Origin of the sequence: Marinomonas ostreistagni (assembly GCF_016888445.1) — a bacterium.
GTDB classification, from domain to species: domain Bacteria; phylum Pseudomonadota; class Gammaproteobacteria; order Pseudomonadales; family Marinomonadaceae; genus Marinomonas; species Marinomonas ostreistagni.
Window position 1 is genome coordinate 862,393 of the sequence record NZ_JAFEKF010000002.1, and the last position, 55,995, is coordinate 918,387.

A 55,995-nucleotide genomic window follows, 5' to 3' on the forward strand; every position below is an offset into this window, starting at 1 on the left:
CAGCCCACGGTTTTGCCTTCAAGATTAAAGCCCATCAATCCTTCGAGGGCAAAGTTGCCCTCTTTGACGCGGTGGTAAGCTCGGTGGGTTTTGCGATTCAGTGCCATAATCAAGGCGACCGCATGCTCTGCAACGGAAGTAGGGCTGTAATCGGGGACATGAAAAACGGGGATGTTGTGTGCTTTGGCGCAATAGAGGTCGACATTGTTATAACCCGCGCAGCGAAGGGCGATCGCTCGGATGCCATACATCGCTAATTGGTCAATAACGCCACGACTGAGATCATCGTTTACAAAGCAAGAGACGGCATCGTAATCTTTGGCCAGTGACACAGTTTCACTACTGAGACGGCTTTCAAAAAAGTGTAGCTCAAGATGGTCAGATTCAGCGCAAGCGCTTTCAAGGGTACGTTTGTCGTAGGGTTTGCATGAGAAAACGGCAACTTTCATGGCAAGGCTCCAAAGGTGGATGTGTTGTTACTATAGAAGGCTAGCTGTTAATTGGATAGCCGTGCGTGCCACTAGGGTTTGATGTGCCTCAAGACTTGGGCGAATGCAGTAGAAATAGCTGGATTTATAAAGTTACAAAAAATATGCTGATTCCGTTGACCAAGTTCATAGAAGAACCTTACAATCAAGATGTTTAAATAATTGGCGCTATTTATGTACAGTGTCCCTTGTGGCCAGAATACGGTTTGTCCTGTTTTGTCATAAGTAATACCGAGTTTTTTAAGCACTACCCAGCTATAGCGATATAGTTTAATTAACTTATTCAAACAGGAATATCATCATGTCAGACGTAGTTACTGGTACAGTTAAATTCTTCAACGAAACTAAAGGTTTCGGTTTCATCACTCAAGAGTCTGGTCCAGACGTATTCGTTCACTTCTCAGCTATCGACGTACCTGGCTTCAAAACGCTAGCAGAAGGTCAAAAAGTTGAGTTTCAAGTAGCTCAAGGCAAAAAAGGCCCAGAAGCGCAAAACGTTAAGCCTCTATAATTTTTAGAGCAATCGTTTTTAGAAAGGCAGCCCATGGCTGCCTTTTTTGTGTCTTGACGCTGACCTTGGTCAGATAAATCGCAATAATCCTTCCGAACAAAGATTCCATTGATTACCTTTCAAGTGGTCTATTTCCTTATTCCCCTCTAGCACAAGCAAATTTGACGTCAGATAATTTATTTGAATGTGGCTAAAATGTGCAAAAAAATGTCCGTCAAATGTTTTTTTGAAGCAGGGTTCATTACTGTTAAGGGATATTTATTCTTTTTTTATAGGTTTTAAAGATATTTCCCATAGATATAATCTATATTTTGGTTTTTATTTCCTTATTTTTTTCCTTAAAATGTGTAAGAAATAACTTAACACATTAAAAAAACTGTCACATTTATATTTATGTATTTGATTTAAATAATGTTTTTATTTTTCTGATTTTATGTTGATATTCCATTTTTATTAATGTGTATGAATAAAACATGCATGTTGGATAAATTGTGCAACATGACTGTGCTCTATTGATTAAATGTGGACGAATATTAGAGTGTTTGTAAGTGGCTTGCACATATCGAGCGCTGTACATAACAAATTGAATCAATAGAAAGGAAACCGATTTATGAAAAAGACTCTTGTTGCTATCGCAGTTTCAAGTGCAGCAGTTTCTTCAATGACTGCCTTCGCAGCAGACGAAACTACTAACTTCGATGTTTACGGTAATATCCAGCTTGCATACGTTGACTCTGACGATTCTGATACGGCAGAAATCGAAGACAATGGTTCTACTTTTGGCTTCCAAGGCAGCACAGCGATCAATGATGATCTAACGGGTTTCTTCAAGTACGAACTTGAAGTTGATGCTGATGACAAAAGCAACAATGATGACCTAAGCATCGACTTGGACCAAGCATTCGTTGGTGTACAGGGTAGCTTCGGTAAAGCACAAGTCGGTTCATTCGACACTGTTTACAATAACGCAATTCAAGACACTTACGATCAATTTGAAGCGCTAGGTGTTCACCAAGCTCAATTGACTGGTGAAGGCGATACCATTGCTTACTACTCTCCATCTTTTGGTGGTTTTGAATTCCAAACATCTATTGCTGTTCGTGATAAAGCTTCTGATGATGCAGAGCGTACTGAAGAAAACGACGGTACGGCTTCACAGGTTGTACTTAAGTACTCTGTAGATGCTTTGACTGTAGCGGTAGGTTACGACGACGGCAACAACACTGGCGACGGTGAGTCTAGCACTACAGGTCTAAACGTGACTTACCAACTAACACCAGCACTTTCTATTGGTGGTCAATACGAAGAAGTTGAAGACTTCTCTAGCGCATTCGGTCTAGCGGCACGCTACAACTACGGTGCCGGTGATGTTTACTCAACTGTACAGATGGTTGATCTAGACGACGAAGTAAACGGTATCGATGATTACGATGTTTACGCGTTCGGTATCACTTACAACCTATCTTCAGCAATGTACGTATACGGTGAATTCGGTCAAAACGCTGCTTTTGATGAAGATTCTTATGGTAACGATACAATCATTACCCGTGACGACGACAAAACAACTGCTGTTGGTGTAACGTACCTATTCTAATCCCCTTTCTTTAGTGGATTACGTTTACTCTAAGGCTCCCTGTTGGGAGCCTTATGTTAAGTGTGATCATTCAAGGTTCCTCGCATCATTTCTTTTGAAGTCGATACGTTGGAACTGTTAAGGCATCAGGTTTCCCGACCTGGTGCCTTTTTTTTGCCTTACGATGGCTTAATAGGATTGTAAGGTTTGCGTCAGTGCTAAAGGTAGGGATACACTCATAGGCTAATAATTAAACAGGTGCTGGCGATGTTAAATATGGATTTTTCCAAAGCAGTGGCGATTCAATGCGATGGCCTTAATTGGCAGCCAAGTCCCATGCCAGGCGTTGAGCGTAAGCCTCTGGCCCGTGAGGATGCGGAGCGTGGTCATGCCACCAGTATCGTACGCTACGCTAAGGGTTCTGTGTTCCGCCCGCATCCACACCCGCGCGGTGAGGAGATTTTGGTACTCGAAGGAACCTTTTGTGACGAATCGGGTGCCTTTCCTGCGGGGACCTACTTTCGTAACCCACCAGGTTCGAGTCATGCGCCGTTTAGTCCGGATGGCTGTGTGTTGTTTGTTAAGCTGCACCAATTTCAAGAACTTGATGCTCAGCATGTTGTGCGTACCTTCGACTCGTTGCTAGACCTTCCTAAGAATGTTGCCCACAGACTGCACCACTATCAAAGTGAAACGGCTGATCTTATCAAGCTTGATGACGCGTCTGCTTTAGCTCAATGCTTTTTAAATGCTAGCGCCACGGAAATTTTAGTGATACAGGGCGAGCTGACGCTTGCGGAAGAAACGTATTCGTCACTTAGTTGGTTGCGAGTGCCAGCAATTGATTGGTCTGATGTTGTTGTAAATAGCGATACGGTTTTATGGGTTAAGCAAGGTCACTTTTAAGTGATACGCAAGGAGAGTGAGATGAAATACTGTATTGACCCGGTGTCTGAGGTCATATTACCGATAGTCGATAGTGACAGTGTCTTTCCGGTGCGCCGAGTGTACTGTGTTGGCCGTAACTACGCAGCTCATGCACGGGAAATGGGGGATGACCCAAGTCGAGACTTGCCGTTTTTCTTTTGTAAGGATCGACACTGTATATTACCCGTTACCTTTGAAGGTGTGGCTGAGCTACCTTATCCGCTGGCAACAGAGCAGCTAGAGTATGAGGTGGAGTTAGTGGTCGCTCTCGGTAAGGGCGGAAAGCAATTATCGGTTGAGCAGGCCTCCGAATGTGTATTGGGCTACTCTGTTGGCCTTGATATGACGCGTCGTGACTTGCAGGCTCAGGCCAAAGCCAAAGGGCGACCTTGGGAAGCCGGCAAAGCCTTTGCTGACAGTGCGCCGCTTTCGCCCATCGTGTTGCGCCAGCAGGACCTACTGCAAAGCGGTCGAGTGGCATTATCTGTCAACGGGGAGATGAAGCAGGAGAGTGACTTGACGCACCTGACTTGGTCCATCGCAGAAGTGATTGCCAAATTGTCGGAGCAGTTTGAATTGTTTCCTGGAGATCTGATTATGACGGGCACGCCAGAAAATGTCGGTCCAGTCGTGGTGGGGGATCGTATCGAGGCATCCGTCGCTGGCGTGGGCGTGATCAGACTTCAGGTGGTTGAGTGATCAGGAAGTGCCTGATTATGCTGGATAAACGCTGCTTTTAGCGCCTCGGCCTCTTGATGAAATTGGCGTTTTTCTAGTAAAAATGCCGCGCTTTCGGCGGTGCATAAGCCATTAGTGACTTGATTGCGACGACGCTGAAAGATCGAGGTTTGACCAATAATCTCGTATTTAGGAAATCCATGTAGATAGGGGCTTTGGTTGTACATCTTGCGTGCCTGCTGCCATGTACCGTCCAAAATAATGATGTGTTCGACACTGTTTAATATTTCTTCTGCTGGCGTTTGGTCGATTTGTTCTTCTGGCCGAGGATAGATCAGCAAGGTTTTATCGTTGGGGAGTGCACAAATTGCTGCGTTTGGCTCGGTCCGTTGCCAAGTAATGATTGAGCATTGAGTGGGTAAAACCTGCTTAACCAGCTGGCCGGTACCATTTGATTTTTTTAGTTCTTCGCTGTGTGTTAAAAGCCAAATATGCATTGTGTTAACCGTACGGTGAGACACATTGCCTGCGTCTCACCGTTTTTAGATAGCGTTATTCTTTACCGATCGAGCTTATTTGATGGATCGATAAATCGGCCCCATCGAATTCTTGCTCTTCGCTTAAGCGTAACCCAGATAGCGCTTTGGTTATACCGTAAACTGCAAAACCACCGATCAAGGCAATGGCCAAACCACTGAGTGTGCCGACTAGCTGCGCCATAAAAGTCACACCGCCTAAGCCGCCTGCATAGCTTTGTCCAAAAATGCCTGCCGCAATACCACCCCAAGCACCACAAATGCCGTGTAGCGGCCAGACGCCGAGTACATCGTCGACATTGCGAAGGTTTTGCTGAATCCAAGTGAACAATACGGTAAACAAAGCGCCGGCAATGCCACCCGTCATCAAGGCACCGATAGGATGCATTAGATCTGAACCGGCACAAATCGCCACTAAGCCTGCTAAAGGGCCGTTGTGAATAAAGCCTGGGTCGTTCTTGCCAATCAGCATTGCCGTCAGTACGCCGCCCACCATAGCCATTAAGGAATTGACCGCGACGAGACCGCTGACGCCGTCTAACGTTTGTGCTGACATCACATTGAAGCCAAACCAGCCAATGCAAAGAATCCAAGCGCCTAAGGCCAGGAATGGAATGTTAGACGGGGCAAACGCGACTAAGCGTCCATTGCGAAAGCGACCATTGCGTGTGCCCAGCAGCATGATGGCTGCTAAAGCCACCCAGCCGCCAACGCCGTGGACAACGACAGAGCCTGCGAAGTCATGAAACGGCGCACCAAATTGTGCTTCTAGCCATGCTTGGTAGCCGTAGTTGCTATTCCAGATAAGTCCTTCAAAAAATGGGTAAACCAAGCCAACGATGACTGCTGCTGAGACGAGCATGGGATAAAACTTGGCGCGCTCAGCCACACCGCCAGAAATGATGGCAGGGATTGCTGCAGCAAAGGTCATTAAAAAGAAGAATTTAACTAAGGCATAGCCATTGTTTTCTGAGAGCACGGCAGCGCTATCAAAGAAGTTGATACCGTAAGCAATTTGATACCCAACAAAAAAGTAGACTAACGCAGAAATGGCGAAGTCCGTCATGATTTTGACCAGCGCATTGACTTGGTTTTTATGGCGCACTGTGCCGACTTCTAGGAAGGCAAAGCCTGCGTGCATAGCAAACACCATAATGGCGCCGAGTAGGATAAAAAGAGTGTTCGAGCTGGAAACAAGCGTTTCTACTGCACTATTAATGTGATCCACATGGAGCTCCTGTAAAGGTTGTTGCGCACCGTATTGGTGAGCTTATTCGTTTTTTGCTTCTTGCAGGGGCAAAATAGAGTATTTTGGCGGGGCCTATCCTGGGCGATAGAGGCAATAAGCAAATAATGTGCCTAAATGCATTGGTTTGGTGCTTTATTGGTGAGTGTTTGTTATGGCTGATTACTTTTGGTGCTTTGTCTGTCAAATGGTTGTCATGTTTGCAGAGTAAGCTATCCCACCTGTATACGCTTTAATGAAGTTATGGAACCTATTTAAGATGCTTTTGTATGTGCTTAAGGGTTTATATTTTTATTAAGACGTCATATTATCGAATGGCTACTGTATAAAATTAACTCAATGAATGGGTGGATTTGGCAGGGCAAAGGAACAGCGCTTTATGCGCCTATGATGAATACACACTAAGTGTAGTAGTAAAAGAAAAAGAGGTTATTATGTCAGATCAATTGGTATCCGGTATCGTTAAATGGTTCAACGATGAAAAAGGATTTGGTTTTATTGAACGCGATGGCGGATCGGATGTATTCGTACACTTTCGCGCGATCAACGGTACGGGTCGTCGTACATTGCTTGAAGGTCAAAAAGTGACATTTGAGGTGACTCAAGGTCAAAAAGGCCCACAAGCTGAAAATGTCACGATTGTTTGATCTGACAACTTATCGCCCTAGATAGCATAGGGGATAAACGAAAGGCCGCTTATTAAGCGGCCTTTTGCGTTTTAAGAGGCTGACCAAGCAGTCTAAGTGATCAAGAAAGGTTAGGCGAGTTGATGTCGAGTAATGGCGCTGCGTCTAATGTTTCCGCATCCATCATCATGGCGACACGCTGAAGGGAAGACAGCATTTGTGTCTGCTCCCAGTTTTCAAGTGACTCAAACTCAGAAATAAATTTCTCATGCAGCAGCGGCGGTGTGGTTTTCAGCATCTCACGGCCTTCATCAGTCAGTCGAGCATTAACAATGCGCTTGTCTTTTTGCGCGCGTACTCGAGCCACTAAGCTGCGTTCTTCAAGACGATTTAGAATCGTTGTCACAGTGGCTTGGCTTAAAGAAACATTATCAGAGATTTTGCGTACCGTGACATCGCCAAGTTCTTCGATGGCTCTAAGTACCATAATTTGCGGGATGGTGAGACCACACGCTTTGACGACGCGTTTGGATTGTAGGTCCGTGGCGCGAATAATGCGGCGTAAGTGAACGAGCACTTCGTGTAGGTGTTGAGTTTCGGGCATATTCTCTGTCAGATAGGTTGGGGGATTGTTTGGCGCGCATTATAGGCCATTCACAGGGTGCTAATGAACCCCTAGCAGGGGATCATTGCCTAAAACCTATTGGTTAGAGATCAAAATAATCCCCAGTGTGACCAATGTCAAACGACTGGGGAGTATGAGGATTTGCCGAGTTATTTTAGATTTTCAAACGCAGCGATGGCATTTTTTCGCGATGAGCTGTAATCAATTATAGGCTCAGGGTAGCCTAACTTACGACGCATGGCGCTGGGTGGATTGTGCAGTTGCTTGTCAGAAAGGCTTTTAAGCTCCGGTACAAACTTGCGAATAAAGTCACCGGATTCATCGAAACGCTCAGATTGGCGAGTGGGATTAAATACTCGAAAGTAGGGGGCGGCATCGCAGCCTGTCGATGCGCTCCACTGCCAGCCACCGTTGTTGGCGGCAAACTCACCGTCAATCAAGTGTTGCATAAAGTAGGCTTCACCCCAGCGCCAGTCGGTGAGTAGAAGCTTGGTCAAAAAGCTTGCCGTGATCATGCGCAAGCGGTTATGCATCCATCCTGTTTGGTTCAGCTGGCGTATACCGGCATCGACGATTGGAAAGCCTGTGCGGCCTTCGCACCAAGCGGCGAAGGCATCACTGTTATTGCGCCAAACCACGTTTTGCGTTTCTGGCTTAAAGGGAAGCTCCTTAGAAAGATCAGGGAAGTGCCCCATTAACTGACGGTAAAAATCGCGCCACGCCAGCTCTTTTAGCCAAATACTATGCTGCCAATCACGGTCGTTTTGGCTGTTGGTTTGGATAATGGCTTCGAGGCATTCCCGTGGGCCCAGCGCCCCAAGTGCTAAATACGGTGACAGTAAACTGGTGCCAGGGGTAGCGGGAAAATCACGCTGGTCATCGTAGGCTGCTTCTTTTTTATGGCAAAAATGCCACAGCTTTTCGCGAATAGCCTGAAAATCAGCTGGCCAAATATCGTCACGATAGTCGCTAGCGGTGATCTCAGTGAGCTTAGGTAATTGTGCCTCGGCTTGTTTTTTAGGGGCCTCGTAAGGTGTTTCCACATGACTGGTTAATAGAGTTAGCCAGCGTTTATAAAACGGCGTAAACACTTTAAAGGGCTCGCCTTGCTGGGTGTGCACTGGGCGACTAACAATTAAGTCAGGGGCGAAACGCTGGCAGTCGATCTGAGCATCGGCAAGTGCGTCGGCGACAGCCTGATCGCGTTGGGCTTCATGAGCAGGCAGTTCGTTTTGCCACCATACTTGAGCATAATCATGTTGCTGGCACAGCGCTGTGATAGCCTTAGGGCAGTCGCTGAAACGTTTAAGGTGTAGCACATGACAGGCAATATTTAAGTCATGCGCTCGCTGTTGCAGTGTTTTGATAAGATCAATACGTAAGCCACACTTGGCGTCCGATTCGTTATGTTCTTGCCACTGTTCTGGTGTTAAACAAATAACTAAGGCGATCTCGCCTTGTTTTTGTGCTTGGTCGATGGTTGGCTGGTCCGTAAGGCGCAAGTCATTGCGCAGCCATATAAGCTGAGTGGCAGACATGGTTATACCGTATTCCTTATGCCAAGTGATTGTGGGTAAGGCGCAAAATAACGCTGTTCTTTGACGTATTCGCTGCCATAAAGCTTCAGGTAGTGATACAGCAAGGTAGTAGGAGTGGTGAGGTTCACTTCACCGCGGCGGTACTGTTCGACGACTTCTAGAATGTCGCGGCGAACTTCTGAATCCACCTCACGCTTAAGGTAGCCCACTAAATGCATCAACACGTTACAGTGATCTTTGCGTTTTGCGGGTGTGCTTAAGGCAGCCATAAATTCGCTGAAGTAGCGCTCACAAAGAGTGTCGATGGAGCACTTTTCTTGTCCGGATAGGAGACGCCCTAGAGATTTGTAAGCGGGCTGCGAATGCGCCATCACCACGTATTTATAGCGGCTGTGATAGTCGATCAGGGCTTTCATCGAGACATCATTTAACACCGTATGGCGAAACTCATGATGGGCAAATACGCGTAGTAAGAAGTTTTCGCGTAGGGCCGGATCGTGTAAGCGCCCATCTTCTTCAATCGGTAGTAGCGGATAGCGTTGCTGTAACGCTTGAGTAAATAGCCCCGCCACACGTTGCATATGCGGATGGCCATTTTCCTGATACACCTTGATGCGCTCAAGGCCACAAGACGGTGAGTTCTTCATCAAAATATAGCCATCGATCTCAGGCAAGTTATCTAAATAGCGCTCATTGGCTTGATTGAGCTGATCAGAGACATCACTGCCAGGCGAGTTAGAAAAGGATAAACGTGGCTGTTCTGGGTCGCCTTCAAGGCGCATGGTTGGACGCGGTGTACCAAAGCCTGCCGCCACTTCGGGGCAAAATTTGTGGTATTCAAAAAACTCCGCCAACGGTCCTAGGCAATAAGTCGAGCGGCTGTGGCCGCCATTGTAGCGGACATTTTCACCTAGTAGGCAAGCACTGATGCCTACAGGAACTTTGTGTTCAATTTGGTTTGGATGACAATCGGTGGCAATCATGCTTTCCCCCAATAATTGCTTACAAAACTTTTTTGCGTAAATAGTCGAATGCGTATTGAGCGCTCAACATGGCGCCCTCTGCATCCCCTTGGCAGAGCCAGTCGCCTATTAGGCCGATGTTGAGTTGGTTGTCCCATAGGAAGCTGCTACTCGAGACGGGCATTGCTTGGCGACCAAGCAACCAGCGATGGGGTTCACCGGCTTCATATACTTCGCAGTCAATCACTTCGCTGAAGGCTTGTTGTAGAGCGGCTTGAACCTCGGCCTTGTCGCTGTCTAAGTGGGTCTGGCTCCATTCGGGCGAAGCTTGTACGACCCACAGGTCATCGTCTTGACGCTCACGACCCGGCTTATCGGAATCTTTGATCAAGGTTTCCAGTGAAGGATGAACAGAGAATTGCAGCGGCGCGGCATCGGTTTGGCTGGTGCGTAGCCACATCACCCACTGAGACAAGGTATTGGCGCCCGCGCGGTTGGCTTGCAGTAATAGTGTGCTGGTGTTTGGGATCGTCGCCAGCAGCATTGAGGCTTGTAGGGCAGGTGTCGCAATCATGACATATTCGGCTTTGATAACGGGTTGATACTTATCATCCCGAAGTAGCCAGTAATCGTCGTAGCTACGTTCGATATGTTGTACCTTGGTTTCGGTGACCAGCTCAGCATGGCTGCTTAGGTAGCGCGTAATCGAGGACATACGCGGTGTGCCGACATAGCCGCTTTGCCAGCGTTGCAACACATTTTGCTCAAGCAAATGTTCGCGAATATCGGTCAAATCTTCATCGCTGAACCCCAAAATGCTGGCGCCTTGATCAATGCCGCCACAGGACAAGCGCTTACTTCCGGCGCGTCCACCCGTACCACGAGATTTTTCGATGATAGTCGTCGGGATGTGATGCTGAGTAGCAAGGTGGCTAAAAGTGGCCCCCGCTAGGCCGGCACCAATAATGACAAGTTTGGTGGTAGGGATTGGTGTCGCCATAAAAATTTACTCCGTATTTGCGTCTGACTAACGTTGTACAGCAAAAATGTTTGTATAATTTATATTCTTGTACAAAAATACAAATTGTACAAGTTATGGTTATTGAATATGAAACATACGTCCGCAGACTTAAATGTAGATCAATTTCCGATTCGTGAATTATCCGAGCGCACGGGAGTGAACTCGGTGACCTTACGTGCTTGGGAACGTCGCTATGGATTATTAAAGCCTTTTCGTACCGATAAAGGGCATCGGCTGTATACCGCCTTCGATGTTGAGCAGGTGCAGCGCATTCTGTATTGGATCAACCAAGGGGTGGCGGTCAGTAAGGTTCGAGAGCTGCTATCTCAGCAGGTGTCTCCTGTTGCGCCAGTGCAAGATGAAAGTCCTTGGTTAGCGTGGCGAACCGGCTTTGTTCAAACGGTACGAGCTTTTGCGATAAGTAAATGGGAGGCGCAGTTGCTTGAGGCTATTAAGCAATATCCGGTCAACGTGGTGTTACGCCAGGGGTTGTTACCGGCGCTACAGGTACTGCAAAGCGACCAAGCGAGTGCACCGGCCTATGCGGTGTTGCGAACCTCTTTGAATGAGTTGTTGGTCTCGCTAAAACAAAAGCGGAAACGTGTGCCTGCAAAAGATTATCAAGTGTTGGTGGTGGCGCTAGATGGGCACTACTTGCCAGCGCGGCTGATTACCTGGGCCCTAGCTCAAGAGCAAGAGCACACGCTTTGTTTAGAAGAGATACGCTCGAAAGAAGAAGTGCTGGGAGTGGTGACTGAGCTAGGTATTAAACACTTAGTGTTGGTTGGGGAGGCGCTATCCCAAGCCGAGGCACGCCGCTGGCTGGCGCAGGCGTGGCCAGTTCAAGTGGACTGGGTCGGGTCGGGGTTGTGGTTAGAGGCGCAGCAGGAAAATAGCCCAGAACAACGTTTCTATGCTAACTACTTTGTCTACCTTGATAGCTTAATGTAATTAAGATGGTTCTTTTAATCTATTTCAATAATCTTGGGTGAGCTTTTACTCTTAACCTTAATCGTTGAAGAGGAGTGAAGCCGATGAAAACCTTAACTTTTGCCCTAGTGCATTTTTCCATTGCGTTTACTGTTACTTACTTGGTTACAGGAAGTTTTTTGTTGGGTGGTACTGTCGCGTTGTTGGAGCCAGCCGTGAATACAGTGGCTTACCACTTTCATGAAAAGCTTTGGGCCAATGGTCGTCTTCAGGCTTTATTTCATCAGGAAAAAGGCCGCTTCACGCAACTCTTGTCGCTGTACGCTCAAAAGTCCTAACTAACGCTCAGGAATACTGAAAGGCAGGTCATTAAACATATCACTGCGCAAGATATCAGTGGTGATATTGAGCTCAAAGCGGAAGGTGTGCTGTTGCCCTGAGCAGCCTGATAGCACTACTTGCCATTCGCCATAACTACCAGGTTCAGGCAATTTCCAACACACCCCTTTGATATTGACGTAGCGCGTGCCATCCGCGTCTTCGGTGATCGGGTAGTCGTGCTCTTGGATAACCCCTTTTTTGTATTCAGCCTGCAGGTTTTTGGCTTCACTCAGCGCCTGTCTAAAGTTAGGCGAGAAAGCCGCTTTTGCTGTATCGACGGTGTTTTCACGATTTTTGTCGTTACCTATGTCTAGTAAGCTGTCCTGTTTCCAGTTCTCTGGTAGCTGATCTAAGCCCTGTTGCAGTTGGTCTATTTCCCGTAGCGAGACAGCCCGTTGGCGCACGTTTGCGGTGCTAGCTGGTGTTGAGGTCGGCGCGACCGGCGTTTCTGTGCTAACCGGCGCAAGAAGATCGGCTGGCATAGGGTTGCTAGGTTGCGACGGTATGCTGTTAGGCACTGGGGTGTCGTTTACAGAAGTATTGTCAATTGGAGCATCTTCTGGCTCAGTAAAGGCTGTTTGAGGGGCTTCTATTGGCGGCTCTGGTTGTGAGTCTTCAGTGTCCGCCGGAATAATAGAAACGTTGAGCTGTGGCGGCGCTTTCGGCAGTGCATCAATGCCCCAGTGGCGATCTTTAAATCCCAAGAAAAAAAGGCCGTGCAGGCATAAGGCAACGATTAATGCCAACAACCATGGTTTACCCAAACGCCCCATGAAGATCACCTGCCTTCTTCTTACCAACAAACTCTGCACTGATACCGTGCAGTCCTTCACTATAACAAATCAAGCCCTTGGTGGAAGAGGGGCGCGGCAAAGAATTTTCGTCAAAGTTCCTAGCAGGGGTGGGAATCACAGGGGGGATCAGTATACTGTCAGAAAAATGTATTAATGGATGGTGATGACAGTGTTAAAGCCCTTTTTTGTCGTGTTTTTTGCCCTAGTGTTAAGCGCTTGTGGTAACAAAGGTCCGTTGTATTTACCGGATCAGCCGACCGCCGAAGAGACTGCCACCACTACGAATCAGAATTGAGGTATACCTTGTCTTTTTTTAATTACTCAGGTCAGCAACTACAGGCTGAAAACGTTTCCTTAGCAGATATCGCACAACAATACGGCACACCTACGTATGTTTACTCACGTGCCGCGTTTGAGACTCACTATCAAGCGTATGCGGATGCGTTTGCTTCACACCCAACCCTGATTTGTTACGCCGTGAAAGCGTGTTCAAATATTGCCATCCTAAACGTACTGGCGCGTCGCGGTGCGGGCTTTGATATCGTGTCAGTAGGTGAGCTTGAGCGTGTGTTACGCGCCGGTGGTGATCCGAGTAAGGTGATGTTCTCAGGCGTAGCCAAACAAGAACACGAAATGCGCCGTGCGTTAGAAGTGGGCATTCACTGCTTCAACGTTGAGTCAGAAGCCGAGTTGCATCGCCTGAACAAAGTGGCAGGTGAGCTTGGTAAGCAAGCGCCAGTGTCGCTACGTGTGAATCCTGATGTGGATGCCAAAACGCACCCTTACATCTCGACCGGTCTAAAAGACAATAAATTTGGTATCGATATCCAAGATGCAGTACGCATCTATGGCGTAGCGCACTCACTTGAAAACCTGAACGTGATGGGCGTGGACTGCCACATTGGCTCGCAGCTAACCGAGCTACAACCCTTCTTGGATACCTTTGATCGCTTGATTGATTTGATTGATCAGTTGGCCGAGCAAGGCATCGAGATCAAACACCTTGATCTAGGTGGCGGTCTAGGTGTGCGTTACCGTGATGAAGTACCGCCAGAGCCAAAAGATTACGCTGCGCTATTGCTTGAAAAACTAGGTGATCGTCCACTTTCACTAGCGTTTGAGCCAGGTCGCTCGATCGCTGCCAATGCGGCTGTGATGTTGACTAAGGTTGAGTTCCTAAAATGCACCCCGCATAAAAACTTTGCCATCATTGATGGTGCGATGAACGATATGATTCGTCCTTCGCTGTATGGTGCTTGGATGGACATTGTCCAAGTTAACTTGGAAGCGACAGCAGAAGGTAAGCGAACTTATGACCTAGTTGGCCCGATTTGTGAAACCGGCGACTTCTTGGGTAAAGATCGTGAACTAGACATTGAGCCAGGTGGTTTATTAGCCTTGTGTTCAGCAGGTGCCTACGGCTTTACCATGGCGTCCAATTACAACAGCCGTGGTCGCGCTGCGGAAGTGATGGTTGATGGTGATAAAACCTACTTGATTCGTGAGCGCGAAGACATTGAGCATCAATTAGCTGGTGAGCAATTATTGCCTGCTTAAGGAGCCTGATGTGTTATTAAAATTTACCAAAATGCATGGCCTTGGCAACGACTTTGTCGTAGTCGATGCGGTGTCACGCAAGGTGTACTTCAACAAAGCGCAGATTGAGCGCTTAGGTGATCGTTACCGCGGTATTGGCTTTGATCAATTGTTGGTGGTTGAGCCGCCTTCCAATCCTGATATGGATTTTCGCTACCGCATTTTTAACTGCGATGGCTCAGAAGTAGAGCATTGCGGCAATGGCGCCCGTTGTTTTGCCAAGTTCGTATTGGATCGAGAGTTGACCAATAAGCGCGTCATCAATGTTGAGACTAAGCGTGGCCAAATTCAGCTGAATGTCATGAATGACGGTCAAGTGTCCGTCGATATGGGTGAACCAAGCTTTATGCCTGACGACTTACCGTTTATTGCTGATGGGGTACAAGAGCTTTATACGTTGGAAGCCGCTGGACAGACAGTCGAGCTTACGCCTGTATCCGTTGGCAACCCGCATGCGGTGATTCGTGTAGACGAACTGAGCGATGAGATCGTACATACTGTTGGCCCTGTAGTGGAATGTCATGAGCGCTTCCCGAAAAACGTCAATGTGGGCTTTATGCAAGTCTTGTCTGCCGATGAGGTGAATCTGCGTGTGTTTGAGCGCGGTGTGGGGGAAACGCAAGCTTGTGGTACAGGTGCCTGTGCGGCGGTCGTCGCTGGCATTAAGCAAGGCTGGCTAAATTCGCAAGTGTTGGTGCATCTACCAGGCGGTGATCTGCGTATCGAATGGCAAGGGCCAAGTCATCCGATTGTCATGACTGGGCCCGCCGAAAAAGTCTTTGAAGGACAAATTTATCTTTAAGAGAGGTTCCATGACGGAAGAGGAAGTCGTCCGCTATCTAAAAACAACGCCTGATTTCTTTGAGCGACATCCAGCGTTATTAGAGGAGTTGACTATTCCTCATCCGGTTCACGGTGGTGCTATCTCGCTGTTAGAGCGTCAGGTCTCTTTGTTACGTCAATCGACCGCGGATTATCGTGGTGAGTTTGAGCGTCTAGTAGACATTGCACGCGAAAACGAAGCGATCATGAAAAAGAGTCGACGCTTAATTTTGAAGTGTCTAAGCTGCGAAAGCTTAGACGACTTTGCCGCCGTGGTCGAAGAAGTCATGCGGGAAGACTTTGCAGTCGATTATTTGTCGATGGTGCTGTTTACCGATGACACGCTCGACACGTCTATTCGCACGGCCAGCTGGGAGTCGTCTGAGCCGATTCTCAAAGAAATGCTGTTGCACTCAGGTTGCTATTGCGGCGTCTTATCGGTGGCCGAGTCAGAATTCTTATTTGCTGGGCAAAGTCGCTCGGTGATGTCATCAGCCGTGCTACCGTTAGTATCCTTAGAGAATGGCCAAGTGGTATATCATGGCGTGCTCGCGTTAGGTTCGAATCGCTTAAATCACTTCGATAAAGACAAGGGCGCACTCTTCTTAGATTATTTCTCCGATTTGCTCAGTGCACTTTTACTTAGGTTATTACCATGAAAACTCTGATTTCTTTCGACTTGGACAACACCCTATGGGATGTGGATCCAACTCTCGCACGAGCAGAGCACGCCATGGAAAAATGGTTTGATGACCATTTTCCAGGCTTTGCCGAACAGTTTTATACGCCAACTATGGATCCTTTAAAGTATGAGATCTATGAGTTGTACCCTGAGATTAAACATGATGTAACTAAGGTACGCTTGGCGCAGTATCAAGTTGCTCTAGAGCGCTATGGTTTGCCAAGCGAAGAAGCAAAGCAGCGAGCAGAGCAGGCGTTTAATGTGTTTTACGACTGGCGTCAGCGTATTGATTTGTACCCCGATGTGCATCCGACGTTGACTAAGCTGTCTGAGCGCTATGAATTGGCCGCTTTGACCAATGGCAACGCCGATGTATTCCATAAGTTCATCTCTTTGGATCATTACTTTAAAACCGTGATTCGTGCCGACAAAGAAGGCATCGCTAAGCCCGATGCAGAGATTTTTCAGCGTTTGGCGGAGCGCGCGGATGTGCCGATGGAGCGTATTATTCACGTTGGCGACCACCCGATCGATGATGTGCAAGGGGCGGTAAACGCTGGGGCTCGTGCGGTTTGGTTTAACCGCCATGGTGCTCGCCGCTGGCGCTCTGAGTGGTCAGTGACGCCAGATGCCGAAGTGCATTCGTTGCCGGAGTTGGTGGCGCTGTTGGAAGACATGACGTTATAGCGTTTTGCTATCAGCGCGGTTAAGTATTCTGATTTTTAAGCGCTGAGATTAGTGATACACTAGATCACATTAAAGAAATAACCGAATTTAAGGATTTAGCAATGAGCGAAAATATCGTAAACGTAACTGATGCTCAGTTCGAAGAAGAAGTTCTAAAATCTGACCTACCTGTGATCGTAGACTTTTGGGCACCTTGGTGTGGTCCTTGTAAAATGATCGCGCCGGTTCTTGAAGACGTTGCTCAAGAATACGCAGGTCGTGTTAAAGTTGTTAAAATCAACGTTGATGAAAATACTGAAACAGCACCTAAGTACAATGTACGTGGTATCCCAACACTGCTTGTTATCAAAGGTGGTGAAGTGGCTGCGACTAAAGTAGGCGCTGTATCAAAATCACAACTGATCGAGTTTGTTGACAGCGCACTATAATCCGCTGACACAATCGAATTTAAAAAGCCGCCTTAGGGCGGCTTTTTTGTGCCTGCTCAGCGGCGTAAGCGTGATAGGGCTTGATTGAACGCTGGCGAATGGCGCTGTGTAAAACGCTGCATGGTTTGCTGTGCGTAGGGTAAAAAGGTGCGCAGCTCCTGCTGATTCATCGGGCTATCATTTGGAATAGTGATGGTCTCAGGGTCTTGATGTTGGCCATTAATGCGAAACTCGTAATGCAAGTGTGGTCCTGTGGCCCAGCCGGTCTCCCCGACGAAGGCAATCACTTGTCCTTGGCGCACGTCACGGCCTGCAATCATTTGCTCGGCAAACCCATTTAGGTGAGCGTAAAGCGTACTAAAGCCATGCCCGTGATCAACGATAATAGTGTTGCCGTAGCCGGTCATCTGCCCCACAAATGTTAATGTGCCATCGCCTGCACTTTGTACTTCGGTGCCGGTCGGTGCGGCATAGTCCGCTCCTTGATGAGGCCGTGTGGTTTTGAAGATTGGATGTAAGCGGTGTGGGTTAAACGGTGATGAAATGCGTGTGAAGTCGACGGGTGTACGAATAAACGCTTTGCGTAGCGACAAACCGTCTACGGTAAAATAATCAGTACGTTTTTGTGTGTCATAACGTAGTGCCTCAAATACGCGGCCGTTGTTAATAAATTGCGCCACTTGAATGTCGCCGTAGCCCACCACATCGCCTTCTACTTCCTGTACTTCGTAGACCAGCGCAAAGCGGTCGCCTTGGCGAATGTCTAAAGCAAAATCAATGTCCCAACGGAAGATGTCCGTCAGTTGAAAGAGGATCTTGTCCGGAATGCCTGCATTGGCGCCATCGACAAACAGTGATGTTTGAATCGAGACTTCTTTGTAGAGTCGTTCAGTGCTAACTGGCACCTTGTGTGTTTCAAATCGAAAAGCGCCACCGCCATAGGTGAATTCGTAGCGTTCGGTGCGATTAGGGGTAAGTATGACCTTTTTGAGGTCCTGTGATGGCATCGCAACAGTGACTTCTAAGGTCTGATTGGGTTGCAGACGACTAAAGACTTGATCTTCATCCGCACGAATCAGCATGGCGATTTGACGATTGCTGATGCCTAAGCGATCCAGAATACGCGATAAAGAATCTCCTTCTTGTAGTACAAAAGTGGTGGATTCTAACGTTTGTTCTTGTTTTTGTAGATGCTCGGGCGTAGCGACAGTTTGCGGCTCAGGAATGGGTCCCGCACTGGCCGACGATGAGGTTGGTGTGGTGCTATTGGTTTGTGTGGATACCAAAGGTTGTGTGCTAGGCCAAAACAACAGACTCGCCCCAGCCAAGACAAAAATACATGAGGCAACGAGTAAGCTTTTTGGTAAGCGTGATTTGTTCACTTTTTGGCGTCCATTTTCATTACAAAGCCGTGTAATCCTATCAACTAAGTGGCTATAATTGAACGCTAAATATTTTCACTCAACTAGGATTTGGATCTACACAATGACACAACAAAACCTCGACCTATTAGCTGATTTGCAAGCTCGTGGGCTAATCGCTCAAATGACATCTGAAGAAGAGCTGCGCGCTCACTTGTCATCCGGTCGTCGTACTTTGTATTGTGGCTTCGATCCAACCGCTGACAGTCTACACCTTGGTCACTTGGTGCCGCTATTAGTACTGAAACGCTGCCAAGATGCGGGTCATAACCCGATTGCCTTAGTTGGTGGCGCAACAGGTATGATCGGCGACCCAAGCTTTAAAGCAGCCGAGCGTTCATTAAACACCTCTGATGTGGTGGGCGACTGGGCGAATAAGATCAAAGGTCAAGTGAGTCAGTTTATTGCCTTTGAAGGCGTCGATAACCCAGCACGCGTGGTCAATAACCTAGACTGGACCGGGGAAATGAATGTGATCGATTTCTTGCGTGAAATCGGTAAGCACTTCTCGGTTAACGCTATGATTAACAAAGAGTCAGTGCAGCAACGTCTGAATCGCGAAGGTTCAGGTATCTCTTTCACTGAGTTCTCTTACGCCTTGCTGCAAGGCATGGACTTCGCTGAGCTGAATCGTCAGTACGACTGTACCTTGCAGGTTGGTGGTAGTGACCAGTGGGGCAACATTGTTGGTGGTATCGACTTGTCTCGTCGTCAAAACCAAGCGCAAACGTTCGGTTTGACCGTACCTTTGGTGACCAAATCAGACGGCACTAAATTTGGTAAAACGGAGTCGGGTGCGGTATGGCTTGATTCGAGCAAGACGAGCCAGTACTCATTCTACCAATTCTGGCTTGGCACCGCGGATGCTGACGTCTACAAATTCTTGAAGTACTTCACTTTCTTATCGATTGAAGAAATTGATGCGATTGAAAAGGCCGATCAAGAAAACGGCGGTAAGCCACAAGCACAGGCGATCCTAGCCCGTGAAGCGACGCGTTTGGTACACGGTGAAGAAGGTCTAGCCGCAGCAGAACGTATTACTCAAGCGCTATTTAGCGGTGAAACAGATCAGCTAAGTGAGCAAGATCTTGAGCAGATCCAGCTAGACGGTCTGCCAAGCAGCTCATTGGCAGGTATCGATCTTGCTGACACGCCACTGACAACGTTACTTGCGGATGCAGGTCTGGCTGCTAGCGGTAAACAAGTAAAAGATGCATTGCAGCGTAACTCTGTCATCGTTAATGGTGTCGCTAAGGGGATGGACGATAACATGGCTGCTGCTGAGATCTTTACCGCAGAGAATGGCTATTACGGCAAATACTTCTTGGTCAAACTGGGCAAGAAGAAACACCATTTATTTGCTCTGTAAGCCGCTTGGTTTATCGTGTTAAAGGCGCTTCGGCGCCTTTTCTGTTTGTAACGCCTGAGAAAGAGACAGTGCATGATTGATATCGACTTCGAGCGTATTGAGTGCTTACTTGGCGCGCACGGGAAAGTATGGGTTGCGCTAAGCGGCGGTGTGGATTCGATGGTGCTGCTGTACTTGTTGACCCATCAAGCCCCTTCGACACTGCGCCAGCGTGTCATGGCAGTGCACGTGCATCATGGTTTAAGTGAGCAGGCCGATGCTTGGCTGCGCCATTGTCAGCAGGTATGTGCGGACTGGCAGATACCTTTTGTCAGCGAGTGTGTGCAGGTCGAGCAGGGCGCTTCGGTTGAGGATCAGGCGCGACAAAAACGCTATCAAGTATTCGAGCAGTATGTTCAAGCGGGCGATGTGTTGCTGCAAGGTCATCATGCCAACGATCAAGCTGAAACACTGTTATTTAGGCTTGAGCGCGGCTGCGGCTGGCGTGGTATTCAGGGCATCCCAGAGCATCGCGAGCTGGGAGATGCTGTTATTGTTCGACCCTTACTCAATACGCCACGGGCACAGATAGAAGCGTTCGCACGGCAGCACCATGTATCTTGGGTAGAAGATGAGTCGAATGACGATGCGCGTTTTCGCCGCAACTTTTTACGTCATCAAGTGCTTGCGCCTTGGCAGCACAACAACGGCCAAGTAGTGGAGCGCATCGCACAGAGTGTCACGCGCTTACAAAGTGAAGCGCAGGTACTGGAGCGCTTAGTGCAAGACAGCTTAGCTGGCTTTATCGACGCCGATGGTGGACTGCTGCTCACCAAGCTTCCTGAGGACGAGCGAGGTTTTTGGCTTACCACTTATTTAGCACAGCAAGGTATTGGTGTGACACAACATCAACAAGCCGCTTTAGTACAAATGTTTTTTAGTCATCAAGCGAAGCGTCCGCAGTACCAAAGTGCTGACTATCGACTGATAAGGTTTCAGGATGTGCTGTATGTGTTACCTAAGGCACAGATAGTGTCTGAACAGACGCTGGCCGCTGATACTTGGCTGGAGCGCCCGTTTGATCGCCTTTACTGTGATCAAACAGTACTGATTCGATCTCGACCAGAGGGAATTCAACTACGCATGAATAATGGCCGTCATCGTCCGCTAAAAAAATGGTTACAGGATCAAAAGATCCCTAGCTGGTGGCGTGAGCAATTGCCTTATATTTTTTGTGATCAGACCTTGGTCGCGATCGGCGATCTTTGGCAACACCCTGATTGGCAGGGCAAAGTGATTTGGCAGCGTAATGGTGCTTTGGTGTGGCCTTCGAATACCTAACTTTTCAATATCTAAAATAAAGCCCAGCGAGTAGCTGGGCTTTTTGATTGGAATGCTTGTTTAACAATACTTAGAAAGATCGACTGTATTGCAGACCCAAAAGAATTGCATTTGCATGTGTCGTACCATTAATTGATGAAACATTCGTACTAGGGTTCCCTGGATTAGGTGTGTTTTCTGTAACGTTCACATCTTCTCCTAGCAAGTAGGTCGCTCCAAAATCGATACTGCTGACATCATCAGGTTTGTATGTGAACCCAGCAGAGAGCCATTGACGATCCGAGTCAGGTACAGCAATCGAGCGTACTTGATCTTGAGCACTAGTATCATACATATAGCCAGCACGCAGCTCCCATGCATCGTTCATATAGTAAGTGCCACCGATGGCATAATGCCATGCGTCTTGCCAGCTGTACTCTTTAATGTTTCCTGTTTTTTCTGCTTTTAAAGTGTCGAATTCTGACCATTCAATAAACTGAATACTGTAATGAATGGCATACTTGGGTGATAAGCGATGATAGCCGGAGAATTCCGCCATATCAGGAAGTGGCATTAAGACTGTATCTTCTATAGCAGTTGCCGTGGGGGCTGATGGGTTGAACCGGTAAACATCCCCATCAGCTTCAATTTCAGGGCTGTAGTGGTAATCAAAACCGAAGCGGTGATTTTTGTTTACTTCATACATCGCGCCTACATTCCAGCCTAAAGCCCAGCCATCTGCCTCAATGTCGAGAACATCTCGGCCGCCGCTGTAAGCTGTATCAGGTCTAGTGAATGTACCTTTTCCGTAAATAGCATCTAGACCTGCACCAAGAGATACTGCAGGAGTGATTTTGTATGATCCCACTAAGCCTAGGTTAAGGCTTTTAACATCGGTTTTGCCGCCGTACTCTTTGCCAGCGTAATCGTCGCTGAACTCAGTCTTGGTTCCAAAATTAGAATAGGCGCTGAAACCCCAAGCAAACTTGTCATTTATAGGCTGAATGTAATAGAAATTGGGAACTAAGGATGTGTCTCCTACCGAGTTTGTATCTGCATTAGCCGTCCCCCCTAGTCCGGAATATGTAGAATCTTTTACTTCAATATCTGTCGTTATGGTTTCAAAGCCAACTGATAGAGCTGGTTGCTTGAAAAGTGACATCGCCGCTGGGTTGCGAGCGATGACTGAAGCGTTATCGCCAATAACGCCATCACCCGCAAAGGCACGGCCGAGGCCAGTCGCTGACTGGGCGTTAAGTTGAAACCCTGCTGCATAGAGTTGCGAAGCAGAAAGGGCAATGGTGGTTGCGATGAGTGTTTTTTTTAATGGTTGCAGCGAAGTCATCTTGGGTTCCTTATTGTTATCGTTCATGACGTGCCGAAATCGACTCGGTCTAGTTGTCTACTGAACATAGTTCGCTTTGTAAGCGGTTTCCATGTAATAAAGCGGCTTTATTTGTTGCATATTCGTTCAAAAATAGTCATCTGTTCAACCTATTTGTACGTAAGTTTTACAACTCAGTAGGAGGTGGATGATGAAAATAGCAGACTTACATGACATTCAGAGTTTTGAAAAAGTGCGAATTCACTCGTTGGAGTCCAACTTGTATCAGCTTTCGGTGGTGATTGACGGGCAAGAGCATTACTTGCATGACCAGCGTGGTGAACTTCTAAAAAGTCATAATAAGCTCGAGTTGCAGCAGCTGTTTGAAGGCAAGCAGGTTGAGCAAATGGTTCTCTGTCACCAAAGTGCTTATGATGAAATGGTGGGGCAGCCAGTCGGTGAAGGCAATACCTTAGAGGTGCCGCTGGGTAATCCTTGGCACTAATCACTTTGATACCAACACTATGGCTATTTCCTAGCATCTCTAAGTACTCTATATTTAAGAGGTAAATGATTGCTAGATGAGGTGGAGCCAGTGAAAGCCATAATGTTGGATTTGGTGGTACAGCGCATCCTGAAAGAAACCGAGGATGTGGTTCGAATCGAGTTGGCGCGCGAAGATGGCGAGCCGTTGCCTGTCTACCAAGCTGGCGCGCACATTACCTTGCAATTGCCAAGCGGCTTATTGCGCCAGTATTCCCTTTGTCGCTTGCCAACCTCTGGCAAAAGTTTTGAAATCGCAGTGTTGCGCGAGCCTCAATCCCGTGGTGGCTCAGCGGAGCTGCATCGACTTAAAGAAGGCGATGTGCTGCAGTGTAAGTTTCCGCAAAACCATTTCCTACTAACCAACCCACGTTCCCCAGCCCTGTTGATGGCGGCCGGTATCGGTGTTACGCCTTTGATCCCGATGGCGCAAACGCTGCACAAAACGGGTACCAACTTTTGTTTGCATTATTCGGTTAAAAGTTCTGCTAAAGCCCCCTTCTACCAGATGCTCAAAGACTCGCCCTTTGCTGATAAGGTGCAATTTCACTTTACTGATACCGAGCGCCGTGCCGATATTAGAGCGTTGCTGGAGCAGCATAAAGATAAGCGCGATATCTATGTATGTGGTCCGCAGGCGTTTATTGATACCGTCTTGGAGCAAGCCGCAAGTTTGGGCTGGCCTGAGACCAAGCTACATCGTGAGTACTTTAGTGGATCCCGTTCGCCAGAGATGGACAATGCGCCATTAGATGCGTTTCAGGTCAAAGTTGCCAGTACCGGTGAAATGATCGATGTCGACCAAGGTGTGACGATTACGGAAGCCTTGGAAGCCAATGGCATTGATGTACCTGTTTCTTGTGAAGAGGGTTGGTGTGGCACTTGTATGACGGGCTTGATCGAAGGTGTGGCGGATCATAGAGACACTTTTTTATCCAATGATGAGCGCGCTTCAGGACAATTAATTATGCCTTGTTGCTCACGGGCGCGTAGCGAATGTTTGGTGTTAGATTTATAAATCAAGGACTTGTCGAAAAGGCTAGAAAGTTTGTTACAATTTTTGGCCAAAAGGCGGTAAACTTGTCCGCTTTTACGTTGAGTGGAAGGGGGTCTGATGCTATCATTTGCTCCCGTCCTAAAGGCATGTTTTCAAATGCCTCATTCTCATTTCGATCATACAATTTAAGGCGGGCTAAACACTCATGGCGACACGATATATTTTCGTCACAGGCGGCGTGGTTTCATCACTTGGTAAAGGATTGGCGTCAGCCTCTCTTGCTGCAATCCTAGAATCCCGTGGTCTAAAAGTCACCATGCTGAAACTGGATCCATACATCAACGTGGACCCAGGCACTATGAGCCCATTCCAGCACGGTGAAGTTTTCGTAACCGACGACGGTGCTGAGACAGACTTAGACTTAGGTCACTACGAGCGCTTCATCGATACCAAGATGAGCAAGCTTAATAACTTCACTTCAGGCCGCGTTTACCAACACGTTCTACAAAAAGAGCGTCGTGGTGACTACCTTGGTGGTACGGTTCAGGTGATCCCTCACATCACTGATGAGATCAAACGCCGCGTTATCAAAGGCGCTGAAGGTGCCGACGTTGCCCTAGTTGAAATCGGTGGTACGGTAGGTGATATCGAATCACAACCTTTCCTAGAAGCGGTTCGCCAGCTAAAAGTTGAGCTGGGTTCACACCGTGCTTTGTTCATGCACCTAACCTTGGTTCCTTACATCCGTACTGCTGGTGAAACCAAAACTAAGCCGACGCAACACTCTGTTAAAGAGTTGCGTTCGATTGGTATTCAGCCAGATATCCTAATTTGTCGTTCGGAAGTGAGCATCGAAGCGCCAGAGCGTAAGAAGATTGCCTTGTTTACCAACGTTGATGAGCGTGCTGTCGTATCGCTACCAGATGCAGATACCATCTACAAAATCCCACAAATGTTGGCCGACCAAGGGCTTGATAGCCTGATCGTGCAGCGCTTCAACCTAGATTGCAACATTGCTGATCTAGAGATCTGGAACAAAGTCGCTCAAGCGAAGCTAAATCCAGAGAAGCAAGTGAACATCGCCATGGTTGGTAAATACATGGAGCTGTTGGATGCCTACAAATCTTTGATCGAAGCGATGGATCATGCTGGTATTCACGCGCGCACTAAGGTGAAACTGCATTACATTGACTCTGAAAAAGTTGAAGAAGAAGGCACAGCGATCCTTGAAGGTATGGATGCGATCCTAGTACCGGGTGGCTTCGGTGAGCGTGGTGTAGAAGGTAAGATTCGTACAGCGCAGTACGCACGTGAAAATAAAATCCCTTACTTGGGTATCTGTTTAGGTATGCAAGTAGCGGTCATCGAATTTGCTCGTAACGTAGCAAATCTAACGGGTGCCCACAGCACTGAGTTTAATCTTAAAACAGAGAATCCTGTAGTTGGTCTAATCACTGAATGGACTAACTCTGAAGGTTCCAAAGAAATCCGGTCAGAGGAATCCGATCTGGGTGGTACGATGCGCCTAGGGGCTCAAAACTGTAACTTGATCGAAGGCACTAAAGCACGTGCGGCATACGGTCAAGCTGTCGTTAGCGAGCGTCACCGCCATCGTTACGAAGTGAATAATTACTATGTTTCTGCGCTAGAAGAGGCAGGTCTAACGATCTCTGGTCGTTCGGGCGATAACTCTTTAGTAGAAATGGTGGAAATTGCCGATCACCCATGGTTTGTGGCGTGTCAGTTCCACCCTGAATTTACTTCAACACCTCGATACGGGCACGGCCTGTTCAGCGCCTTTGTACATGCAGCGTTGAAATATGCAGGAAAAGAAAAATAACTTAAACAAACACAGACGTTTGTAAGTTTCTCATCTACTAAAAGGGGTTTGTTATGAGTCAAATCGTTGATATCAAGGCCAGAGAAGTTCTGGATTCACGTGGTAACCCAACAGTAGAAGCTGACGTGATCCTAGCCGATGGTTCTTTTGGTTCAGCGTGTGCACCTTCTGGTGCCTCTACCGGTTCACGTGAGGCGTTAGAGCTTCGTGATGGCGACAAAAGCCGTTACTTGGGCAAGGGTGTACTAAAGGCTGTTGCAGCGGTCAACGGTCCGATTCGTGAAGCGCTATTGGGCAAAGATGCAGCGGCCCAAGCTGAGCTAGACAAGATCATGATTGATCTAGATGGCACAGAGAACAAGTCACAGTTCGGTGCTAACGCGATTTTGGCGGTTTCTTTGGCGGCAGCGAAAGCGGCAGCAGTGTCTAAGAAAGTACCTTTGTACGCACACATTGCGGACATCAATGGCACACCTGGTGTGTACTCGATGCCAGTACCTATGATGAACATCATCAATGGTGGTGAGCACGCGGATAACAACGTTGATATCCAAGAGTTCATGATTCAGCCAGTGGGTGCGCCTAACTTCCGTGAAGCGCTACGTTACGGTGCAGAAATCTTCCATGCACTGAAAAAAGTCCTAAACTCACGTGGCTTGAACACAGCGGTAGGTGATGAAGGTGGTTTCGCACCAGATCTTGCGTCTAACGCTGATGCGCTAGCTGTGATCAAAGAAGCGGTTGCAGCAGCAGGTTACGAGCTAGGTAAAGACATCACGCTAGCGATGGACTGTGCGGCCTCTGAGTTCTACGAAGATGGCAAATACAATCTTAAAGGCGAAGGCAAAGAGTTCACCGCAGAAGGTTTCTCTGACTTCCTAGCTGAGCTGTGCAACGAGTACCCAATCGTATCGATCGAAGACGGTCTAGACGAGTCTGATTGGGAAGGCTTTGCTTACCAAACTAAGATTCTTGGCGATAAGATCCAATTGGTAGGCGACGATTTGTTCGTAACCAACACTAAGATTCTTAAGCGTGGTATCGATGAAGGCATCGCTAACTCTATCTTGATCAAATTCAACCAAATCGGTTCTTTAACTGAAACGCTTGAAGCGATCAAAATGGCGAAAGCGGCAGGCTACACAGCGGTTATTTCTCACCGCTCTGGTGAAACCGAAGATGCCACCATCGCAGATCTAGCGGTCGGTACTGCTGCAGGTCAGATTAAGACGGGTTCTCTATGCCGTTCTGATCGTGTGTCTAAGTACAACCAATTGCTACGCATTGAAGAGCAACTAGGTGGTCAAGCACCTTACAAAGGTCGCTCTGAGATCAAAGGCCAAGCTTAATTTTCTTAAGCAGTTCGAAAAGGGAGAACATTGTTCTCCCTTTTTTATTTTTTTTTCATGCATTTCGCGAAATAATGGGCATTCATTTTTGTCCTGAGTCTGAATCTCCAACATGATGTTGCGCATATTTTTAGGGATCTTCTTGTGCTTCACCGCGTACTTGTCTTTTCAAACCTATTGGGGTGAACAAGGCGTGAAGCGGGAAGAAGAGCTCGCCAAACAAATTGAATACCAAGAGCAGATTAACAAGCGTCTTAAAGTTCGTAATGACGCCTTGCGTGCCCAAATCGATGATTTGCGTCTCGGCGAGGATGCCGTAGAGGAACATGTTCGGACGGACCTTCAATATATTAAAGACGGTGAAGTCTTTTATCGCATAGTAGAAAAGTAATGACACAGTTTTGGGTGATTATTCCAGCTGCTGGTGTAGGCCAGCGCATGGCCAGCGTACAGCCGAAGCAATATTTATCGCTGCAAGGGCAAACCATTCTCGATCTAACCATTAGCAAGTTTGTCGACCATCCTCAGATCGCTGGGGTTGCGGTAGGTGTGAGCCCAGATGATGCCTATTGGCCTGATTCTGAGTGGGCGACGCATCCTAAAGTGGTACGTTTTGATGGCGGTGAGGAGCGTGCCGATACGGTAGTGAATGGCTTGCAGGTGTTATTGGCCTTAGGGGTCGCGGAGCAAGAGTCGGTGTTGGTTCACGATGCTGCGAGGCCTTTAGTGTCCCAAGCGGCTCTGACACGGATTATGTCTCACACAGGTGAGCAAGGTGCCCTATTAGCATTGCCTGCTAAAGATACCCTTAAGCTAGCCGAGGCAGGGCGCGCCACAGCCACAGTAGATCGTAGCGTCATTTGGCAAGCGCAAACGCCGCAAAAATTCCCTTTAATGGCACTCTATGAAGGCATCACCACGGCCCAGCAAGAAGGCATAGCCATCACCGACGAAAGCTCTGCGATGGAGCTGATGGATTGGCAACCAGACCTTATTGAAGGTGAGCCAAGTAACTTGAAAATTACCGTGCCAGATGACTTAGTCATTGCGCAAGCGCTGTTAAGTATTCATTCAGCAGAGCAACAATAGGAGCGTTCTATGATTCCATTTCGAGTTGGGCACGGTTTTGATGTGCATAAATTTGGTGAAGGCGACGCGATTGTCATCGGTGGTGTCACCATTCCTTATGAAAAAGGCTTAGTGGCGCACTCGGATGGTGATGTCGCTTTGCATGCCCTGACGGATGCTTTATTGGGGGCGGCGGCATTAGGCGATATTGGTAAGCATTTCCCAGATACGGATGCCGAGTTTGCTGGGGCTGATAGCCGTGTTTTGCTACGCCAAGCGTTTGCTGAGGTGCAAAAGTTAGGTTGGCTGGTAGGGAATGTTGACGTCACTATTATGGCGCAAGCGCCAAAAATGCGTCCGCACATTGATGCCATGCGTGCCAACATTGCCAGCGATCTTCAGATTGATCTGGGTGCGGCCAATGTCAAAGCCACTACTACCGAGAAGCTTGGCTTTACTGGGCGTAAGGAAGGCATAGCAGTTGAGGCGGTGGCGTTATTGTACCGAAACGATCGATGAATACTGACTGGGGATATGCTTGGACAAAGCCTAATGCTAAGGCCGATTTAAAAACCATTGAAAGCGATTTTTTGGTCGAAGAGGTATTGGGTTACGAGCCAGACCACCAAGGCGAGTTTGTATTTTTGTGGATCGAAAAGCAGGGCGTTAACACGGACTTTTTAGCCAAGCGTCTGGCGCAACTAGCAGATATTTCCCCTAGTCGTGTGACCTATGCTGGCGCCAAAGACCGCCATGCCTGTACACGTCAGTGGTTTTGCTTGCATATACTCGGCCAAACGCCGGATTTCAGCGCTATTGAAGCCGTCTTTAAAGCGCCTGAGATCGTGCGAGTGTTACGCCAAACACGCCATAGCAAAAAGCTCAAAACAGGTGGCTTGCTAGGCAACCGCTTCAGTTTGCGATTGCGTAATATTGTTGGCGACCAAACTGAAATCGAGCAGCGTCTAGCGTTAATTAAAAGCTATGGTGTGCCGAATTATTATGGTGAACAGCGGTTTGGTATTCGCGGGAATAATTTAGTCAATGGTCGTGACATGGTGCTACCTGGACGAAAGGGCACGCATAAGCTGAATAAAACACAATCCTTTTGGCTGTCGGCGATACGTTCTTGGTTTTTCAATGAGGCGCTGTCTTTGTACGTGGCACAAGGTACATGGGACGTTCTGAGTGAAGGTGATATTGCCCAGCCAAGGGATGGCAGTCAGTCCTTTCGCGTCAAAGCTTTGTCTTTAGATCTTATCTATCGCTTAAAGCAAGGGGATATCTCGCCAGTGTTGCCTTTAATCAGTGATGGCTGGCCAATGGGAACCAACGCCGCCCGAGCCGAGCAAATGAAGGCGCTCTATCAGTCGCAAGCAGATCTACTGGATGGCTTGATGACATTTGGCTTTGCCCGTGACAGTCGCGCGACACGCATTGTTCCTAAAGATATGGCCTGGGAATTGCTTGAGGGTAGCCAAGGGGCGGATCAGTTGGTACTGCAATTTGAGCTGCCAAAAGGCGCGTTCGCCACCAGTGTATTGCGAGAACTGTTCAATATTCATGACCGATCACAAGAAAAACACCATGAGACTACTGCTATCGAATGATGATGGTTTGGATGCTTTAGGGCTGCAAACCTTACATCAATACTTATCCTCTGCTTTTGACTGTACCTTGGTTGCACCGGATCGTGACCGCAGTGGCGCCAGTAATTCACTGACATTGACGCGTCCATTACGACCGACTTGTGTGCGAGAGAAACAGTATAAAGTGGACGGCACGCCCAGCGATTGTGTGAACTTGGCCATGTCAGAAGTGATTGATGGTAAGTTTGACGCAGTCATTTCTGGTATTAATCATGGGCCTAATTTGGGCGATGATGTCATTTATTCTGGTACGGTCGCCGCTGCGATGGAGGCCCGCCATTTAGGTCGGCCATCGATTGCCGTCTCACTGGTGGGTAATCGGCATTTTGACACCGCAGCCAAGGTGATTGTGCAGCTGTTAAAGGATGCGCACAGCTTATCTCTGCCTGCCAACGTGTTACTGAATATCAATGTGCCGGATGTGCCTTTTAGCGATCTTAAAGGTACCAAAGTCACCCGTTTAGGCTATCGTCATCAAGCGCACCCAGCGATTCCGGCGCAGCATCCTAAAGGGCTTGAGTGTTATTGGATTGGTGCGTTAGCAGGAGCCAATGATGCGGCCGAGGGGACGGATTTTCACGCGGTGGCGGAAGGTTACGTCTCTATTACACCAATCCATACGGACATGACGTGTCATGGTGCGTTAAATTATTTGAATCAATGGGTGAATGATCTGCCGCTATGACCACAGCTCTGGATGAACTGTTAAAATCCTCACAAGCTCGTGTTGGGCAAATGCTTCATCATTTGCAACAACAAGGAATTGAGCATACAGAACTACTGCAAGTCATGGCGTCTTTACCACGTCATGAATTTGTTGAGCCTGCCTTTTCTCATTTAGCTTATAGTCCAACATCTTTGCCGATTGGTCGTAACCAAACGATCAGTCAACCACTGACGGTAGCGCGTATGACCCTGTGGTTATTGCAATATGCGCGCTTAGGACGAGTACTCGAAGTAGGGACGGGCTCAGGTTATCAAACCGCTATTTTGGCGCACTTCTTCAATAAAGTGCATACCATCGAGCGGCAACGAAGTTTGCATCAACTCGCGCAAGCGCGTTTGCAACGAATGGCGTTGAATAATGTGGAGTGTTTGCACGGTGATGGTCACTTAGGTTGGCCACAAAAAGTACAAATGGACGCCATCATTGTCACCGCCATGGCCAGTAAAGTGCCCTCAGCACTGACTGATATGTTAAAAGAAGATGGGATCTTGATTATGCCGATAGCAGATCACCCGCCTACCATTGGGTGTTGGCGTCGGCAAGGCGATAAGTGGAAGCGTCTCGAGTCAGAGGCTGCCCAGTTCGTCCCGTTATTAGAAGGAAAAATCGATGCCTAAATGGCTTAAAATTTACTTGAGTGGCGTATTGATGGGCGCTGCTGACATTGTTCCTGGTGTGTCAGGTGGCACAATCGCGTTTATTGTTGGTATCTATGATCGCTTGATCGCTGCGTTGAGCGGCGTCAACAAGGACAGCATCATGATGTTGTTTAAAGGGCAGTTCAAGGCGCTTTGGCAACATTTTGATGGCACCTTTTTAGTGATCTTGTTGGCAGGGATTGCGACCTCGATTTTTAGTATTGCCAGTCTTATGACTGAGCTTATGCACACTTATCCCGTATGGCTCTGGAGCTTCTTTTTTGGTTTGATCTTGGCATCCGCCGTGGTCTTGATTCTCGCCATTCCTAAATTCCATGCACGTCATCTAGGCATGCTAGTGATCGGTGTGCTGATCGGCGCTAGTTTGTCTATGTTGGTGCCGACGCAGGTTGGCATTAATTGGTTGATGGTGTTCTGTGCCGGCATGATTGCCATCTGTGCCATGATTTTACCAGGCATTTCCGGCAGCTTTATTTTGTTAATGCTAGGGATGTATGGTTATGTGATCGGCGCGATTAAAGATTTGAACCTCGCGGTGATTGTGATATTTGCCATGGGGGCGTTATTGGGCTTGCTAAGCTTCTCCAAGTTGCTACATTGGCTATTACAGCATGCCAAGCAAGTGACCTTGGCCTTATTGACTGGCATTATGCTAGGTGCATTGACTAAGGTCTGGCCTTGGAAAGAAGCCTTAAGTGTGATTGAAGTGCGCGGTAAAACCATTCCGAGTGAAGAGGCTCTTTTACTACCATGGCAAATGGCGAACTATCACTGGCTACAAGATTTGCTTATCCCTTGCCTATTAATTGCTTTAGGTGCTGGGATTGTTTTAGGGGCGCATTACATCTCGTTACAAAAAACAGATGCGAATAATAAGTAGCGTTATAAATGTAAATTGAGTCGTGGCGTATGAGATTAAAAAAGGCATTTGCTAAATTAGGGAATTCTAAAAAAACACTGACAAAAAGACTCAGTGCCCTAGTCGTTATTTGCCTAACGCTCACTGGATGTGCCTACGACAGTTTTCACTATGGTGCACCCAGAGGTTCATCCGGTGGTGGCTCTTCGGCACAGGTTCGCCCTGTGCCGAGTAGCGGCATCCATCGCGTCAAATCGGGTGATACCCTTTTTTCCATTGCTTTTTCTTACGGCTTAGACTACCGCAGAGTCGCTCGTATTAATGGCATCAACTCACCTTATACTATTTATCCTAATCAAAAGATTCGTTTGACTGGTGCGCCGAAGAAAGCATCTAGTACGCGCCAGGTTGCCGCGTCATCAAGCGCCACCAGAGCGGTGACAAAAAGCACCAGTTCAAAAGTGAACTCCGCTCAAAAATCTGTGTCCACTGTAAAGATACCTACTGCAAAAGTTTCAAACTGGCAATGGCCTGTGTCAGGGGCTGTGAAAAAAGGCTTTTCAAACGCTGGTGTTAGTAGTAAAGGTATAGACATCAAAGGCAAAGATGCCGAGCATGTTAAAGCGGCGGCAGATGGTGTGGTCGTTTATGCAGGCAATGGCTTGATTGGCTACGGTAATTTAGTCATAGTAAAACACAATGAAGTGTACCTAAGTGCCTATGCTTACAACGAGCGCATTTTAGTCAAGGAAAAACAAACGGTACGGATGGGCGACTCCCTTGCAGTAATTGGTGGGAAAGGAACTGAGCGACCATTACTGCATTTTGAAGTGAGGCGAGATGGCCAACCGATCGATCCATTAAGAGTGTTACCAAAAAAATAATAATTACAATTTTTGGGGCTTTGAGGAGGACGATATGAAATCGGTAAATATGGATAAGGTGAATGAAGAAGTCCTACAAACCACTGAGGACTTTGATTTCGAAGAGATCGAACAAACGGAAGACGATTCGGACGCTGAGTTTGAATCTGCTGTGAATGCTCGGTATGCGGATAACGATGCAAAATCACTAGATGTGACACAGCTATACCTAAGCGAAATAGGCTACTCCCCGCTACTGACAGCGGAAGAAGAAGTGTATTTTGCTCGCTTGGCTCTCAAAGGCGACGAGGCCGCCCGTAAGCGCATGATCGAAAGTAACTTGCGCCTAGTGGTGAAAATATCTCGACGCTACCTTAATCGAGGCTTAACCCTGCTAGATTTGATCGAAGAAGGTAATTTAGGTCTTATCAGAGCGGTGGAAAAATTTGACCCAGAGCGCGGTTTCCGCTTCTCAACTTATGCCACTTGGTGGATTCGTCAAACCATCGAACGGGCGATCATGAATCAAACCCGTACGATTCGCTTACCTATTCATGTCGTCAAAGAGCTTAATGTGTACTTGCGTGCAGCGCGTGAGTTAACCCAGAAACTTGATCATGAACCGACCCCGGAAGAAATTGCACAGATGCTCGATCGTCCGGTAGAGGATGTGCAAAAGATGCTTAGTCTTAATGAGCGTGTTAGCTCGATCGATTCTCCTGTCGGGGGCGTTGATAATGACAAGAGCCTAGTCGAAGTATTAGCCGATAGCCAACACGCGGGGCCTGAAGACGAGCGCCAAACAGGTGATGTGCACCACAATATTGAGCAGCTATTAGATGAGTTAAACGATAAGCAGCGCGAAGTCATTGCGCGTCGTTTTGGACTGCGTGGTTACGAGCCGAGTACGTTGGAAGACGTAGGTGCTGAGATTGGCCTAACCCGTGAACGGGTGCGCCAGATTCAGGTAGAAGCATTACGTAAGCTGCGTGTGTTGCTGCAAAATCGTGGTTTATCGCTAGCGGATGTCATCGATTTAGATCATTAAGCCAGTCTTTCTTTAGCCCACAAAAAAGCCCCAACATAATGGGGCTTTTTTAGATCTCGTTGCTGTGTTAACTCTGTTCAAGGCTATCCAGTTGCTCTTGGACGCGCAGACGGAATTTATCTGATAAGCCCTTCACTGAGTATGCCAGCACTTCCTCTTCATCAAGCTCAATGATTTCTGGCAAGCTTAGAATAATACGGTTTTGAATATCAGGGACTGTAATCACTTCCTCACTCATGACCAAGTGATTGTTGGTGTCGGAGTGAGATAGAGCTTTGGCTGATTGCATGATCGGCTCTAAATCGTCTTCATTTAAAGCGTTTTGCTCGTACATTTGCGATGTCCATTCGTTACCACGATGAAGCCCCATGTGGTAAACAATTTCGGGCGTATCATCATACAGCTCAGTATTCATTAATTGTTTTAGCAATCCTCTAATGAGCTCAGCGCAGCAGGCAGCATTCATGTACAGATTGTCATCACAGTTCTTAGCTTGGAACAACATCAACACACTATCATCTTGATACTGATGGACTTGTCCATTGTAGTACTCGCTGGCCAAGAAGATGGTGCGATACAGTGGAGTGAGTAGGTTGGCGACTTGCAGTGGCGGTAGCGTCTCATTCCACTGTGATAAATGTTTAAACTGGATGAACAGTACACAAGATTCGCGTTCGGTCTCTTCGATAATGCGCTCGAAGTTAATTTCAAATTGGCCTTCTTCGGAGACCGTTTCTTGCTCTTCACTACTGTTTCGTGGGGTGCTTAACGGCGCAGAAAGCTCTAGTGTTTGCAGCTTTTTAACATGATAAATAAGCTCCTGAGCTTCCTTGTAAGTGCGCTTGGGTAGTGGCATATCTGGATTGCCATTGGTGTAAGCTTCGATGGCATCCGTGGCACGACTAATCGGCAACTGCAAACGTCGCAGCAGTAGCAATAGAATTAACCCCGTGATCGCTGTGAGGATAATCCCTAAGCCGATCATTAAGTTACTGATATGAGATAGAGTGCTCTGATTAGAGGTTTTGTCGAGTGTGATTAACACATGGCCGACGATGTCGTCACGAAAACGAATTGGGGAACTGTAAACTCGGTGTTTTTCGCTTGGGCGCAGTTCGGCTTCACTGGCTGCTTGACTACCATTGCGATGGGCTTCAGCGAGCAGCTCGTCTTCTTTGTTGTAAACACGCGCGCTTAAAATGCTGTCGCTCACGACCAATCGATTGAGTAGTACATTTAAGCTAAGCAGGTCGTTGGTTAAGATCGATTGGGTGGCGTTGAAGGCAGCTTGTGTCGCCAAGCTGCTGCCGAGTACATCCGTCTGTTGATTCAAATAATTATTAACCGCTGAGGTAACTGAGAACCAAACCGTTGCCAAGGTAATGATTAAGAAGGCTACGTACGCGCTCAGCAAAAGGCTTGCTGAAGAACACTTCTTAAGCACTTTGTAGTATCCAGCGGATAATTTCTTCAAGGTGTCCATCGACGTCCTAATATGCTGTCAGTAGGTATCTGATTGATACGTCATATATTGTTGATTTGTTGTCGGGTCAATTACAACATTCTTTAGTAAGTAGTTGCAGTTAGCTTCATTGGGGTGATTTGGTATAGTTATATTCCCCATTATTAGGAGTACCTATGTCTGCTTCGATTACTTTAATTGGCGACCAGCTTGCCAACAGTGAGCGCAAATTATACACCTGGTTTGCTCAGCACCAGCTTGAGGCGCAAAAAAAATTATTAACTCATCCCCAAGCCGACGTTAGCGTGCAACGTTACGACATTAGCACTCCTCTGGCGGATGGTAAACATAGCCAATACCGTCAAGAGTTGTTAGCCCTTGCCAACGAAACTGGCGTAGACCATGTGTTGCAAGTGCAATCTCCCTCAACGTCTCAAACGGGCCTTGCGGTCTTTGATATGGACTCGACCTTGATCAAAGCGGAAGTGATCGATGAGTTAGCGGTGGAAATGGGTATCGGCGCACAAGTCGCGGCCGTTACGGCCAGTGCTATGCGTGGTGAAATTGAGTTCACTGAAAGCTTTGTACAGCGTTTAGCCTTGCTAGAAGGGTTAAGCAGTGAGGTCATGGATAATGTTTACCAACGTATTGTGCACATGGACGGTATCGCCATTCTGATGAAAGCATTACACAAATTGGGTTGGAAGACTGCCATCCTATCGGGTGGATTCACATATTTTGCGGATCGTTTACAGCAGGAATATGGCATGACCCACGTGCATGCCAATGTGTTGGAGATCGAGGCGGGACGTTTAACAGGTAAGCACATTGGACCGATTGTCGACGCTAAGCGTAAGCAGCAGTTATTGGCGCAATTGACTGAGCAGTATCAGTTGCCGGTCTCCCAGACCATTGCTTGCGGTGATGGTGCCAACGATTTATTGATGTTGAATGCAGCGGGATTGGGGGTGGCGCTACATGCCAAACCACTGGTGCGTGAACAAGCTCCATGTCCGGTGAATAATCTAGGACTTGATGCGGTATTATATCTACTAGGGCTAAGCTCGGATGACATTCAGGCACTGGTGTCTTAGCTAGCGTATCAATAGCGCTGTTGAGCTCAGGCGGCTGATGACCGCCTGAGCCAATTAATGGTCAGTGCTATCGAGCCTTGCTAGCCATTCTTTTGTTAACACTTCTACCAGTCCATAGCGGCGTAACTGCAGCGCATCCGACAAGACATCGAAATTCTCTTCAAGGTAGTCAAACAGAATTTTCTGACGCAGGTCGACCAAGGCCTTAATTTGCTGACCTTGTTCGTAGGTGACATCTTGGTGCTCGATGAGTGCGTCTAACACCTTATCTCGGGTACTGATATCAATGGCGTAATGATGCTCCAGCATATAGCGAGCCAGATCGAGCATGGAGGCGATCAGTAGCTGAAAGGTATGCTCGACCGCCATAATTTCATCTTGGCTTAATGGCGTCGAGCGTTCTTTTTGACGGTGAGCATCAAGACGCTGAATCATCGCGTGTTGATGCTCATACAGTTGCTGCTCCCAGTTTTTATCTCGCACTTTGCATACCTCGCCATAGTTAAAAGGTGGGTATCTAAAGTGTAGTTTAGAAGCTTGTGAATGGGTAAAAGTCGAGCTCAGTTTGTTTGTTAATTTCTGTCATAGCAGGGACATGCAAATAACCATCGGTCTGACTCGCGGCAAGCAGCGCGCCAGAGCTTTGTTGATTATGCGGCACTGCAATGCTGTGATCTACATGGACGCGTAAAAACTCATCACGTGACGCGTTGGCTTTGCGTTCAAAATCACATGCTACTTTAAAAGGCTTAGGCAGGCTCAGTTGCTCGCCAGCAGCTTTAGCAAGCGCTAAGCGGGCGAATAAGTGGAACGTTACCAAAGTTGAACTCGGGTTCCCAGGTAAGCCTAAGAAGGGCGTGCCATAAGCATTAGCAAACACCAGTGGTTTACCTGGCTTGATAGCAATCTTCCATAAGTGCAAAGCACCGTGTTTTTCGATGGTGGCTTTAACATGATCTTCTTCGCCGACAGACACACCGCCAGAGGACAGGATAACATCGCAATGCTGGCTTAACTCACTTAGTGCGGTTTCGGTGGCAGTGATCGAGTCTTTGGCGTGACGAATCATTTCTACCTGATGACCAGACTGGGTCACTAAGGCCGCCATTAATGGACCATTAGAGTTATAAATCTGCCCAGCCGACAGTGGTGTCCCAGGTGTTTGTAGCTCATCCCCTGTGGTTAAAATACCGACTTTAAGGGGCGTGTATACGTCAACATGGGTGACACCAATACTGGCAAGCACGCCAATATCGATGGCCGACAAGCGCTTACCTTGGGTCAAGACAAGTGCACCGTTGGCGATATCTTGCCCGGCAGGGCGGATATTGGCGTGGGCTTTAGGTTGCTCTTGAAATACGACCAAATCGCCATCTTGCTGCGTGTTTTCCTGCATCACGACCGCATCGGCCCCCGCTGGAATTTCGGCGCCGGTAAAAATACGCGCACAAGTACCAGGTTGTAGTGGTGCAGGTGCCACACCTGCGGCAATACGCTGTGAGATAGGCAAGGCTTGGCTTGTTTCAAGGTCTTGTCGGCGCAGCGCATAACCGTCCATGGCACTGTTATCGGCTGGCGGTACTTGCACGCTAGAATGAACCTCTGCGGCTAACACACGCCCTAAGGCCTGCATAAGCTCGATACGTTCAATCGTTGACGCGATCTCTAAGCTGCTTTGGATCTGTTTTATAGCGTCACGAAAAGGCATTAAGGCTGCCATGATTACACCTCGTGTACAGGCGGTTGGTAAGGTCCTAGTAGCAAGGTAACGAAATTACAAGGGCGATGACGCGCATCCAATTGCTCTTTGATGATGCCATTCCAAGCAGTGCGACACGCACCAGTTGAGCCTGGTAAACAGAAAATTAGGGTGTTGTTGGCAAGACCTGCCAAAGCGCGCGATTGTACTGTAGAGGTGCCGATTTCTTGGTAAGAGATATGGCGGAATAACTCACCAAAACCATCGACTTCTTTGTCGAGTAGCGGTGCGATGGCTTCAGGGGTGCTGTCGCGTGAGTAAAACCCCGTACCGCCTGTGATCAAGACGACTTGCGCGCTGTCATCGGCAATCCAGTTTGAGACCACCGCGCGCATAGCGTAGACATCGTCCTTAACGATCTTACGCTCACCTAATGTGTGCCCCGCTTCTTGTAGCATGCTGATCAATGCATCACCAGAGGTGTCTTCGGCGAGACCACGGGTATCAGAAACCGTCAGCACATTGATGTTTAAAGGGCGGAAAGGAGTAGGTGTTTTAGCCATGTTAAATCCTATTGTTGTTAGCCGCCGGTGGCGCTCATAAAGCGTAAAATTTGCGGCTCTTCTTCTAAATTAAAATGGTGCTTTTCAGGCTTCAAGGCCAACGATTCGATAATAGACTGGCGCAGCAGTACATCGTCGTTGGGGTTATCGCGCATGATGGACTTGAGGTCCATTGAATGTTCGTTGCCCAAGCATAATAGTAAACGTCCTTCCGCTGTCAATCGGACACGGTTACAGGTGCTGCAAAAGTTGTGACTGTGCGGAGAGATGAAGCCTATTTGTTGGCGCTCTCCGGCAATGTCGTAGTAGCGTGATGGGCCGCCTGTGGAGCGTTCTGAAGCAGACAGCTGCCAATGCTCTGACAGGCGCTCTCTCAGCGTGTCACTGGAGATATACACTTTTGCTCTATCATGATGGCTAATAACGCCCAGTGGCATCTCTTCAATAAAGCTGATGTCGGCATTATGGGCCAAGGCGTAGCGCACCAAGTCTTCTACTTCGTCGTCATTGTGGCCACCCAAAATTACGGCGTTGAGCTTAATTTGTTGGAATGGCAGGGCACTGACGGTCTCGATACCTCGCAACACTTGATCAAGCTTGTCGCGACGGGTGAGCTCGGCGAAGCGTTCGCGCTTAAGTGTGTCTAAACTGACATTGATACGGGAAACGCCTGCATTAAAGAGGTCTTGCCCCATTTTTTCTAGCTGCGAGCCGTTGGTGGTGATGGTTAATTCATCAAGGCCCGGTAACTTGGCGATTTGCTCAAGGGCTTGTAAGATGTTTTTACGCACTAGGGGTTCACCCCCAGTAATGCGTATTTTACGGGTGCCAAGTTGTGTAAAAGCGGTGGCGATTTGCACAATTTCTTCGAGCGATAAAATATCGCGTCGAGGCAAAAATTCTACGTCTTCATCCATGCAGTAGGTGCAACGAAAATCACAACGGTCCGTGACGGAAATTCGCAAATAATCGATGTTTCGACCGAAAGGGTCGATTAGCTTAGAATCTGACATGTCATTTGGCCTCGCTGTAATTTTCTAGTAGAAGCAAAATTGGTTTACAGAGGCATGGTACTCTGTACTGACTGCTCGCCGTGAGGCACTTGCTAAGAGCCATTCTATTGTACGGATTGAGCCACTATTGGGATAGGGGAAAAGCAGTGCGTAGTGTTATACATAATTTGATCGACTTACTCACTTTGAATCGGGTTTCTGACACTAAATTTGTCGGTAAGAGTCAAGATTTGGGCTTTCCTAAGGTATTCGGTGGCCAAGTGATCGGTCAGGCGTTAAGTGCTGTGGCACAAACGGTTCCCGAAGGTCGTGCTCCACATTCGTTACACAGCTATTTTATTCGCCCAGGCGATGCGCAGCAAACCATTGAATACGACGTCGAGGTGATCCGTGATGGCGGCAGTTTTAGTGTGCGTCGTGTGATTGCCTCGCAAGCACAGCAACCTATTTTGATCATGACGGCTTCGTTTCAAAAGTTTGAGCAAGGCGCCGAGCACCAAATTGCCATGCCCAATGTACCTGGCCCAGAAAACTTCACCTCTGAGCTTAGCTTATTTCAAAAGCATGCTGATGAAATCCCTGAAAAGATTCGTCACCTACTGACCGCGGAGCGGCCAATCGAGTATCGCATCGTCGAAAATCAAAATCCTTTTCGACCGCGCCCAGGGTTAGCGCAACGCCACATGTGGATTCGTGCTGTAGCGCCATTGCCAGACTGCGAGCTGGTGCATCAATGTATGCTTGCCTACACCTCAGACTATGGGTTCTTGGAAACCGCGTTACAACCCCATGGTATTTCCATCGGTCATCCGAACTTAAATGTTGCGAGCTTAGATCATGCTATCTGGTTTCATCGACCCTTTCGGCTCGATGAGTGGCTACTGTATGTGGCGGATAGTCCATCGGCGAGTGGGGCGCGTGGTTTAGTGCGTGGGTCTATCTTTGATCGAGATGGGAACTTAGTGGCCTCTACGGCGCAAGAAGGGTTAATGCGTCTTAATACTTAGCGGCGTGCTGCGCTAGGGCCCACTCAACATGAACGCGTAACTTGTCTGATGCGTTGGGCAACGCTTGGGTCAGACTTTGGATAATGGACTCGCTGGTGGGGGCATTACCGAGCGCGATGGCGATATTACGACGCCAATTCTCATAACCGGTTCGGCGAATCGGTGAGCCCGCGGTGTTATTCATGAAGGTGTCTTCATCCCACTCAAACAGCTCGACAAGATCGGCATGATCTAGATTATGACGCGGTTGGAAGTCAGACTCTTGCGTGTATTTAGCAAACTTGGTCCAAGGACATACAAGCTGACAGTCGTCACAGCCAAAAATACGATTGCCCATTTTGCTGCGTAATTCTTCCGGGATGATGCCATCGTATTCAATAGTTAGATAAGAAATACATTTGCTTGCATCCAATACCCAAGGCGCGACAAAGGCGTCAGTCGGACATTTATCTAAACAGGCAGAGCAGCTGCCACAATGGCGCGACGTTTGCGGTTTGTCGACCGGCAAAGGTAAGTTGGTGAATACCTCGCCGAGTAGAAACAGACTGCCAGCCTTGGGGGTAAGTAGTAGGGTGTTTTTACCAATCCAGCCCATGCCCGCTTGTTCGGCGATTTGGCGCTCCAGTACCGGCGCGCTGTCAACAAACGCACGGTAACCATGATCTCCGACCGCTTGTTCGATCCTTTGGGCAAGCTGAGTTAAGCGTTTACGGATGGTTTTATGATAGTCCCGCCCCAGTGCATAGCGTGCAATGTATGCTTTCTCTGGCGTTTTCAAACGCTTCACTGTCTCCACTGACTCAGGTAAATAGGACATGCTCAGGCTAAGAATGCGGCGCGTCCCTGTGTGGAGGATGGCGGGCTGAAAACGCAAGTCTTCATGGTTGGCCAAATAATCCATGGTCCCATGGTAACCTTCGGCTAGCCATTGGTTGAATTGATCGCGGTATTGTTCAAGCTCTGGATCAACAATGCGACAGTCAGAAAAACCAAGCTCTTTGGCCCACTGTTTGATGTCGTTAGCGAGTTGTTGCAGGGCGTCGGGGGAGTTTAGCTGGTCAGGTAACACAACAAAGATGCTTTAAAAGTGGCCACAGGAAGACATGCTCCTGTGGCAGTATGGATCAGTAAAGATTACTGTCGCCTTTAACCGTGTCTATTAGCAGATTAATAAACAAGCGATCGGCATCGGTATGCTCTTCTTGGATTTTTAGGGTCGTTTGGCTGGAAACCGCTTCGGCGATTACTTGATAAGCATTCGGCTCGTTAATGTGTTCTTTGGCAATGCGTACCAACTCACCCGCCAACTCTGGGTCAATCAGCATTTTGCGAAAACAGCGCAAAAATTCATCAATAATTCGTTGTTGATTCAATTCTGAAGCCATAGCGGAAACTCCTTAGTTCATAATTGGGGTATGACACCATGAAAGGCACTCTAGAGCAAGAAGAATGCGATAACGGCGGGGTTTTGGTTGACTCTTTTAGGTTCGCTTGAGACAATGATTTTCTGATTGGCAATACCCCGCCGATCGTCTCTTCTAAATGGTGGCCAACAGCCCCTTTCTATACGATTGATTATAGTCGTTACACAAAGTGTTGTGAGTAGAATGTTTACTTCAGCGCTTCTCCTCGCGAAAAGACGCGGGCAGTGTCAAAACTGCGATTTCTTGCGTTTGAGTGTTCCTTTATTCTAGGCATCTCATTTGTTTAGCAAACTTCGTTTTATCAACTTTAATCTGAGCTTGGTATGCGGTTACAATAGCTGCACCAAAATAGCAGATAGATGAACACTATAGAGGTTAACAAGGTGGAGTTATTATCCGGTGGTGAAATGATCGCCCGCTTCCTTAAAGATGAGGGAGTTGAATACATTTATGGTTACCCAGGTGGTGCAGCACTGCACATTTACGATGCATTGCATCGCCAATCTGACGTCAAACACGTCCTTGTCCGCCACGAGCAAGCAGCAACACACATGGCTGATGGCTACGCGCGTGCGACAGGTAAACCTGGAGCAGTCCTCGTCACCTCTGGACCAGGTGCCACCAATACCGTGACCGGTATTGCGACAGCATTTATGGATTCCATCCCTATGGTGGTTATCTGTGGTCAGGTTATGAGCTACTTGATTGGTGAAGATGCCTTCCAAGAGACGGACATGGTAGGGGTATCTCGTCCGATCGTGAAACACAGCTTCTCTGTCAAACACCCTTCAGAAATCCCAATGATTCTGAAAAAGGCGTTTTACATTGCCAGCAGCGGTCGTCCAGGCCCGGTTGTCGTTGATATCCCGAAAGATATGACGATGCCGAATGAAAAATACGAATACAGCTACCCAGAGTCGGTATCGCTGCGTTCCTACACGCCACCTGCCAAAGGTCACAGCGGCCAAATTAAGAAAGCCGTTGATCTATTGTTGGCCGCTAAGCGACCAATGATCTATGCCGGTGGTGGTGTGATTATGGGCGGTGGTTCTGAGCTACTGACCAAATTGGCACAACAATTAGAATACCCAGTGACCAATACTTTGATGGGCTTGGGTTGTTACCCAGCGACGGATAAACAATTCACGGGTATGTTGGGCATGCACGGTTCTTACGAAGCGAACCAAGCGATGCACCACAGTGATTTGATTCTTGCCGTAGGTGCGCGTTTTGACGACCGTGTCACCAATGATCCAGACAAGTTCTGCCCAAGCGCTAAGATCATCCACATTGATATCGATCCTGCTTCTATCTCGAAAACCATCCGCGCCGATGTGCCGATCGTAGGTCCAGTGACGCAAGTACTGGAAGAAATGCTGTCTTTGATTGATGATGCGCCTGCACGTGAAAATCAGGAACACATCAAAGAGTGGTGGAAGCAAATTGACGCTTGGCGTCAGGTCCATGGCGGTCGTTACGATACGTCAAGCGACAAGATCAAACCGCAAGCGGCAGTAGAGGCTTGCTGGCGTGCGACCAATGGCGATGCGTTTGTCGCATCAGACGTAGGTCAGCACCAAATGTTTACTGCGCAGTACTACAAGTTCGATAAACCATATCGTTGGATCAACTCTGGTGGTCTAGGCACGATGGGCTTCGGTCTACCGGCGGCGATGGGCGTTAAGATGAACTTCCCTGATGAGACAGTTGTGTGTGTGACGGGTGAAGGTAGTATCCAGATGAACATTCAGGAGCTATCAACGTGTCTACAGTACGGTTTGCCAGTGAAGATTCTATGTTTGAACAACGGTTATCTAGGCATGGTACGCCAGTGGCAAGACATGAACTACGAAGGTCGTCACTCAAACTCTTACTTGGATTCACTGCCTGAGTTTAAGACTTTGATGGACGCTTACCGTCATCAATACGTTGAGATTCGCACTAAAGACGAGCTTGACGCGAAGATGGAAGAAGCCTTTGCCATGAAAGATCAGTTGGTATTTATTAACTGTTATGTTGACCCAGAAGAACACGTATACCCAATGCAAGTACCACGCGGCTCAATGCGTGATATGTTCTTGAGCAAAACGGAGCGAACTTAATTATGCGACACATTATCTCAGTACTAATGGAGAATGAGCCGGGTGCATTGTCGCGTGTTGTTGGTTTGTTTTCGCAGCGTAACTTCAACATTGAAACGTTAAACGTGGCGCCGACTGATGATCCGACGTTGTCACGCTTGACGCTGACAACGTTTGGTTCAGATCAAGTAGTTGAGCAAATCACGAAGCAACTTAACAAGTTGATTGATGTGGTGAAGCTGGTGGATCTGACCGAAGGTCAACACATTGAGCGTGAACTGATGTTGGTTAAGGTACGTGCCTCAGGCGCTCAGCGTGCTGAAGTCAAACGTACCGTGGATATTTTCCGTGGCAACATCATTGATATGACGCCTTCTATCTACACAGTACAGATTATTGGTGAGTCCGATAAGCTTGATGGCTTCTTGCAAGCGTTAGGCGGCATGCACATTCTTGAAGTCGTTCGTACCGGTGTGTCTGGTATCGCTCGCGGTGAGAAGACGCTGTCTCTATAATGTGTGCTTAGTCAGTCACGATCAAAACGCGCTTCGGCGCGTTTTTTTGTGCGTGCCATTTTTGCCAAGGGTTATTTCATTGTCTGAACGCTGCTTACAAGTTGCTGACAAATTTTGTTGAAATGTGTCGATACAGCAGGCTTTAGTGCTTTATAGGATCAAAAGCGTAACCGAGTTATCACCGCTTTATTTTTTTCGAGGAGCTGCCAATATGTAAATCATACATTCATCGAAGGAAAAAAAGGACGGACTTATGAAAACTCTAACAGCTCTAACAAACACAGTTTCATTCGCGAAGAAAGGTACTTTGGCTGCAGCGATTGCAGCGGCTTCAATGACTGGGTCAATGGCCTACGCTGACTACGATGGCGATGGTTGCATGATGATCGATCAGCAAGAAGTAGCGCTAGAGCAAGCGAAAGCGGACAATGATTGGTCAGCAATTTTTGATGCTCAAATGGAGCTTTCAACTGCCAAAGCCGAGTGCTGGATCACTAAAAACATGACCGAAGAGAATACTGAGGAAGAGTGGGCTGAAATCAAAGCCGATTTCCAAGCGGGCATGGAAGACATCAAAGCTGAATACGATGAACAAGTAGCGGACGCGAAGCAAGAATTCGAAGAAGCTAAAGAAGCTGCGAATACCGATGAAAAACTAGAAGCGGCTGAAGAGAAGTACCACGAGACTATGGAAGACCTACAAGAGTCTTACAACGAGTCGATTGAGTCTCTTAAAGACAGCCTAAAAATTGAAGACTAATACAGTCTTATAAGAGAAGCGGCCTTAGGGCCGCTTTTTTTAGGTCTGCTAAACGCTGATCTGATCCCAAAAGGCTTTTACGATCGGGTTGCTTAAGCTTTTCTTTAAGGTAAATAGCCCCACATCAAAAGGCTCCAGCTCCGGATGTACGTCAATCACCTTGACGCTATCAGCCAGCGGGCTGTTGTCCAGCACCAGTTGCGGTACGACACCGACACCAAACCCCAGAGACACCATACTGACAATGGCTTCGTTGCCGGATACTTGTGCGTAAATAGAAGGTTTAAGGCCTTTATGGCGAAACCACTGATCAATGCGAGTGCGGCCAATACCTTCCTCAGATACGATCATTGGCACTTGTTGCCAATCAATCATATCCAATTGATTGACGCCTAGCTTATGAAGCACGGCGTCATCATTCGGTGCGATAAACACTAAAGGGGAAATGGCGATGCGTTTAAACTCCATAACCGAAGGAATCGAATTAGGGCGTGCGGCGATGCTGATGTCCTCGTGTTTATTTTGTACACGGCCGATAGCTGGTACTGGATCCCCCGTATGGATTTTGATCTCGATCTGTGGGTAGCGCACACGAAACTTACTCAAAATAGAGTAGAGAAAGCTATAGCTGGCGGTCACGGAGCAATACAGGCTGAGTTCACCTTTGAGTTGTTCGGCGCTGGTGCCAAGTGATTGCTTAAAAACATCCCAAGCGGCCAGAGTTTCACGCGCGTAGCGCTGAAATTTAACGCCATCTTGAGTCAGTGCTACGGAGCGGTTATCGCGAATAAACAGGGTTTGGCCAAGCTCTTCTTCGATCTGTTTAATATGGCGGCTCAGTGTCGACGCACTCATATGCAAGGCATCACTGGTGCGACTGAAGTGCAGGCTTTCACTTAAATGTAAGAAAACTCTGAGACTCTTAGTGTCCATAACTTAACCAATCTTTTTTATGTTTCATTTTTTGGGATACTGTTTTGCAAATATATCATTTTACGCAATGAGATGTTTGTTTTATTGTCTCTCTCAAGCTGAACATACAGCACCAAAAAAACAGTTTTCTAATGGAGAATTACCATGCAAGTTTACTACGATAAAGATTGTGATCTTTCGATCATCCAAGGCAAAAAAGTTTCTATCATCGGTTACGGTTCACAAGGTCACGCACACGCTTGTAACCTTAAAGACTCTGGTGTAGATGTAACTGTAGGCCTACGTGCTGGTTCTTCTTCACGCGCTAAAGCGGAAGCTCACGGTCTTAAAGTAGCTGACGTTGCTGACGCAGTTGCTTCTGCTGATGTAGTTATGATCCTGACTCCAGACGAGTTCCAAGGTCAACTATACAAAGAAGAAATCGAACCAAACATCCAGCAAGGCGCAACACTAGCATTTGCTCACGGTTTCTCTATCCACTACAACCAAGTTGAGCCACGCGCTGACCTTGACGTAATCATGATCGCGCCAAAAGCGCCTGGTCACACTGTACGTTCTGAGTTCGTAAAAGGCGGCGGTATTCCTGACCTTATCGCGATCTTCCGTGATGCGTCTGGTAACGCGAAAAACGTTGCGCTTTCTTACGCAATGGGTGTTGGCGGTGGCCGTTCTGGTATCATCGAAACAACTTTCCGTGAAGAAACTGAAACTGACCTATTCGGTGAGCAAGCAGTTCTTTGTGGTGGTGCAGTTGAGCTTGTTAAAATGGGCTTCGAAACTCTTACTGAAGCGGGCTACGCTCCAGAAATGGCGTACTTCGAGTGTCTACACGAGCTTAAGCTGATCGTTGACCTAATGTACGAAGGCGGCATCGCGAACATGAACTACTCTATCTCTAACAACGCTGAGTACGGTGAATACGTAACTGGCCCAGAGGTAATCAACGAGCAGTCTCGTGAAGCTATGCGTAACGCTCTTAAGCGCATCCAAGACGGTGAATACGCTAAGATGTTCATCTCTGAAGGCGCAACTAACTACCCATCAATGACTGCACGTCGTCGTAACAACGCAGCTCACCCAATCGAACAAACTGGTGAGAAACTACGTTCTATGATGCCATGGATCGCAGCGAACAAGATCGTAGACAAAACTAAAAACTAATCAGTCGCGCTGAGCGATCAGCGCTGCGAAGTTTTAGTTCGAACGATCAGGTTTGAATAGAAAAGCCGTACAAGCTAAGCTTGTACGGCTTTTTTTATGACTTTTTCAAGGATGCACCATGTCTTTACAGCTATGGTTAACCGTGGCTCCGATCCTATTACTGCTTTCGTTTGGCCCCGGGCCTAATAATTTTACTGCGATGTACAACGGCATCCGTGCTGGGACTTGGGCGGCGGTCATTGCTGTGGTTGGGCGTAATCTTGCCTTTGCCATCTTGATGTTGGTGTCGGCGTTAGGCTTAGGCGCCATAGTGGTGTCCTCAGCGTTTTGGTTCAATGTGGTGAAATGGCTAGGGGTGGTGTACTTACTGTATGTAGGCGTACGTACTTGGCTGGCGGCCAAGCAAAACCTGAGCTCGATGGAAAACGACGGCGTCGAAGTGAAAAGTTCGCACCTCGCTCGCATGCGCCAAGAGTTTTTGATCGCCATCAGCAACCCTAAAGCCATCTTGATTTTTACCGCGATTTTCCCGCAATTGCTCGATATACAGGCACCGATGGCGATTCAGTTCACCATTATTGGTGCCACTTTCTTGGCGACAGAATTTATTGCGGCATTTTGTTACGCGCTAGGTGGGCGTCAATTACGGCGCTTAATCCGCAGTCCGAAGGGGCTTGCCAACCTTAATCGTGGCATGGGGGGGATTTTTGTGGCGGCCAGTGTCTTCTTGGCCAGTGCGACACGTTCCTAAAATGACATGTCATTGGAGAAGGGGCTCGGTGTAACACCGAGCCCCTTTTGTTTAGTTAAAGCGAAACTGATTGATTTGCTTGCGTAGTGCATCTGCCATATTCGCTACCATTTCAGAACCTTGCGCTACTTGCTGTGATTCTTGTAGCACACGCTCCGATACTTCACGAATGCCCATCAGATTGCTGTTAATTTCTTCGGCTACCTGACCTTGTTGTTCTGCCGCTGAGGCGATTTGCATACTGCGGTTGGAGACATCGTCGACCTGAACTAAGGTATGGCTCAGATTATCTGCGGCGGCTTTCATGCGTTCGGCGCCTTGCTCTGCTTGCACGGTACTTGTGGCCATTGAGTCAGATGCATTGCTAGATTGTTGCTGTAGTTTCTCGATAATAGCTCGAATCTCCACAGTAGAGCTTTGTGTGCGGCTGGCTAATGAGCGCACTTCGTCGGCGACCACAGCAAAGCCTCGTCCCATTTCGCCAGCGCGTGCTGCTTCGATGGCGGCGTTTAGGGCAAGTAAGTTCGTTTGCTCAGAAATATCGCCGATGACACCTAATACTGAGTCAATTTCTTTGGTTTGAGACAGCAGCTCAATGATGACTTTATTGGCCTGCTCCACATGATGGGTCAGCACTTGGATATTTTGATTGGTATCATCAAGGTCCTTGCTTGAGCTGCGTGTAGTTTGTTGCACAAGTTGTGTCGCATCAGCGGTATCTTTGGCGTTGCCGGCCACATCGCGAATGGAGTAGGACATCTCATTCATTGCTGAGGCTACTTTCTCAACCTCTTGGAATTGTGCATCCATACCGCTTTGAGTCTGCGTGGTATTAGCACGCATCTGCAAGGAAACGGTTTGCAGCTCATCAATTGCATGGGCAACTTGACCCAATGTGGTGCTCAGTGAGCGTGACATCTGGTTGGCAGAGTCCGCAAGGATACCTAATTCGTCTTTACGATCCATGTCTATGTGCGCTGTTAAGTCGCCACTAGAGACGGTTTGCAGGTGATTCGTCACGGCTTTGAGTGGGCGTACGATGCCGCGTACAATCAGACAACTTAATGATAAGGCGACTAATACGATTAGCGTTTCGATAATGATAGAGCGGGTTACTTCACTCCAAAAGGCATCTTTCACATCGGTATAGAATACACCTGAGCCAACAATCCAGCCCCAGTCAGGCAAGCCTTTAACATAAGATACTTTGTCTTCAGGACGGTCTACTTGTGGGCCTTGATACTGATACTCAACAAATCCAGCACCGTTTTGTTTGACGGTACTGACCATGGCTTGCCAGTGGTGTTTGCCTGCAGCATCAGTGCTATTGCTGACATTTTTGCCGTTTAACTGTGGCTTAAGCGGGTGCATTAGCAATGTGTGTTGGTAGTCGTTGATCCAGAAGTAGCCACCATCGCCGTAGCGTAATGCCGACAATGCTTGTAAAGCTTGTGCTTTGGCTTCGTTTTCGCCAAGCTCATTCGCGCGGTTATGGTAGTAATCGATTAAAGAGTAAGCGTTTTCAACTTGCTCCTGCACTTGCATTTTGCGTGCGTCCAGCAGCTCGCGGTACAGTGTGATGTAGGCGGTACACTCAAAGGCAACCAGTAGCGCCACGAGTAAGGAGATGAGTCCCCAAAGCTTCCGGCTAACTTTGATATTGGCAAGTTTCATTTCGCTCTCCCTAGAATTTATTATAAGCGCGAATTATGGAGATCCTTGGCAAAAAGACTCTGATATAGATCAAAAAATAGGCATAAGGTGGCAATGAAGTGTCATCTTTATGTAATCAAGTGTAACTCGATAATTAGGAGAGATGATGCAGCGATCCATACTTATTACTGGCTGTAGCAGTGGCATCGGACTTGAAGCGGCTTTAATGCTGCAAGCCAAGCATTATTTAGTCGTCGCGAGCTGTCGTCAGCCAGAGGATGTGAAGCGTTTGCAGCAGGCTGGATTGCATCATGTGATTCAGCTGGACTTAGCCGACAGCGAATCCATTCGCCAAGGGTTTGAGCAGACCTTAGCGATTACCGGTGGAGAGTTATTCGCGTTATTTAATAATGGCGCTTACGGTCAGCCAGGTGCCGTGGAAGATCTAAGCCCTGATGTGTTACGCCAGCAGTTTGAGGTCAATGTATTTGGCACACATGATCTGACCGTGCGTGTGGTGAAACTCATGCTAGCCCAAGGTTATGGTCGCATCGTGCACAACAGCTCGGTGCTGGGCATGGTCGCCGCGCCGTTTCGAGGCGCTTATAATGCCAGCAAGTTTGCCTTAGAAGGTCTGACGGATACATTGCGTATGGAGCTTAGTGATACGCCTGTTAACGTTTCTTTGATTGAGCCAGGGCCAATTACCAGCCGTTTTCGCGCTAATGCTCTCGCGGCTTTGCAGACCAATATTGATATCGCCAACAGTCGTCATCAAAAGGCTTATCAGGCAGCGATCGAGCGTATGTCTAAAGTTGGACCAGCTTCGCGAGGCACATTACCAGCCAGCGCCGTGGTGGATAAACTGGTGCACGCATTAGAATCCTCAAAACCCAAGCCACGCTATTATGTTACTTGGCCTACTTATGCAGCGGCTTTGATGAAGCGAGTATTATCAACCCGTTGGCTTGATAAAGTGATGGGCGCTCAAGGTAGTTAACTGAGTTGTGCTAGCCAATGATCAATACGAGTTAGATAGCGCTGTCTGATCGGCTTTGGGGATAAGTAAAGATCGTGATAGCCACCATCAATACTGGCAAAGGTGGCTTTTTGAAACATCACTTGGGCAGCTTGTGTCATGCTGGCAACATCGAGTACACCATCGCCTTTGCGAGTGGCATCGACATCATCAAGTTTGCGAGTGGTGAGTGTTGAATGGCAGACAAGAGTGGGTGTCTTTATCGGGCGTTGGCGCAACGACTTTTGTGTCAGCATGACTTGCTTTAGCCAATGAAACGACAGTGGAAAGCCTTGGCTAGGCTTCCAATCCAACCGATAACTCCATTCGCCTGCATAGCAACGGTGCAGTGTCTTTGCGTAAACGCTGATTTTTTCGGCGCGTAAGTTATGAAACGGGAGCAAGGACACGGTTAAACGAATGGGTAGGCTGAGATACTTGAGCAGCTTTGGCGAGAAGGGCAGCTCTAAAAATGGGCTATTAAGAATCAAGCCTTTGATAGTCGGATGAGCTGCATTTACTTGCGCAACCTGTTCTGGGTAGCGTTGTAAGTAACTGCTGGCGATCAGCCCACCTGTTGAGTGCGCCAGTAGTACGACCTCATCGATGCCACGTTGGCCAAGCTCTGCTAAGGCAATGCTCAAGTCATCATGATACTGAGCGAGATCTTCACACCAGTTTGGGCGACTATTAGGGCGAATAGAGCGACCATAGCCCTGCAGATCTAGTGCAAAAAATTGCCAGCCTTGCTCGGCAAAGTGTGGGGCTAAGGAGTCTTGGAAGAAGTAATCTGTATAACCATGTAAGTATAAGATCGCTCGTTTATGAAGGCTGGGTTGCACATACTCGACCAAGGTAGTTTCGACAGCACTTACTGGACCATTGAAGCGAAAAGTATGAGCGACAAACGGTACCCCAAGGATGTCTGGTTTACTGTGCTGCAAGCGCCAACTAAGCATCAAAGCGACCTAAAAAATTTGCTCACCGAGCTGATCGATGGTCAGTTTAGCTTTACGAACAGTGAGTTCGACACATTGATCGTAGCTTGGTAACAAGTCAGAGCGGATAAAGGTATGGCTACGCACCTCTTCTGCTGAGCCTTTCGTGATAACGGCGCAAACACGATATTGTCCCTGATCCGCTTGCGGCGTTGGCGTAATTTGATAGCCGTTGTATTCAACCGTCTCGGCTTGGTTTGCCTCAGAGCTGTCACCAGTGGATTGAAATAGTTTGCTCAAGCTTGAAAAAATACCCATGACAATGCGCCTTTTTGTAAATGGACCAGAGCGTCATTGTCATCCATTTCGCTTCATAGTTAAAGTTATCCTCTAGGATTCGTTCAGAGGCTCAGTAGTACCGGCAATGATCACTGCGCGACGGCGACGCGACATCAAGGTAAACATTGCCATCAAAATAGCTGGAATCATCAATAAATTGAGGATTTCCCAGCCAAAGATAGAGTGCCAGTAGCCAGCTAATAAGCTAGCAAACGCAGCGCTACTAAAGACCAATAAGTCATTTAAACCTTGCACACGCGCTCTATCTTCCGGTAGGTAAGAGCGTGTCAGCAGCGTAGTGGCGCCAATAAAGGTAAAATTCCAGCCGATTCCTAGCGCGACCAATGCGATTAAAAAGTGCCAGTAAGTAATGCCTAGTTGGTTCAGCAGCACACAGCTAAGCAGTAAGACACAGCCGAGTTGAATGATAGGATACGTTCCGAAGCGGCTGATTAATTTACCCGTGATAAAAGACGGTAAAAACATCCCCAAAACATGCCACTGAATGACACTTGCGGTACTGCCAAAGTGAAAGCCACTGTGCTGCATAGCGAGTGGTGTGGCGGTCATAACTAATACCATGACGGCATAGCCAATAGCGCCAGCGGTAAACGCACCAATCAGTTGCGGCTTTTTCAATAGAGTTTTATAAGGTGTGGGCGTCCCTAGTAGCGCTTTAGATACGGGGGGCTTAAGAGGCAGTAGAGCAATGATAAATGTATTGATGACATACAGCACCAGCAGCGCTGCAAAAGCGCCTAAATAATGGGTGTCTGGTGCCCAGTGTTCGAACCATACGGCCATATTAGGACCTAAAATTGCAGCGATAACCCCAGCGCCCATGATTAAGCTAATCGCTTGCGGGCCTTTCTCTTTAGGTGCATTTTCAGTCGCCGCAAAGCGGTATTGTTGGCCAATCCCGATGGCCATGCCCAACAAAAAGGTTGAGCTGCAAAATAGCCCAAACAGCTGATGTTTGACGGCAAAATAGGCCAGCAAAGCCCCGACGACACCAATCAGGTTGCCGCACAAAAAGCCTTTTTTACGGCCTAGCCAGCCCATCAATAGAGCTGCGGGAAGTGTGACGCCCATTAACCCTAAAAATTGCAACGCCACAGGCAATGTCGCCCATGAGTAATCAGGCGCCATAGATTGTCCAATCAGCGCGGTGACTGAGACTAATAGAATGTTCCCTGTAATGAGAAGTGCTTGACCTAGGGCTAGGCCCCATACGGTAATATTAAGCATTGGTAATTCCTTTATAGTATCCATTAAGCGTAGATCATTTGATCATTTTTTGCTCAAAACCAATGTAAATGTGCAGCAACTTGAACTTAATTGGTCTGACTATAAGCCCAGCATGAACTAAGTTCAATTTGATTCGCGTAGAATAGGAAAATAAATATAAAAGGAGAGTTATGTGGAGCAGTTGATGCCAATGCAAAACGATCTTTGGTTCCTTCCACTTGGTGGTACGGGCGAGATCGGCATGAATTTGAATTTATATGGCCATGATGGCCAGTGGCTAATGGTCGACTGCGGTGTGTCCTTTAATGAGCCAATCGAAGCAGGATCAGAACGAACTCATGAATTGGTTTGTGCAGATCCTGATTTCATTGCTCAGCAGCGATCGCGTTTAGCGGGGATTGTGATTACCCATGCCCATGAAGATCATATCGGCGCCTTACCTTTCCTGTGGCGGCGCTTTCAAGCGCCGGTGTACACCACACCTTTTACCGCGGAAATTTTACGCCGCAAACTGGCTCAAGTTGGACTATTAGAAGATGTCACTATTCATGAATTACCGATGGGAAGTCGTTTTTCTGTTGGGCCGTTTGAGTTGCAATGGATTACGCTCACCCATTCGATTCCTGAGCCGAGTGGTTTAATGATCGAGACCCCTGCCGGTAATGTGTTTCATACAGGCGATTGGAAGATTGATCATAATCCAGTGATTGGTGACAAATTTAGCCCAGCGGTGTTGTCGACGTTGCGCAGTCGTGATGTGACGGCGATGGTTTGTGATTCGACGAATGCTTTGAAAACGGGTCATTCGGTGTCCGAGGGCGATTGTTATGAAGCGTTGTTGGAGGTGATTTCGCAAGAGCAAGGGCGTGTTGTCGTAGGGTGTTTTAGCAGCAACATCGCTCGTTTAGTTTCTTTGGCGCGGATCGCCCAGGCCACTGGTCGTTACCTATGTTTGTTAGGGCGTTCGCTGCAAAATATGGTGAGCGCGGCCAAAGCCTCTGGTTATTGGCCGGCTGGTTTACCAATGGTGGATAGTGCCCACGTGGGGTATTTGCCCGCACATGAGGTGCTGGCAGTCGCGACGGGCAGTCAAGGCGAGCCACGTGCCATGCTTAACCGTATGGCTCACGGTAACTGCTTTGATTTGACGCTTGAAAAGGGCGATCTTGTGCTGTTTAGTGCCATGATTATTCCTGGTAATGAAGCATCGATCGAGCGTCTAGTCGCGTCTTTTAAGGCTCAAGGCATTCGCACCTTACAAAGCCACGATACCGAGCTGCCGATTCATGTGAGTGGTCACCCGTACCAAGCAGAGTTAGCGAATATGTACGACTGGGTAAGGCCGCAAGTGGCGATCCCGACTCACGGTGAAGCCGCACATATGGCAGCCAATGCTCGTATCGCCAAAGAAGCTCATGTGCCACGCCAATTGACAGGACTTAATGGTGACCTGTTTGTCTTAGGCCAAGAGATTGGGGTACGCAAAAAAGCCGTGACGGCGAAACGTATTGCCCTTGCGCGCAATTAGTCCAGATATCGAGCCAAAAAAAGCCCATTACGTTGCCGTAATGGGCTTTTTTATAACGAAACTTTTATTAAAGCTCGACCGCTAGATCTTCTTGGCAGCCCAGCATTAGGTTAAGGTTTTGCACGGCGGCGCCTGATGCACCTTTGCCTAAATTATCAAGCTTGGCACTTAATACAACCGATTGGCCATCTTCGGAAGCAAATACTGCCAGCTCAACTTGGTTGGTATTTTCCAAACCATGCGGCGTCAAAAATGGTGCATGGCTGTCTTTTACTTCATTAAACGGATGCACCGTCACAAAGCTTTCGGCTGCGTAAGTAGAAGTTAATACTTGGTGTAATGCCTCACCAGTCATGCCGTTTGTCAGGGTTAACGGAATGCTGATCAACATACCTTGAGCAAAGTCACCGACACTTGGAATGAAAATCGGTGTGTGTGTTAGCTGAGACCACTTTTGAATTTCTGGCAAGTGTTTGTGCTTAAAGTTTAAGCCATAGGTCGCGTAGGTTGGCGCGGTTTCATCGCTTTCATAGCGTTCAATCAGTTGCTTGCCACCACCTGTGTAGCCTGAGATCGCGTTCACTGTGTAATGGCCATCAGCCGCTAATAGCCCTTGTTCGACCAGAGGTTTCAACAATAGGATGATACCGGTTGGATAGCAGCCAGGGTTCGATACAAACTGTGCTTGTTGGATTTGTTGACGTTGGCTTTGATCAAGCTCCGCCATACCGTACACCCAGCC

The 55,995-nt window shown here is 47.8% G+C and carries 60 protein-coding genes (2 of these 60 cut by a window edge); 37 read left to right on the forward strand and 23 right to left on the reverse strand.

The features are described from left to right. Positions 1 to 449, reverse strand: the start of a protein-coding gene (locus JQX58_RS09450) for a 2-hydroxyacid dehydrogenase (RefSeq protein WP_204146581.1). The gene continues 559 nt to the left of window position 1, outside the view; 449 of the gene's 1,008 nt are visible here — the first part of the coding sequence; the start codon lies at positions 447 to 449; its stop codon lies off the left edge, out of view. Between the two features lie 340 nt (positions 450 to 789). On the opposite strand from JQX58_RS09450, the gene JQX58_RS09455 reads away from it, so the two are divergent. From JQX58_RS09455 to JQX58_RS09470, 4 genes are all read left to right on the forward strand, one after another. Then, positions 790 to 999: a cold-shock protein gene (locus JQX58_RS09455; RefSeq protein ID WP_055462030.1), complete on the forward strand. Its 210-nt coding sequence runs from the start codon at positions 790 to 792 to the stop codon at positions 997 to 999. 610 nt (positions 1,000 to 1,609) lie between these two features. Then, positions 1,610 to 2,593, forward strand: a complete 984-nt coding sequence (locus JQX58_RS09460; protein ID WP_204146582.1) for a porin — start codon at positions 1,610 to 1,612, stop codon at positions 2,591 to 2,593. Between the two features lie 255 nt (positions 2,594 to 2,848). Then, positions 2,849 to 3,478, forward strand: coding sequence for a cupin domain-containing protein (locus tag JQX58_RS09465; RefSeq protein ID WP_239090231.1), 630 nt, complete (start codon positions 2,849 to 2,851; stop codon positions 3,476 to 3,478). 21 nt (positions 3,479 to 3,499) lie between these two features. Continuing rightward, positions 3,500 to 4,198, forward strand: a complete 699-nt coding sequence (locus JQX58_RS09470) for a fumarylacetoacetate hydrolase family protein (RefSeq protein ID WP_204146584.1) — start codon at positions 3,500 to 3,502, stop codon at positions 4,196 to 4,198. Here the strand turns inward: JQX58_RS09470 and JQX58_RS09475 are convergent. Then, positions 4,183 to 4,674 (reverse strand): DTW domain-containing protein, encoded by a 492-nt coding sequence (locus JQX58_RS09475; protein ID WP_204146585.1) that lies wholly within the window; start codon positions 4,672 to 4,674, stop codon positions 4,183 to 4,185. The two genes, JQX58_RS09470 and JQX58_RS09475, sit on opposite strands and share 16 nt — an antisense overlap. A 55-nt stretch (positions 4,675 to 4,729) precedes the next feature. Further along, positions 4,730 to 5,941, reverse strand: a complete 1,212-nt coding sequence (locus JQX58_RS09480) for an ammonium transporter (RefSeq protein ID WP_204146586.1) — start codon at positions 5,939 to 5,941, stop codon at positions 4,730 to 4,732. 452 nt (positions 5,942 to 6,393) lie between these two features. On the opposite strand from JQX58_RS09480, the gene JQX58_RS09485 reads away from it, so the two are divergent. After that, positions 6,394 to 6,606 carry a cold-shock protein gene (locus JQX58_RS09485; protein ID WP_115468511.1) on the forward strand — a complete coding sequence of 71 codons (213 nt, stop codon included), beginning with the start codon at positions 6,394 to 6,396 and terminating at the stop codon, positions 6,604 to 6,606. A 100-nt stretch (positions 6,607 to 6,706) separates the two neighbouring features. On the opposite strand, the gene JQX58_RS09490 is transcribed toward JQX58_RS09485, so the two are convergent. The 4 genes from JQX58_RS09490 to JQX58_RS09505 form a co-directional block, all read right to left on the reverse strand. Next, positions 6,707 to 7,189: a MarR family winged helix-turn-helix transcriptional regulator gene (locus JQX58_RS09490; protein ID WP_204146587.1), complete on the reverse strand. Its 483-nt coding sequence runs from the start codon at positions 7,187 to 7,189 to the stop codon at positions 6,707 to 6,709. Positions 7,190 to 7,359: 170 nt separating this feature from the next. Beyond that, positions 7,360 to 8,748, reverse strand: coding sequence for a cryptochrome/photolyase family protein (locus tag JQX58_RS09495; protein ID WP_204146588.1), 1,389 nt, complete (start codon positions 8,746 to 8,748; stop codon positions 7,360 to 7,362). Between the two features lie 2 nt (positions 8,749 to 8,750). After that, positions 8,751 to 9,731 (reverse strand): YbgA family protein, encoded by a 981-nt coding sequence (locus tag JQX58_RS09500; RefSeq protein ID WP_204146589.1) that lies wholly within the window; start codon positions 9,729 to 9,731, stop codon positions 8,751 to 8,753. Positions 9,732 to 9,750: 19 nt separating this feature from the next. Next, on the reverse strand, positions 9,751 to 10,710 hold the full coding sequence (locus tag JQX58_RS09505; protein WP_204146590.1) for an NAD(P)/FAD-dependent oxidoreductase: 960 nt from the start codon (positions 10,708 to 10,710) through the stop codon (positions 9,751 to 9,753). Between the two features lie 108 nt (positions 10,711 to 10,818). On the opposite strand from JQX58_RS09505, the gene JQX58_RS09510 reads away from it, so the two are divergent. Both JQX58_RS09510 and JQX58_RS09515 read left to right on the forward strand, forming a co-directional pair. Beyond that, a complete protein-coding gene (locus tag JQX58_RS09510) occupies positions 10,819 to 11,682 on the forward strand; it encodes a MerR family transcriptional regulator (RefSeq protein WP_204146591.1) in 864 nt (287 codons plus the stop codon). An 83-nt stretch (positions 11,683 to 11,765) separates the two neighbouring features. Beyond that, a complete protein-coding gene (locus JQX58_RS09515) occupies positions 11,766 to 11,999 on the forward strand; it encodes a DUF2061 domain-containing protein (RefSeq protein ID WP_204146592.1) in 234 nt (77 codons plus the stop codon). Here JQX58_RS09515 and JQX58_RS09520 read toward each other — a convergent pair whose 3' ends face one another. Continuing rightward, the gene (locus JQX58_RS09520) at positions 12,000 to 12,815 is read right to left on the reverse strand and encodes a hypothetical protein (RefSeq protein ID WP_204146593.1); all 816 of its coding nucleotides are present in this window, start codon (positions 12,813 to 12,815) and stop codon (positions 12,000 to 12,002) included. 184 nt (positions 12,816 to 12,999) lie between these two features. On the opposite strand from JQX58_RS09520, the gene lptM reads away from it, so the two are divergent. The 6 genes from lptM to trxA all read left to right on the forward strand — a co-directional run bounded on the left by lptM (position 13,000) and on the right by trxA (position 17,051). Further along, positions 13,000 to 13,131 carry an LPS translocon maturation chaperone LptM gene (lptM, locus tag JQX58_RS09525; protein WP_204146594.1) on the forward strand — a complete coding sequence of 44 codons (132 nt, stop codon included), beginning with the start codon at positions 13,000 to 13,002 and terminating at the stop codon, positions 13,129 to 13,131. Positions 13,132 to 13,139: 8 nt separating this feature from the next. Next, positions 13,140 to 14,393, forward strand: coding sequence for a diaminopimelate decarboxylase (gene lysA / locus JQX58_RS09530; RefSeq protein ID WP_204146595.1), 1,254 nt, complete (start codon positions 13,140 to 13,142; stop codon positions 14,391 to 14,393). Between the two features lie 10 nt (positions 14,394 to 14,403). Beyond that, positions 14,404 to 15,234: a diaminopimelate epimerase gene (gene dapF, locus JQX58_RS09535; protein ID WP_204146596.1), complete on the forward strand. Its 831-nt coding sequence runs from the start codon at positions 14,404 to 14,406 to the stop codon at positions 15,232 to 15,234. Positions 15,235 to 15,244: 10 nt separating this feature from the next. Further along, positions 15,245 to 15,913, forward strand: a complete 669-nt coding sequence (locus JQX58_RS09540) for a DUF484 family protein (RefSeq protein ID WP_204146597.1) — start codon at positions 15,245 to 15,247, stop codon at positions 15,911 to 15,913. Next, on the forward strand, positions 15,910 to 16,623 hold the full coding sequence (locus JQX58_RS09545; RefSeq protein ID WP_204146598.1) for an HAD family hydrolase: 714 nt from the start codon (positions 15,910 to 15,912) through the stop codon (positions 16,621 to 16,623). The genes JQX58_RS09540 and JQX58_RS09545 overlap by 4 nt, the downstream gene beginning before the upstream one ends. A gap of 101 nt (positions 16,624 to 16,724) precedes the next feature. Continuing rightward, entirely contained in the window at positions 16,725 to 17,051 is a 327-nt protein-coding gene (gene trxA / locus JQX58_RS09550) for a thioredoxin TrxA (protein WP_204146599.1), read from the forward strand. A 56-nt stretch (positions 17,052 to 17,107) separates the two neighbouring features. On the opposite strand, the gene JQX58_RS09555 is transcribed toward trxA, so the two are convergent. Continuing rightward, the gene (locus tag JQX58_RS09555; protein WP_204146600.1) at positions 17,108 to 18,433 is read right to left on the reverse strand and encodes a peptidoglycan DD-metalloendopeptidase family protein; all 1,326 of its coding nucleotides are present in this window, start codon (positions 18,431 to 18,433) and stop codon (positions 17,108 to 17,110) included. A 103-nt stretch (positions 18,434 to 18,536) separates the two neighbouring features. Here JQX58_RS09555 and tyrS point away from each other — a divergent pair, with 103 nt between their 5' ends. Both tyrS and tilS read left to right on the forward strand, forming a co-directional pair. Further along, positions 18,537 to 19,841 (forward strand): tyrosine--tRNA ligase, encoded by a 1,305-nt coding sequence (gene tyrS / locus JQX58_RS09560; RefSeq protein WP_204146601.1) that lies wholly within the window; start codon positions 18,537 to 18,539, stop codon positions 19,839 to 19,841. A 72-nt stretch (positions 19,842 to 19,913) separates the two neighbouring features. Beyond that, complete coding sequence (gene tilS / locus JQX58_RS09565; protein WP_204146602.1) at positions 19,914 to 21,161, forward strand: tRNA lysidine(34) synthetase TilS; 1,248 nt, start codon at positions 19,914 to 19,916, stop codon at positions 21,159 to 21,161. Positions 21,162 to 21,231: 70 nt separating this feature from the next. On the opposite strand, the gene JQX58_RS09570 is transcribed toward tilS, so the two are convergent. Beyond that, positions 21,232 to 22,485, reverse strand: coding sequence for an outer membrane protein transport protein (locus tag JQX58_RS09570; protein ID WP_204146603.1), 1,254 nt, complete (start codon positions 22,483 to 22,485; stop codon positions 21,232 to 21,234). A 187-nt stretch (positions 22,486 to 22,672) separates the two neighbouring features. Between JQX58_RS09570 and JQX58_RS09575 the strand changes: the two genes are divergently transcribed. From JQX58_RS09575 to rpoS, 13 genes are all read left to right on the forward strand, one after another. After that, entirely contained in the window at positions 22,673 to 22,969 is a 297-nt protein-coding gene (locus JQX58_RS09575) for a DUF6482 family protein (RefSeq protein ID WP_239090232.1), read from the forward strand. Positions 22,970 to 23,059: 90 nt separating this feature from the next. Beyond that, positions 23,060 to 24,025 (forward strand): PDR/VanB family oxidoreductase, encoded by a 966-nt coding sequence (locus JQX58_RS09580; protein WP_338040726.1) that lies wholly within the window; start codon positions 23,060 to 23,062, stop codon positions 24,023 to 24,025. Positions 24,026 to 24,209: 184 nt separating this feature from the next. Then, positions 24,210 to 25,844, forward strand: coding sequence for a CTP synthase (locus JQX58_RS09585; RefSeq protein ID WP_204146604.1), 1,635 nt, complete (start codon positions 24,210 to 24,212; stop codon positions 25,842 to 25,844). A gap of 53 nt (positions 25,845 to 25,897) precedes the next feature. After that, entirely contained in the window at positions 25,898 to 27,193 is a 1,296-nt protein-coding gene (eno, locus tag JQX58_RS09590; RefSeq protein ID WP_204146605.1) for a phosphopyruvate hydratase, read from the forward strand. A 112-nt stretch (positions 27,194 to 27,305) separates the two neighbouring features. Further along, positions 27,306 to 27,584, forward strand: a complete 279-nt coding sequence (locus JQX58_RS09595; RefSeq protein ID WP_239090233.1) for an FtsB family cell division protein — start codon at positions 27,306 to 27,308, stop codon at positions 27,582 to 27,584. Beyond that, entirely contained in the window at positions 27,584 to 28,282 is a 699-nt protein-coding gene (gene ispD / locus JQX58_RS09600) for a 2-C-methyl-D-erythritol 4-phosphate cytidylyltransferase (RefSeq protein WP_204146606.1), read from the forward strand. Before JQX58_RS09595 ends, ispD begins: the two co-directional genes overlap by 1 nt. 9 nt (positions 28,283 to 28,291) lie before the next feature. Beyond that, a complete protein-coding gene (gene ispF / locus JQX58_RS09605) occupies positions 28,292 to 28,780 on the forward strand; it encodes a 2-C-methyl-D-erythritol 2,4-cyclodiphosphate synthase (protein ID WP_204146607.1) in 489 nt (162 codons plus the stop codon). Next, on the forward strand, positions 28,777 to 29,871 hold the full coding sequence (gene truD / locus JQX58_RS09610; protein WP_204146608.1) for a tRNA pseudouridine(13) synthase TruD: 1,095 nt from the start codon (positions 28,777 to 28,779) through the stop codon (positions 29,869 to 29,871). Before ispF ends, truD begins: the two co-directional genes overlap by 4 nt. Then, entirely contained in the window at positions 29,849 to 30,595 is a 747-nt protein-coding gene (gene surE, locus JQX58_RS09615; protein WP_204146609.1) for a 5'/3'-nucleotidase SurE, read from the forward strand. Before truD ends, surE begins: the two co-directional genes overlap by 23 nt. Continuing rightward, the gene (locus tag JQX58_RS09620; protein ID WP_204146610.1) at positions 30,592 to 31,254 is read left to right on the forward strand and encodes a protein-L-isoaspartate(D-aspartate) O-methyltransferase; all 663 of its coding nucleotides are present in this window, start codon (positions 30,592 to 30,594) and stop codon (positions 31,252 to 31,254) included. Before surE ends, JQX58_RS09620 begins: the two co-directional genes overlap by 4 nt. Beyond that, positions 31,247 to 32,176 (forward strand): DUF368 domain-containing protein, encoded by a 930-nt coding sequence (locus tag JQX58_RS09625; RefSeq protein WP_204146611.1) that lies wholly within the window; start codon positions 31,247 to 31,249, stop codon positions 32,174 to 32,176. The genes JQX58_RS09620 and JQX58_RS09625 overlap by 8 nt, the downstream gene beginning before the upstream one ends. Positions 32,177 to 32,205: 29 nt before the next feature. Continuing rightward, positions 32,206 to 33,039 (forward strand): peptidoglycan DD-metalloendopeptidase family protein, encoded by an 834-nt coding sequence (locus JQX58_RS09630; protein ID WP_204146612.1) that lies wholly within the window; start codon positions 32,206 to 32,208, stop codon positions 33,037 to 33,039. Between the two features lie 34 nt (positions 33,040 to 33,073). Continuing rightward, positions 33,074 to 34,066: an RNA polymerase sigma factor RpoS gene (rpoS, locus tag JQX58_RS09635; protein WP_204146613.1), complete on the forward strand. Its 993-nt coding sequence runs from the start codon at positions 33,074 to 33,076 to the stop codon at positions 34,064 to 34,066. A 67-nt stretch (positions 34,067 to 34,133) separates the two neighbouring features. On the opposite strand, the gene JQX58_RS09640 is transcribed toward rpoS, so the two are convergent. Further along, entirely contained in the window at positions 34,134 to 35,549 is a 1,416-nt protein-coding gene (locus tag JQX58_RS09640; protein WP_204146614.1) for an AhpA/YtjB family protein, read from the reverse strand. A 155-nt stretch (positions 35,550 to 35,704) separates the two neighbouring features. Here JQX58_RS09640 and serB point away from each other — a divergent pair, with 155 nt between their 5' ends. Beyond that, the gene (serB, locus tag JQX58_RS09645; protein ID WP_204146615.1) at positions 35,705 to 36,622 is read left to right on the forward strand and encodes a phosphoserine phosphatase SerB; all 918 of its coding nucleotides are present in this window, start codon (positions 35,705 to 35,707) and stop codon (positions 36,620 to 36,622) included. A 54-nt stretch (positions 36,623 to 36,676) separates the two neighbouring features. Here serB and JQX58_RS09650 read toward each other — a convergent pair whose 3' ends face one another. The 4 genes from JQX58_RS09650 to moaA are packed head-to-tail and all read right to left on the reverse strand — an operon-like array spanning position 36,677 to position 39,897. After that, positions 36,677 to 37,105 (reverse strand): HepT-like ribonuclease domain-containing protein, encoded by a 429-nt coding sequence (locus JQX58_RS09650; protein ID WP_204146616.1) that lies wholly within the window; start codon positions 37,103 to 37,105, stop codon positions 36,677 to 36,679. Between the two features lie 46 nt (positions 37,106 to 37,151). Beyond that, positions 37,152 to 38,342, reverse strand: a complete 1,191-nt coding sequence (locus tag JQX58_RS09655) for a molybdopterin molybdotransferase MoeA (RefSeq protein ID WP_204146617.1) — start codon at positions 38,340 to 38,342, stop codon at positions 37,152 to 37,154. 2 nt (positions 38,343 to 38,344) lie between these two features. Continuing rightward, entirely contained in the window at positions 38,345 to 38,884 is a 540-nt protein-coding gene (moaB, locus tag JQX58_RS09660) for a molybdenum cofactor biosynthesis protein B (protein ID WP_204146618.1), read from the reverse strand. A gap of 17 nt (positions 38,885 to 38,901) precedes the next feature. Beyond that, positions 38,902 to 39,897: a GTP 3',8-cyclase MoaA gene (gene moaA, locus JQX58_RS09665; protein ID WP_204146619.1), complete on the reverse strand. Its 996-nt coding sequence runs from the start codon at positions 39,895 to 39,897 to the stop codon at positions 38,902 to 38,904. A 146-nt stretch (positions 39,898 to 40,043) separates the two neighbouring features. On the opposite strand from moaA, the gene JQX58_RS09670 reads away from it, so the two are divergent. Further along, the gene (locus tag JQX58_RS09670) at positions 40,044 to 40,904 is read left to right on the forward strand and encodes an acyl-CoA thioesterase domain-containing protein (protein ID WP_204146620.1); all 861 of its coding nucleotides are present in this window, start codon (positions 40,044 to 40,046) and stop codon (positions 40,902 to 40,904) included. On the opposite strand, the gene queG is transcribed toward JQX58_RS09670, so the two are convergent. Together queG and JQX58_RS09680 are read right to left on the reverse strand one after the other, a co-directional pair. Continuing rightward, positions 40,894 to 41,973 carry a tRNA epoxyqueuosine(34) reductase QueG gene (gene queG, locus JQX58_RS09675; RefSeq protein ID WP_204146621.1) on the reverse strand — a complete coding sequence of 360 codons (1,080 nt, stop codon included), beginning with the start codon at positions 41,971 to 41,973 and terminating at the stop codon, positions 40,894 to 40,896. The genes JQX58_RS09670 and queG overlap by 11 nt on opposite strands. A 55-nt stretch (positions 41,974 to 42,028) precedes the next feature. After that, complete coding sequence (locus JQX58_RS09680) at positions 42,029 to 42,289, reverse strand: hypothetical protein (protein ID WP_204146622.1); 261 nt, start codon at positions 42,287 to 42,289, stop codon at positions 42,029 to 42,031. Positions 42,290 to 42,711: 422 nt separating this feature from the next. On the opposite strand from JQX58_RS09680, the gene JQX58_RS09685 reads away from it, so the two are divergent. The 3 genes from JQX58_RS09685 to JQX58_RS09695 all read left to right on the forward strand — a co-directional run bounded on the left by JQX58_RS09685 (position 42,712) and on the right by JQX58_RS09695 (position 45,684). After that, the gene (locus JQX58_RS09685) at positions 42,712 to 44,430 is read left to right on the forward strand and encodes an acetolactate synthase 3 large subunit (RefSeq protein ID WP_204146684.1); all 1,719 of its coding nucleotides are present in this window, start codon (positions 42,712 to 42,714) and stop codon (positions 44,428 to 44,430) included. A 2-nt stretch (positions 44,431 to 44,432) separates the two neighbouring features. Beyond that, positions 44,433 to 44,924 carry an acetolactate synthase small subunit gene (gene ilvN, locus JQX58_RS09690; RefSeq protein WP_204146623.1) on the forward strand — a complete coding sequence of 164 codons (492 nt, stop codon included), beginning with the start codon at positions 44,433 to 44,435 and terminating at the stop codon, positions 44,922 to 44,924. 253 nt (positions 44,925 to 45,177) lie between these two features. After that, positions 45,178 to 45,684 carry a FliH/SctL family protein gene (locus tag JQX58_RS09695; protein ID WP_204146624.1) on the forward strand — a complete coding sequence of 169 codons (507 nt, stop codon included), beginning with the start codon at positions 45,178 to 45,180 and terminating at the stop codon, positions 45,682 to 45,684. A gap of 48 nt (positions 45,685 to 45,732) precedes the next feature. Here JQX58_RS09695 and ilvY read toward each other — a convergent pair whose 3' ends face one another. After that, positions 45,733 to 46,617 (reverse strand): HTH-type transcriptional activator IlvY, encoded by an 885-nt coding sequence (gene ilvY / locus JQX58_RS09700; RefSeq protein ID WP_204146625.1) that lies wholly within the window; start codon positions 46,615 to 46,617, stop codon positions 45,733 to 45,735. A gap of 144 nt (positions 46,618 to 46,761) precedes the next feature. Between ilvY and ilvC the strand changes: the two genes are divergently transcribed. Together ilvC and JQX58_RS09710 are read left to right on the forward strand one after the other, a co-directional pair. Then, a complete protein-coding gene (ilvC, locus tag JQX58_RS09705) occupies positions 46,762 to 47,778 on the forward strand; it encodes a ketol-acid reductoisomerase (RefSeq protein ID WP_204146626.1) in 1,017 nt (338 codons plus the stop codon). Positions 47,779 to 47,896: 118 nt separating this feature from the next. Continuing rightward, on the forward strand, positions 47,897 to 48,529 hold the full coding sequence (locus JQX58_RS09710) for a LysE family translocator (protein WP_204146627.1): 633 nt from the start codon (positions 47,897 to 47,899) through the stop codon (positions 48,527 to 48,529). A gap of 51 nt (positions 48,530 to 48,580) precedes the next feature. On the opposite strand, the gene JQX58_RS09715 is transcribed toward JQX58_RS09710, so the two are convergent. Next, the gene (locus JQX58_RS09715; RefSeq protein WP_204146628.1) at positions 48,581 to 50,203 is read right to left on the reverse strand and encodes a methyl-accepting chemotaxis protein; all 1,623 of its coding nucleotides are present in this window, start codon (positions 50,201 to 50,203) and stop codon (positions 48,581 to 48,583) included. Positions 50,204 to 50,348: 145 nt separating this feature from the next. On the opposite strand from JQX58_RS09715, the gene JQX58_RS09720 reads away from it, so the two are divergent. Continuing rightward, the gene (locus JQX58_RS09720; protein WP_204146629.1) at positions 50,349 to 51,182 is read left to right on the forward strand and encodes an SDR family NAD(P)-dependent oxidoreductase; all 834 of its coding nucleotides are present in this window, start codon (positions 50,349 to 50,351) and stop codon (positions 51,180 to 51,182) included. Here the strand turns inward: JQX58_RS09720 and JQX58_RS09725 are convergent. The 3 genes from JQX58_RS09725 to JQX58_RS09735 all read right to left on the reverse strand — a co-directional run bounded on the left by JQX58_RS09725 (position 51,179) and on the right by JQX58_RS09735 (position 53,725). Next, positions 51,179 to 52,159, reverse strand: coding sequence for an alpha/beta hydrolase (locus tag JQX58_RS09725; RefSeq protein WP_204146630.1), 981 nt, complete (start codon positions 52,157 to 52,159; stop codon positions 51,179 to 51,181). The genes JQX58_RS09720 and JQX58_RS09725 overlap by 4 nt on opposite strands. Before the next feature lie 9 nt (positions 52,160 to 52,168). After that, on the reverse strand, positions 52,169 to 52,456 hold the full coding sequence (locus tag JQX58_RS09730) for an HlyU family transcriptional regulator (RefSeq protein ID WP_204146631.1): 288 nt from the start codon (positions 52,454 to 52,456) through the stop codon (positions 52,169 to 52,171). 72 nt (positions 52,457 to 52,528) lie between these two features. Further along, positions 52,529 to 53,725, reverse strand: coding sequence for an MFS transporter (locus JQX58_RS09735; RefSeq protein ID WP_204146632.1), 1,197 nt, complete (start codon positions 53,723 to 53,725; stop codon positions 52,529 to 52,531). A 172-nt stretch (positions 53,726 to 53,897) separates the two neighbouring features. On the opposite strand from JQX58_RS09735, the gene JQX58_RS09740 reads away from it, so the two are divergent. After that, on the forward strand, positions 53,898 to 55,253 hold the full coding sequence (locus tag JQX58_RS09740; protein ID WP_204146633.1) for an MBL fold metallo-hydrolase: 1,356 nt from the start codon (positions 53,898 to 53,900) through the stop codon (positions 55,251 to 55,253). Between the two features lie 67 nt (positions 55,254 to 55,320). Here the strand turns inward: JQX58_RS09740 and argC are convergent, their stop codons facing one another. Continuing rightward, a protein-coding gene (gene argC, locus JQX58_RS09745) for an N-acetyl-gamma-glutamyl-phosphate reductase (RefSeq protein WP_204146634.1) crosses the window boundary here: on the reverse strand, positions 55,321 to 55,995 show its 3' portion. Its footprint extends 261 nt past the window's final position; the window shows 675 of its 936 coding nt (coding positions 262-936); the start codon falls outside the window, past its right edge; its stop codon occupies positions 55,321 to 55,323.

Excerpts from the sequence above, each read along its gene's own strand:
- JQX58_RS09455 (WP_055462030.1), top strand. The coding sequence starts at position 790 with ATGTCAGACGTAGTTACTGGTACAGTTAAATTCTTCAACGAAACTAAA.
- JQX58_RS09460 (WP_204146582.1), top strand. The coding sequence starts at position 1,610 with ATGAAAAAGACTCTTGTTGCTATCGCAGTTTCAAGTGCAGCAGTTTCT.
- JQX58_RS09465 (WP_239090231.1), top strand. The coding sequence starts at position 2,849 with ATGGATTTTTCCAAAGCAGTGGCGATTCAATGCGATGGCCTTAATTGG.
- JQX58_RS09470 (WP_204146584.1), top strand. The coding sequence starts at position 3,500 with ATGAAATACTGTATTGACCCGGTGTCTGAGGTCATATTACCGATAGTC.
- JQX58_RS09475 (WP_204146585.1), bottom strand. The coding sequence starts at position 4,674 with ATGCATATTTGGCTTTTAACACACAGCGAAGAACTAAAAAAATCAAAT.
- JQX58_RS09485 (WP_115468511.1), top strand. The coding sequence starts at position 6,394 with ATGTCAGATCAATTGGTATCCGGTATCGTTAAATGGTTCAACGATGAA.
- JQX58_RS09490 (WP_204146587.1), bottom strand. The coding sequence starts at position 7,189 with ATGCCCGAAACTCAACACCTACACGAAGTGCTCGTTCACTTACGCCGC.
- JQX58_RS09495 (WP_204146588.1), bottom strand. The coding sequence starts at position 8,748 with ATGTCTGCCACTCAGCTTATATGGCTGCGCAATGACTTGCGCCTTACG.
- JQX58_RS09500 (WP_204146589.1), bottom strand. The coding sequence starts at position 9,731 with ATGATTGCCACCGATTGTCATCCAAACCAAATTGAACACAAAGTTCCT.
- JQX58_RS09505 (WP_204146590.1), bottom strand. The coding sequence starts at position 10,710 with ATGGCGACACCAATCCCTACCACCAAACTTGTCATTATTGGTGCCGGC.
- JQX58_RS09510 (WP_204146591.1), top strand. The coding sequence starts at position 10,819 with ATGAAACATACGTCCGCAGACTTAAATGTAGATCAATTTCCGATTCGT.
- JQX58_RS09515 (WP_204146592.1), top strand. The coding sequence starts at position 11,766 with ATGAAAACCTTAACTTTTGCCCTAGTGCATTTTTCCATTGCGTTTACT.
- JQX58_RS09520 (WP_204146593.1), bottom strand. The coding sequence starts at position 12,815 with ATGGGGCGTTTGGGTAAACCATGGTTGTTGGCATTAATCGTTGCCTTA.
- lptM (WP_204146594.1), top strand. The coding sequence starts at position 13,000 with ATGACAGTGTTAAAGCCCTTTTTTGTCGTGTTTTTTGCCCTAGTGTTA.
- JQX58_RS09540 (WP_204146597.1), top strand. The coding sequence starts at position 15,245 with ATGACGGAAGAGGAAGTCGTCCGCTATCTAAAAACAACGCCTGATTTC.
- JQX58_RS09545 (WP_204146598.1), top strand. The coding sequence starts at position 15,910 with ATGAAAACTCTGATTTCTTTCGACTTGGACAACACCCTATGGGATGTG.
- trxA (WP_204146599.1), top strand. The coding sequence starts at position 16,725 with ATGAGCGAAAATATCGTAAACGTAACTGATGCTCAGTTCGAAGAAGAA.
- tyrS (WP_204146601.1), top strand. The coding sequence starts at position 18,537 with ATGACACAACAAAACCTCGACCTATTAGCTGATTTGCAAGCTCGTGGG.
- tilS (WP_204146602.1), top strand. The coding sequence starts at position 19,914 with ATGATTGATATCGACTTCGAGCGTATTGAGTGCTTACTTGGCGCGCAC.
- JQX58_RS09570 (WP_204146603.1), bottom strand. The coding sequence starts at position 22,485 with ATGACTTCGCTGCAACCATTAAAAAAAACACTCATCGCAACCACCATT.
- JQX58_RS09575 (WP_239090232.1), top strand. The coding sequence starts at position 22,673 with ATGATGAAAATAGCAGACTTACATGACATTCAGAGTTTTGAAAAAGTG.
- JQX58_RS09585 (WP_204146604.1), top strand. The coding sequence starts at position 24,210 with ATGGCGACACGATATATTTTCGTCACAGGCGGCGTGGTTTCATCACTT.
- eno (WP_204146605.1), top strand. The coding sequence starts at position 25,898 with ATGAGTCAAATCGTTGATATCAAGGCCAGAGAAGTTCTGGATTCACGT.
- JQX58_RS09595 (WP_239090233.1), top strand. The coding sequence starts at position 27,306 with ATGATGTTGCGCATATTTTTAGGGATCTTCTTGTGCTTCACCGCGTAC.
- ispD (WP_204146606.1), top strand. The coding sequence starts at position 27,584 with ATGACACAGTTTTGGGTGATTATTCCAGCTGCTGGTGTAGGCCAGCGC.
- ispF (WP_204146607.1), top strand. The coding sequence starts at position 28,292 with ATGATTCCATTTCGAGTTGGGCACGGTTTTGATGTGCATAAATTTGGT.
- truD (WP_204146608.1), top strand. The coding sequence starts at position 28,777 with ATGAATACTGACTGGGGATATGCTTGGACAAAGCCTAATGCTAAGGCC.
- surE (WP_204146609.1), top strand. The coding sequence starts at position 29,849 with ATGAGACTACTGCTATCGAATGATGATGGTTTGGATGCTTTAGGGCTG.
- JQX58_RS09620 (WP_204146610.1), top strand. The coding sequence starts at position 30,592 with ATGACCACAGCTCTGGATGAACTGTTAAAATCCTCACAAGCTCGTGTT.
- JQX58_RS09625 (WP_204146611.1), top strand. The coding sequence starts at position 31,247 with ATGCCTAAATGGCTTAAAATTTACTTGAGTGGCGTATTGATGGGCGCT.
- JQX58_RS09630 (WP_204146612.1), top strand. The coding sequence starts at position 32,206 with ATGAGATTAAAAAAGGCATTTGCTAAATTAGGGAATTCTAAAAAAACA.
- rpoS (WP_204146613.1), top strand. The coding sequence starts at position 33,074 with ATGAAATCGGTAAATATGGATAAGGTGAATGAAGAAGTCCTACAAACC.
- JQX58_RS09640 (WP_204146614.1), bottom strand. The coding sequence starts at position 35,549 with ATGGACACCTTGAAGAAATTATCCGCTGGATACTACAAAGTGCTTAAG.
- serB (WP_204146615.1), top strand. The coding sequence starts at position 35,705 with ATGTCTGCTTCGATTACTTTAATTGGCGACCAGCTTGCCAACAGTGAG.
- JQX58_RS09655 (WP_204146617.1), bottom strand. The coding sequence starts at position 38,342 with ATGGCAGCCTTAATGCCTTTTCGTGACGCTATAAAACAGATCCAAAGC.
- moaB (WP_204146618.1), bottom strand. The coding sequence starts at position 38,884 with ATGGCTAAAACACCTACTCCTTTCCGCCCTTTAAACATCAATGTGCTG.
- moaA (WP_204146619.1), bottom strand. The coding sequence starts at position 39,897 with ATGTCAGATTCTAAGCTAATCGACCCTTTCGGTCGAAACATCGATTAT.
- JQX58_RS09680 (WP_204146622.1), bottom strand. The coding sequence starts at position 42,289 with ATGGCTTCAGAATTGAATCAACAACGAATTATTGATGAATTTTTGCGC.
- ilvN (WP_204146623.1), top strand. The coding sequence starts at position 44,433 with ATGCGACACATTATCTCAGTACTAATGGAGAATGAGCCGGGTGCATTG.
- JQX58_RS09695 (WP_204146624.1), top strand. The coding sequence starts at position 45,178 with ATGAAAACTCTAACAGCTCTAACAAACACAGTTTCATTCGCGAAGAAA.
- ilvY (WP_204146625.1), bottom strand. The coding sequence starts at position 46,617 with ATGGACACTAAGAGTCTCAGAGTTTTCTTACATTTAAGTGAAAGCCTG.
- ilvC (WP_204146626.1), top strand. The coding sequence starts at position 46,762 with ATGCAAGTTTACTACGATAAAGATTGTGATCTTTCGATCATCCAAGGC.
- JQX58_RS09710 (WP_204146627.1), top strand. The coding sequence starts at position 47,897 with ATGTCTTTACAGCTATGGTTAACCGTGGCTCCGATCCTATTACTGCTT.
- JQX58_RS09715 (WP_204146628.1), bottom strand. The coding sequence starts at position 50,203 with ATGAAACTTGCCAATATCAAAGTTAGCCGGAAGCTTTGGGGACTCATC.
- JQX58_RS09720 (WP_204146629.1), top strand. The coding sequence starts at position 50,349 with ATGCAGCGATCCATACTTATTACTGGCTGTAGCAGTGGCATCGGACTT.
- JQX58_RS09725 (WP_204146630.1), bottom strand. The coding sequence starts at position 52,159 with ATGCTTAGTTGGCGCTTGCAGCACAGTAAACCAGACATCCTTGGGGTA.
- JQX58_RS09730 (WP_204146631.1), bottom strand. The coding sequence starts at position 52,456 with ATGGGTATTTTTTCAAGCTTGAGCAAACTATTTCAATCCACTGGTGAC.
- JQX58_RS09735 (WP_204146632.1), bottom strand. The coding sequence starts at position 53,725 with ATGCTTAATATTACCGTATGGGGCCTAGCCCTAGGTCAAGCACTTCTC.